The sequence below is a fragment of the Lacimicrobium sp. SS2-24 genome (assembly GCF_002201535.1).
In the GTDB taxonomy this organism is placed as follows: Bacteria; Pseudomonadota; Gammaproteobacteria; order Enterobacterales; family Alteromonadaceae; genus Lacimicrobium.
Map to the genome: position 1 here is coordinate 115,343 of NZ_NIWW01000001.1, position 56,903 is coordinate 172,245.

General features: G+C 49.7%; 63 protein-coding genes and 1 tRNA gene (2 of these 64 running past the window's edge). 47 read left to right on the forward strand and 17 right to left on the reverse strand.

Features of this window, described 5'->3' with window-relative positions:
- The 21 genes from CCY32_RS00420 to CCY32_RS00520 form a co-directional block, all read left to right on the forward strand.
- Positions 1–424: the 3' end of a beta-ketoacyl-ACP synthase III gene (locus tag CCY32_RS00420; RefSeq protein WP_088328391.1), read on the forward strand. The gene continues 536 nt to the left of window position 1, outside the view; the window shows 424 of its 960 coding nt (coding positions 537–960); its start codon lies off the left edge, out of view; it ends in the stop codon at positions 422–424.
- A 134-nt stretch (positions 425–558) separates the two neighbouring features.
- Entirely contained in the window at positions 559–1,494 is a 936-nt protein-coding gene (gene fabD, locus CCY32_RS00425; RefSeq protein WP_088328392.1) for an ACP S-malonyltransferase, read from the forward strand.
- Positions 1,495–2,232: a 3-oxoacyl-ACP reductase FabG gene (fabG, locus tag CCY32_RS00430; RefSeq protein WP_088328393.1), complete on the forward strand. Its 738-nt coding sequence runs from the start codon at positions 1,495–1,497 to the stop codon at positions 2,230–2,232.
- 148 nt (positions 2,233–2,380) lie between these two features.
- The gene (acpP, locus tag CCY32_RS00435; protein WP_062479413.1) at positions 2,381–2,620 is read left to right on the forward strand and encodes an acyl carrier protein; all 240 of its coding nucleotides are present in this window, start codon (positions 2,381–2,383) and stop codon (positions 2,618–2,620) included.
- Between the two features lie 210 nt (positions 2,621–2,830).
- Positions 2,831–4,069 carry a beta-ketoacyl-ACP synthase II gene (gene fabF, locus CCY32_RS00440; protein ID WP_088328394.1) on the forward strand — a complete coding sequence of 413 codons (1,239 nt, stop codon included), beginning with the start codon at positions 2,831–2,833 and terminating at the stop codon, positions 4,067–4,069.
- A gap of 122 nt (positions 4,070–4,191) precedes the next feature.
- A complete protein-coding gene (gene pabC / locus CCY32_RS00445; RefSeq protein ID WP_088328395.1) occupies positions 4,192–4,995 on the forward strand; it encodes an aminodeoxychorismate lyase in 804 nt (267 codons plus the stop codon).
- Positions 4,992–5,984, forward strand: a complete 993-nt coding sequence (mltG, locus tag CCY32_RS00450; RefSeq protein WP_088328396.1) for an endolytic transglycosylase MltG — start codon at positions 4,992–4,994, stop codon at positions 5,982–5,984. The genes pabC and mltG overlap by 4 nt, the downstream gene beginning before the upstream one ends.
- Before the next feature lie 269 nt (positions 5,985–6,253).
- Positions 6,254–6,871, forward strand: coding sequence for a dTMP kinase (gene tmk, locus CCY32_RS00455; protein WP_088329199.1), 618 nt, complete (start codon positions 6,254–6,256; stop codon positions 6,869–6,871).
- Entirely contained in the window at positions 6,868–7,752 is an 885-nt protein-coding gene (gene holB / locus CCY32_RS00460) for a DNA polymerase III subunit delta' (protein ID WP_088328397.1), read from the forward strand. Before tmk ends, holB begins: the two co-directional genes overlap by 4 nt.
- Positions 7,753–7,756: 4 nt before the next feature.
- Positions 7,757–8,527, forward strand: coding sequence for a TatD family hydrolase (locus CCY32_RS00465; protein ID WP_088328398.1), 771 nt, complete (start codon positions 7,757–7,759; stop codon positions 8,525–8,527).
- An 18-nt stretch (positions 8,528–8,545) separates the two neighbouring features.
- Positions 8,546–9,475, forward strand: a complete 930-nt coding sequence (locus CCY32_RS00470) for an arginine deiminase-related protein (RefSeq protein ID WP_088328399.1) — start codon at positions 8,546–8,548, stop codon at positions 9,473–9,475.
- Between the two features lie 157 nt (positions 9,476–9,632).
- A complete protein-coding gene (locus CCY32_RS00475) occupies positions 9,633–10,241 on the forward strand; it encodes a hypothetical protein (protein ID WP_088328400.1) in 609 nt (202 codons plus the stop codon).
- A gap of 147 nt (positions 10,242–10,388) precedes the next feature.
- Positions 10,389–10,811 (forward strand): hypothetical protein, encoded by a 423-nt coding sequence (locus CCY32_RS00480; RefSeq protein ID WP_088328401.1) that lies wholly within the window; start codon positions 10,389–10,391, stop codon positions 10,809–10,811.
- 349 nt (positions 10,812–11,160) lie between these two features.
- The gene (locus CCY32_RS00485) at positions 11,161–11,370 is read left to right on the forward strand and encodes a cold-shock protein (protein ID WP_088328402.1); all 210 of its coding nucleotides are present in this window, start codon (positions 11,161–11,163) and stop codon (positions 11,368–11,370) included.
- 344 nt (positions 11,371–11,714) lie between these two features.
- Complete coding sequence (locus CCY32_RS00490; protein ID WP_088328403.1) at positions 11,715–12,080, forward strand: hypothetical protein; 366 nt, start codon at positions 11,715–11,717, stop codon at positions 12,078–12,080.
- A gap of 185 nt (positions 12,081–12,265) precedes the next feature.
- Complete coding sequence (locus CCY32_RS00495; protein WP_088328404.1) at positions 12,266–12,859, forward strand: HD domain-containing protein; 594 nt, start codon at positions 12,266–12,268, stop codon at positions 12,857–12,859.
- A 54-nt stretch (positions 12,860–12,913) separates the two neighbouring features.
- Positions 12,914–13,123 carry a hypothetical protein gene (locus CCY32_RS00500; RefSeq protein ID WP_088328405.1) on the forward strand — a complete coding sequence of 70 codons (210 nt, stop codon included), beginning with the start codon at positions 12,914–12,916 and terminating at the stop codon, positions 13,121–13,123.
- 122 nt (positions 13,124–13,245) lie between these two features.
- The gene (locus CCY32_RS00505) at positions 13,246–14,604 is read left to right on the forward strand and encodes a serine hydrolase (RefSeq protein WP_246840484.1); all 1,359 of its coding nucleotides are present in this window, start codon (positions 13,246–13,248) and stop codon (positions 14,602–14,604) included.
- Positions 14,605–14,853: 249 nt separating this feature from the next.
- Positions 14,854–15,876, forward strand: coding sequence for a rhodanese-related sulfurtransferase (locus CCY32_RS00510; RefSeq protein WP_088328407.1), 1,023 nt, complete (start codon positions 14,854–14,856; stop codon positions 15,874–15,876).
- A 67-nt stretch (positions 15,877–15,943) separates the two neighbouring features.
- Positions 15,944–16,189, forward strand: coding sequence for an EF-hand domain-containing protein (locus CCY32_RS00515; RefSeq protein WP_088328408.1), 246 nt, complete (start codon positions 15,944–15,946; stop codon positions 16,187–16,189).
- Between the two features lie 303 nt (positions 16,190–16,492).
- Positions 16,493–16,957, forward strand: a complete 465-nt coding sequence (locus CCY32_RS00520) for a nuclear transport factor 2 family protein (RefSeq protein ID WP_141096151.1) — start codon at positions 16,493–16,495, stop codon at positions 16,955–16,957.
- Between the two features lie 41 nt (positions 16,958–16,998).
- Here CCY32_RS00520 and ald read toward each other — a convergent pair whose 3' ends face one another.
- Complete coding sequence (ald, locus tag CCY32_RS00525) at positions 16,999–18,129, reverse strand: alanine dehydrogenase (protein WP_088328410.1); 1,131 nt, start codon at positions 18,127–18,129, stop codon at positions 16,999–17,001.
- 127 nt (positions 18,130–18,256) lie between these two features.
- Here ald and lrp point away from each other — a divergent pair, with 127 nt between their 5' ends.
- The 7 genes from lrp (at position 18,257) to CCY32_RS17410 (ending at position 25,191) form a co-directional block, all read left to right on the forward strand.
- Complete coding sequence (gene lrp / locus CCY32_RS00530) at positions 18,257–18,742, forward strand: leucine-responsive transcriptional regulator Lrp (protein ID WP_088329200.1); 486 nt, start codon at positions 18,257–18,259, stop codon at positions 18,740–18,742.
- Between the two features lie 141 nt (positions 18,743–18,883).
- Positions 18,884–21,217, forward strand: a complete 2,334-nt coding sequence (locus tag CCY32_RS17485) for a DNA translocase FtsK (RefSeq protein ID WP_088329201.1) — start codon at positions 18,884–18,886, stop codon at positions 21,215–21,217.
- Positions 21,218–21,300: 83 nt separating this feature from the next.
- Positions 21,301–21,927, forward strand: coding sequence for an outer membrane lipoprotein chaperone LolA (gene lolA / locus CCY32_RS00540; RefSeq protein ID WP_088328411.1), 627 nt, complete (start codon positions 21,301–21,303; stop codon positions 21,925–21,927).
- A gap of 12 nt (positions 21,928–21,939) precedes the next feature.
- Entirely contained in the window at positions 21,940–23,259 is a 1,320-nt protein-coding gene (locus tag CCY32_RS00545) for a replication-associated recombination protein A (protein ID WP_088328412.1), read from the forward strand.
- Complete coding sequence (gene crcB, locus CCY32_RS00550) at positions 23,240–23,638, forward strand: fluoride efflux transporter CrcB (RefSeq protein ID WP_088328413.1); 399 nt, start codon at positions 23,240–23,242, stop codon at positions 23,636–23,638. Before CCY32_RS00545 ends, crcB begins: the two co-directional genes overlap by 20 nt.
- Before the next feature lie 9 nt (positions 23,639–23,647).
- Positions 23,648–24,937: a serine--tRNA ligase gene (serS, locus tag CCY32_RS00555; RefSeq protein WP_088328414.1), complete on the forward strand. Its 1,290-nt coding sequence runs from the start codon at positions 23,648–23,650 to the stop codon at positions 24,935–24,937.
- A 119-nt stretch (positions 24,938–25,056) separates the two neighbouring features.
- A complete protein-coding gene (locus CCY32_RS17410) occupies positions 25,057–25,191 on the forward strand; it encodes a hypothetical protein (protein WP_281492495.1) in 135 nt (44 codons plus the stop codon).
- Between the two features lie 39 nt (positions 25,192–25,230).
- Here CCY32_RS17410 and CCY32_RS00560 read toward each other — a convergent pair whose 3' ends face one another.
- The 5 genes from CCY32_RS00560 to CCY32_RS00580 are packed head-to-tail and all read right to left on the reverse strand — an operon-like array spanning position 25,231 to position 27,314.
- Positions 25,231–25,569: a TusE/DsrC/DsvC family sulfur relay protein gene (locus CCY32_RS00560; protein WP_168171391.1), complete on the reverse strand. Its 339-nt coding sequence runs from the start codon at positions 25,567–25,569 to the stop codon at positions 25,231–25,233.
- Positions 25,566–25,841, reverse strand: a complete 276-nt coding sequence (tusB, locus tag CCY32_RS00565) for a sulfurtransferase complex subunit TusB (protein ID WP_088328415.1) — start codon at positions 25,839–25,841, stop codon at positions 25,566–25,568. The genes CCY32_RS00560 and tusB overlap by 4 nt, the downstream gene beginning before the upstream one ends.
- Positions 25,841–26,203, reverse strand: coding sequence for a sulfurtransferase complex subunit TusC (gene tusC, locus CCY32_RS00570; RefSeq protein ID WP_088328416.1), 363 nt, complete (start codon positions 26,201–26,203; stop codon positions 25,841–25,843). Before tusC ends, tusB begins: the two co-directional genes overlap by 1 nt.
- Positions 26,203–26,589: a sulfurtransferase complex subunit TusD gene (tusD, locus tag CCY32_RS00575; protein ID WP_088329203.1), complete on the reverse strand. Its 387-nt coding sequence runs from the start codon at positions 26,587–26,589 to the stop codon at positions 26,203–26,205. The genes tusC and tusD overlap by 1 nt, the downstream gene beginning before the upstream one ends.
- A gap of 56 nt (positions 26,590–26,645) precedes the next feature.
- On the reverse strand, positions 26,646–27,314 hold the full coding sequence (locus CCY32_RS00580; RefSeq protein WP_088328417.1) for a Bax inhibitor-1/YccA family protein: 669 nt from the start codon (positions 27,312–27,314) through the stop codon (positions 26,646–26,648).
- Between the two features lie 226 nt (positions 27,315–27,540).
- On the opposite strand from CCY32_RS00580, the gene CCY32_RS00585 reads away from it, so the two are divergent.
- From CCY32_RS00585 to CCY32_RS00595, 3 genes are all read left to right on the forward strand, one after another.
- Positions 27,541–27,632, forward strand: a tRNA-Ser gene (locus CCY32_RS00585).
- A gap of 464 nt (positions 27,633–28,096) precedes the next feature.
- A complete protein-coding gene (locus CCY32_RS00590) occupies positions 28,097–28,537 on the forward strand; it encodes a DUF1772 domain-containing protein (protein WP_210401662.1) in 441 nt (146 codons plus the stop codon).
- Between the two features lie 34 nt (positions 28,538–28,571).
- Positions 28,572–29,468, forward strand: coding sequence for a prenyltransferase (locus CCY32_RS00595; RefSeq protein ID WP_088328418.1), 897 nt, complete (start codon positions 28,572–28,574; stop codon positions 29,466–29,468).
- Here the strand turns inward: CCY32_RS00595 and CCY32_RS00600 are convergent.
- The 5 genes from CCY32_RS00600 to CCY32_RS00620 form a co-directional block, all read right to left on the reverse strand.
- Complete coding sequence (locus tag CCY32_RS00600; protein ID WP_141096152.1) at positions 29,433–30,437, reverse strand: DUF3080 family protein; 1,005 nt, start codon at positions 30,435–30,437, stop codon at positions 29,433–29,435. The two genes, CCY32_RS00595 and CCY32_RS00600, sit on opposite strands and share 36 nt — an antisense overlap.
- A 6-nt stretch (positions 30,438–30,443) precedes the next feature.
- On the reverse strand, positions 30,444–30,644 hold the full coding sequence (locus CCY32_RS00605; protein WP_088328420.1) for a CPXCG motif-containing cysteine-rich protein: 201 nt from the start codon (positions 30,642–30,644) through the stop codon (positions 30,444–30,446).
- 45 nt (positions 30,645–30,689) lie between these two features.
- Complete coding sequence (locus tag CCY32_RS00610; protein WP_088329205.1) at positions 30,690–31,439, reverse strand: pteridine reductase; 750 nt, start codon at positions 31,437–31,439, stop codon at positions 30,690–30,692.
- A gap of 57 nt (positions 31,440–31,496) precedes the next feature.
- A complete protein-coding gene (locus tag CCY32_RS00615; RefSeq protein WP_088328421.1) occupies positions 31,497–32,354 on the reverse strand; it encodes a fructosamine kinase family protein in 858 nt (285 codons plus the stop codon).
- Positions 32,355–32,422: 68 nt separating this feature from the next.
- Positions 32,423–33,046: an START domain-containing protein gene (locus CCY32_RS00620; protein ID WP_088328422.1), complete on the reverse strand. Its 624-nt coding sequence runs from the start codon at positions 33,044–33,046 to the stop codon at positions 32,423–32,425.
- 146 nt (positions 33,047–33,192) lie between these two features.
- On the opposite strand from CCY32_RS00620, the gene thrS reads away from it, so the two are divergent.
- The 9 genes from thrS (at position 33,193) to phrB (ending at position 42,931) form a co-directional block, all read left to right on the forward strand.
- A complete protein-coding gene (gene thrS / locus CCY32_RS00625; protein ID WP_088328423.1) occupies positions 33,193–35,109 on the forward strand; it encodes a threonine--tRNA ligase in 1,917 nt (638 codons plus the stop codon).
- 19 nt (positions 35,110–35,128) lie between these two features.
- Complete coding sequence (infC, locus tag CCY32_RS00630) at positions 35,129–35,671, forward strand: translation initiation factor IF-3 (protein WP_088328424.1); 543 nt, start codon at positions 35,129–35,131, stop codon at positions 35,669–35,671.
- A gap of 85 nt (positions 35,672–35,756) precedes the next feature.
- Positions 35,757–35,954, forward strand: a complete 198-nt coding sequence (rpmI, locus tag CCY32_RS00635) for a 50S ribosomal protein L35 (RefSeq protein ID WP_082633207.1) — start codon at positions 35,757–35,759, stop codon at positions 35,952–35,954.
- A 20-nt stretch (positions 35,955–35,974) separates the two neighbouring features.
- On the forward strand, positions 35,975–36,331 hold the full coding sequence (gene rplT, locus CCY32_RS00640; RefSeq protein ID WP_088328425.1) for a 50S ribosomal protein L20: 357 nt from the start codon (positions 35,975–35,977) through the stop codon (positions 36,329–36,331).
- 292 nt (positions 36,332–36,623) lie between these two features.
- Positions 36,624–37,604, forward strand: coding sequence for a phenylalanine--tRNA ligase subunit alpha (gene pheS, locus CCY32_RS00645; RefSeq protein WP_088328426.1), 981 nt, complete (start codon positions 36,624–36,626; stop codon positions 37,602–37,604).
- 10 nt (positions 37,605–37,614) lie between these two features.
- The gene (pheT, locus tag CCY32_RS00650; protein WP_088328427.1) at positions 37,615–40,008 is read left to right on the forward strand and encodes a phenylalanine--tRNA ligase subunit beta; all 2,394 of its coding nucleotides are present in this window, start codon (positions 37,615–37,617) and stop codon (positions 40,006–40,008) included.
- A 3-nt stretch (positions 40,009–40,011) separates the two neighbouring features.
- Complete coding sequence (ihfA, locus tag CCY32_RS00655) at positions 40,012–40,308, forward strand: integration host factor subunit alpha (protein ID WP_088328428.1); 297 nt, start codon at positions 40,012–40,014, stop codon at positions 40,306–40,308.
- 255 nt (positions 40,309–40,563) lie between these two features.
- Positions 40,564–41,514, forward strand: coding sequence for a DUF523 and DUF1722 domain-containing protein (locus CCY32_RS00660; RefSeq protein ID WP_088328429.1), 951 nt, complete (start codon positions 40,564–40,566; stop codon positions 41,512–41,514).
- A 1-nt stretch (position 41,515) separates the two neighbouring features.
- Positions 41,516–42,931 carry a deoxyribodipyrimidine photo-lyase gene (gene phrB, locus CCY32_RS00665; protein WP_088328430.1) on the forward strand — a complete coding sequence of 472 codons (1,416 nt, stop codon included), beginning with the start codon at positions 41,516–41,518 and terminating at the stop codon, positions 42,929–42,931.
- Positions 42,932–43,029: 98 nt separating this feature from the next.
- Here the strand turns inward: phrB and CCY32_RS00670 are convergent, their stop codons facing one another.
- Complete coding sequence (locus CCY32_RS00670) at positions 43,030–43,410, reverse strand: hypothetical protein (protein ID WP_088328431.1); 381 nt, start codon at positions 43,408–43,410, stop codon at positions 43,030–43,032.
- A gap of 126 nt (positions 43,411–43,536) precedes the next feature.
- Between CCY32_RS00670 and CCY32_RS00675 the strand changes: the two genes are divergently transcribed.
- Positions 43,537–44,292, forward strand: coding sequence for a Nif3-like dinuclear metal center hexameric protein (locus CCY32_RS00675; RefSeq protein WP_088329206.1), 756 nt, complete (start codon positions 43,537–43,539; stop codon positions 44,290–44,292).
- Positions 44,293–44,336: 44 nt separating this feature from the next.
- On the forward strand, positions 44,337–45,101 hold the full coding sequence (locus CCY32_RS00680) for a methyltransferase domain-containing protein (RefSeq protein ID WP_088328432.1): 765 nt from the start codon (positions 44,337–44,339) through the stop codon (positions 45,099–45,101).
- On the opposite strand, the gene CCY32_RS00685 is transcribed toward CCY32_RS00680, so the two are convergent.
- Positions 45,085–46,071, reverse strand: coding sequence for a 2-hydroxyacid dehydrogenase (locus CCY32_RS00685; protein ID WP_088328433.1), 987 nt, complete (start codon positions 46,069–46,071; stop codon positions 45,085–45,087). The genes CCY32_RS00680 and CCY32_RS00685 overlap by 17 nt on opposite strands.
- A gap of 35 nt (positions 46,072–46,106) precedes the next feature.
- Positions 46,107–46,598, reverse strand: a complete 492-nt coding sequence (locus tag CCY32_RS00690) for a glutathione peroxidase (RefSeq protein WP_088328434.1) — start codon at positions 46,596–46,598, stop codon at positions 46,107–46,109.
- A gap of 64 nt (positions 46,599–46,662) precedes the next feature.
- Between CCY32_RS00690 and CCY32_RS00695 the strand changes: the two genes are divergently transcribed.
- Positions 46,663–47,538 (forward strand): NAD(P)-dependent oxidoreductase, encoded by an 876-nt coding sequence (locus CCY32_RS00695; protein ID WP_088328435.1) that lies wholly within the window; start codon positions 46,663–46,665, stop codon positions 47,536–47,538.
- 1 nt (position 47,539) lies between these two features.
- On the opposite strand, the gene CCY32_RS00700 is transcribed toward CCY32_RS00695, so the two are convergent.
- Positions 47,540–49,198 (reverse strand): FapA family protein, encoded by a 1,659-nt coding sequence (locus CCY32_RS00700; protein WP_088328436.1) that lies wholly within the window; start codon positions 49,196–49,198, stop codon positions 47,540–47,542.
- A 56-nt stretch (positions 49,199–49,254) separates the two neighbouring features.
- Positions 49,255–50,685: an exodeoxyribonuclease I gene (gene sbcB / locus CCY32_RS00705; protein WP_088328437.1), complete on the reverse strand. Its 1,431-nt coding sequence runs from the start codon at positions 50,683–50,685 to the stop codon at positions 49,255–49,257.
- Between the two features lie 104 nt (positions 50,686–50,789).
- On the opposite strand from sbcB, the gene CCY32_RS00710 reads away from it, so the two are divergent.
- The 4 genes from CCY32_RS00710 (at position 50,790) to CCY32_RS00725 (ending at position 56,821) form a co-directional block, all read left to right on the forward strand.
- The gene (locus tag CCY32_RS00710) at positions 50,790–51,815 is read left to right on the forward strand and encodes an isoaspartyl peptidase/L-asparaginase (RefSeq protein WP_088328438.1); all 1,026 of its coding nucleotides are present in this window, start codon (positions 50,790–50,792) and stop codon (positions 51,813–51,815) included.
- A gap of 260 nt (positions 51,816–52,075) precedes the next feature.
- Entirely contained in the window at positions 52,076–52,495 is a 420-nt protein-coding gene (locus CCY32_RS00715; protein ID WP_088328439.1) for a CBS domain-containing protein, read from the forward strand.
- A gap of 83 nt (positions 52,496–52,578) precedes the next feature.
- Positions 52,579–56,418: an ATP-dependent RNA helicase HrpA gene (gene hrpA / locus CCY32_RS00720; protein ID WP_281492496.1), complete on the forward strand. Its 3,840-nt coding sequence runs from the start codon at positions 52,579–52,581 to the stop codon at positions 56,416–56,418.
- A 103-nt stretch (positions 56,419–56,521) separates the two neighbouring features.
- Positions 56,522–56,821 (forward strand): PilZ domain-containing protein, encoded by a 300-nt coding sequence (locus CCY32_RS00725; protein WP_088328441.1) that lies wholly within the window; start codon positions 56,522–56,524, stop codon positions 56,819–56,821.
- A 31-nt stretch (positions 56,822–56,852) separates the two neighbouring features.
- On the opposite strand, the gene CCY32_RS00730 is transcribed toward CCY32_RS00725, so the two are convergent.
- On the reverse strand, positions 56,853–56,903 hold the 3' portion of the coding sequence (locus CCY32_RS00730) for a class I SAM-dependent methyltransferase (protein WP_088329207.1). The gene runs 1,137 nt beyond the window's last position; the window shows 51 of its 1,188 coding nt (coding positions 1,138–1,188); its start codon lies off the right edge, out of view; its stop codon occupies positions 56,853–56,855.

Here is a 56,903-nt window from a genome sequence, read left to right on the forward strand (position 1 = left end):
TCATGCCGCAGGCTCCTACAATGATCTGCTCTATGTCGGTAATCCTGAACGTGGCAATGAGCAATCTGTGCATGACAACTGGGGTGTCATGAAAGGCAATGAAGTGTTTAAAGTGGCTGTGACTAAACTGAGCGAAGTGGTTGAACAGACACTCCAGGCCAACAACATGCAAAAATCCGATCTGGATTGGCTGGTACCCCATCAGGCTAATTTCCGCATCATAAAGGCCACGGCGAAAAAACTGGAAATGCCGATGGAGCGTGTCGTCATGACACTGCAGGATTATGGCAACACGTCTGCCGCAACCGTACCCACCGCGCTGGATACCGCCATTCGTGACGGCCGCATTCAGCGTGGTCATAATTTGCTGCTGGAAGCCTTTGGCGGCGGTTTTGCCTGGGCTTCGGCATTAGTGCGTTATTAAAAATAATTCTCCACAGAGATAAACAACAAGTATTCAGTTTTCAGCTATCAGTGAAGAGCGGTTCAAGCAGCACGATCGTTTCCTGACAACTAATAACTTTTATTTCTGTGGCAATAAAAATCAGGAGAGAAGTTATGTCAAAAACCGCATTTATTTTTCCGGGGCAGGGCTCTCAGACACTGGGAATGCTGGCGGAACTTGCCGCTGCATTTCCTCAGGTGGAAGAAACCTTCAAAGAGGCCAGTGACGTACTAGGCTATGATCTGTGGCATTTAACACAGCAAGGGCCGGAAGCGGATTTAAATCAGACCCAACGCACGCAGCCAGCGTTGTTGGCGGCCAGCGTCGCCATCTGGCGAGTGCTGCAAGCTCAGGGCGCGGTGAAACCAGATGTACTCGCCGGTCATAGTCTGGGTGAGTATTCGGCACTGGTGTGTGCAGGCGTGCTGGATTTTAGCGATGCTATCAGACTGACAGCCCAGCGCGGTGAATTTATGCAGCAGGCGGTGCCTGAAGGTGTTGGCGCCATGGCCGCGATTATTGGTCTGGATGATGATGCAGTAGAACGGGCCTGTGCCGAAGCTGCCGGTGATGAGGTGGTCTCTGCTGTGAACTACAACAGCCCGGGCCAGGTTGTCATTGCCGGTCATAAAGATGCAGTCGAGCGCGCCATGCAGGCCTGTAAAGAGGCTGGTGCCAAACGGGCGTTGCCTTTACCGGTCAGCGTACCATCGCACTGCGCACTGATGAAACCCGCTGCAGATAGGCTTGCTACAGAATTGGAGTCACTCAATTTTAATGCGCCTGTCATACCTGTTATCAATAATGTGGATGTCATAGCGCAACAGGAATCAAAACAGATAAAAGAGGCCTTGGTGCGTCAGCTTTTCAGCCCGGTACGCTGGACTGAAAGTGTAGAAAAGATGGCCGCTGACGGTGTCACTCAGCTTTATGAAATAGGCCCGGGTAAAGTTCTGACCGGACTGGCGAAACGGATCGATAAGAGCCTGAGTTGTGATGCAATCAATACCCCACAAGGGATTCAGGCACTAACAGAAAAAGGTGAATAAATGTCTGATTTAAATGGTAAAGTTGCTCTGGTTACCGGTGCCAGTCGTGGCATTGGGAAAGCCATTGCCGAAGTACTGGCTGGGCAGGGGGCTACGGTTATCGGTACCGCCACATCAGAATCTGGTGCAGCCAGAATATCTGAGTATCTTGGCGAGTCCGGCAAGGGCCTGGCGCTGAATGTCACGGAACCTGAGCAAATTGAGGCCGTGTTGGCGCAGATTAAATCACAGTTCGGTGACCCGGACATTCTGATTAATAATGCCGGTATTACCCGCGACAACCTGCTTATGCGCATGAAGGATGATGAGTGGCAGAGCATTATGGACACCAATCTGACATCCATTTTCCGCATGTCCAAAGCGGTACTGCGTGGCATGATGAAAAAACGTCAGGGTAGAATTGTTAATATTGGCTCTGTAGTGGGTACCTCAGGTAACCCCGGTCAGGCCAACTATGCTGCCGCTAAAGCTGGTGTGATTGGTTTTTCCAAGTCACTGGCTCGTGAAGTGGCCTCACGTGGCGTGACGGTCAATACGGTAGCGCCGGGTTTTATCGACACCGATATGACCCAGTCGCTCACCGATGAGCAAAAAGAAGCGATTTTCAAGGATATTCCGGCCAATCGCCTGGGTGATCCAAAAGAAATTGCCGCCACGGTCGCCTTTTTGGTGTCCGATGGCGCCGCCTATATCACGGGTGAGACCATTCATGTGAATGGTGGTATGTTGATGGCCTGATAAAGGCCTGTTAATGAATATTTTTTGTGCTAGATTGTGGTTTGACCAGAAAAAAACTTTACGCTGTAGCTTGCAAGGCCTTAACTTGCAAAATACACTACTGCCAAATTTATACATCTAGCGTCACTTTTAAGGGAAAACTAGAATTATGAGTAACATCGAAGAACGCGTAATCAAAATTATCGTTGAGCAACTTGGCGTTAAAGAAGAAGAAGTCAAGTCTGAAGCCTCCTTCGTCGACGATCTGGGCGCTGATTCACTGGATACAGTAGAGTTGGTAATGGCGCTGGAAGAAGAGTTTGATACTGAGATTCCGGATGAAGAAGCCGAGAAAATCACCACTGTTCAGTCAGCCATTGACTACATCAACGCTCACAAAGACGCGTAAGAATAAGAAAGAAACGGCTCACTCTGAGCCGTTTTTCCTTCCCACCACCACGCACAGCACAATGAACCATTCAGGGCGCCCCCGGCCTACCACGGCTGCACATTCTGGGCGACAAACCTCAGATGAATACCATGTTGGCTTTCGCTTAGCGTTATTGAATGTTTTAGTGTCTGGTGTGTCTGGTAATAACCTTTCCTCTCGGAGGCCATCGTGTCCAAACGTCGTGTTGTTGTAACAGGTCTTGGCATGCTTTCACCTTTAGGGTTGGATGTCAGCACTACCTGGAATGCTCTGCTTGCCGGTAAAAGTGGTATTGGCAATCTTGAAACCTTCGATGTCAGTCAGTTTTCTACCCGTTTTGCCGGTGTAGTCAAAGGCTTTGATGTAGAGCAGTATATGTCAAAGAAAGAGAGTAAAAAGATGGATCTTTTTATTCAGTATGGCATCGCTGCTGGCATGCAAGCGCTTAAAGATTCCGGACTGCAGGTGCAGGAAGCGAATGCAGAACGGATTGGCGTTGCCATCGGTTCAGGTATTGGCGGACTGGGACTGATTGAAGAGAACCATTCAAAATTACTGGCTTCAGGGCCACGTAAAATTTCGCCATTTTTTGTTCCTTCCACCATCACTAATATGATTTCCGGCTTTTTGTCGATTATGGAAGGACTCAAAGGTCCCAATCTGAATATTGTGACTGCCTGTACTACGGGTGTACATAATATTGGAGTGGCAGCCAGAACCATTGCCTACGGTGATGCCGATGCCATGCTGGCCGGCGGTGCTGAAGCGGCCATCACGCCGCTGGGATTAGGCGGATTTGCTGCCGCCAGGGCTTTGTCGTCTCGAAACGATGATCCGCAGGCCGCCAGTCGCCCATGGGACAGAGACAGAGATGGCTTTGTTATGGGCGATGGTGCAGGTGTCGTGATGCTTGAGGAATACGAACAGGCTAAGGCTCGTGGTGCCAAAATTTATGCGGAGCTGGTCGGTTTTGGCATGAGCGGAGACGCTCACCATATGACGTCGCCACCGGAAGATGGTGACGGTGCAGCGCGCTCTATGGACAATGCTCTTAAAGATGCGCAGGTGAACGCCGAGCAGGTGGGTTATATCAATGCCCATGGCACCTCGACTCCCGCCGGAGATGTAGCAGAAGCAAAAGCGGTAAAACGTGTTTTTGCCAATGCCGCAGACAGGGTGCTGGTGAGCTCAACCAAGTCCATGACCGGTCATTTACTTGGGGCGGCAGGTGCAGTGGAAGCGATCTTTACCGCACTGGCTCTGGTTGATCAGAAAGTACCCCCGACCATTAATCTGGATAATCCCGATGAGGGCTGCGATCTGGATTTTGTCCCGCACACGGCAAGGGATGTAAACATGGAGTATGCGCTGTGTAATTCCTTTGGTTTTGGCGGGACCAACGGCTCCTTGCTGTTTAAAAAAATCTGAACCTGATACACATTAGGCACTGATCACGTACTTAAAAGCCTGTAGAGTAATAACTCTGACAGGCTTTTTTATGAGCATGAGAAACTGCTGTTCACACAGTCAGGGGACGGATATCGCAGCGTATGACAAAGGTTTTAGTAAACGGACAGTGCCAGGACCATCTTCCTGTTGCGGATAGGGCGGTACAGTATGGTGATGGTGTGTTCACCACGATTAAAGTGGAAAACGGTAAGCCACAACTTGCTGCGCGGCACTACACACGCTTAAAGCACGGGCTGTTACAGCTGAATATTTCGTATCCTGACTTCGCTGCACTGGAGACGGAAGTGGACAGTTTAGCTGACGACATCGGCCAGGGTGTGCTTAAGGTGCTGATCAGCCGGGGCCAGGGCGGCAGAGGCTATCAGGCACCCTCATCCCCCAAGCCGCTGCGCATACTAAGCGTTCATGACATCCCTGAGCACTATGCACAATGGCAGGATGCAGGGATACGTCTGGGGCTGAGTCAGCACACATTGGCTTGCCAGCCACAACTGGCGGGCATTAAGCACCTCAATCGCCTTGAGCAGGTTCTGGTTAAGCAGGAAACAACAGAGCCTGAGGTCGATGATGTGCTGGTCTGTGATACGCAAGGCATGATGGTGGAATGTTCCGCCTCAAACCTGTTCTGGCAAAGTAACGGGATATGGTACACCCCTGATCTGAGTGAAGCCGGTGTTGATGGTGTTATGCGCCAGCATCTGTTAGCGCGCTTTCGCGACAAGGGAATTATGGTTAATCAGGTAGCCGCGCCACCTTGCGTGTTGAAGTGTGCACAGGCTGTATTTATCTGCAATAGCCTGATGGGGATGGTGCCTGTCACTCGCTTTCAAAGTACAGCGTACGATATTAAGAAAGTGAAGCAATTGAGTAGGGAAATGCTGTGAAAATTCTTAAAGGGTTGCTAATTTTACTGATCTTGTTTTCGTTAGCGGTAGGGCTGACGTATCGCTATGTGATGCAACAGGTGAGTCAGCCGTTAACTCTTGAGCAGCCTTTAGAATATACCCTTGAGCGGGGACAACATGTGCGTCACCTGCTCCACGATTTACGCGAGCAGGAGATGATCCCCAGTCGATTTGCGGCGCGCGTACTGTTAAAGCTAAAACCGGAACTGGCGAGGGTAAAAGCCGGTACCTATGACATCACACCCGGTATGAGTCTGCTTGAACTGCTCAATAAACTGGTAGCCGGAGAAGAAAAACTCTATACTATTCAGTTGGTTGAAGGGTTCCGCTGGCAAGACTGGTTGGCACAGATGCAGCAACATCCCAAGCTCGATGCATCAAAGCTGAATGAGGGGTTTATTGCAGAGCTGGAGCCAAAAGGCGGCTCTCTTGAGGGCTGGCTGATGCCTGACACCTATCACTTTGCCCGGGGAACCGACGCCAGAACCATCGTCAGGCAGGCCTATCAGCGGATGCAGACGTTTTTGCAGCAAGCCTGGCTGGAGGGGCACCCGGACCTGCCTTATGCCAATGCCTATGAGGCGCTGATCATGGCGTCCATTATCGAAAAAGAGACAGGACTGGCCGAAGAGCGTCCGCGCATTGCGGCGGTGTTTGTAAACCGTCTGCGTCGCAATATGCGGCTTCAGACTGACCCTACGGTCATCTATGGTATGGGTGATGACTTTGATGGCAATATCCGGCGCAAAGACTTACGCGAACCGACAGATTACAATACCTATGTGATTAAGGGCCTGCCGCCCACACCCATTGCTATGCCCAGTGCCGATGCGGTAAGGGCAGCGGTAAACCCGATTGACAGCGATGAGCTGTATTTTGTTTCCCGCAACGATGGTAGCCACGTTTTTTCCACTAACCTTGCCGATCACAACAAGGCAGTGAGAGAATATCAGCTTAATCAAAAGTAACGGCTGACATAAGTTGCCAGTTATCAGTGCCTTTTCCGATGACTTAAAGCTGATAGCTGAAAACTTTTACAGTGCCTCTGCGGTAAATTGAGTGACATAAAAGGTCTCTGGATGACCGATAACTACCTCGGGCATGACGAACAGTGTTGAAGTTGAGTATTCGTGTTGTTGGTAAACAATAAAGTATTACACAGCAGAGAAAGAGGATTGATAAGCTATGTGCCCTAAATCCCTCGGTGTTCTCTGTGCTTCTGTGGTGAATGAAGAATATGCCCGGTAAATTTATTGTCATTGAAGGTCTCGAAGGGGCCGGTAAGAGCTCGGCGGTGGCGCTGGTGAGAGACTGCATCGAGGGCGCGGGCCATGAGCTGGTGTGTACCCGGGAACCCGGCGGCACGCCAATGGCTGAGGCCATACGTGAATGCGTTAAACACCCCTGGCAGGAGCAGGTAACCACCGAGGCCGAATTATTACTGATGTATGCAGCCCGTGTGCAATTACTGGAGAATGTCATTCGCCCGGCCTTGGCAAAAGGGCAGTGGGTACTGGGCGATCGTCACGATTTATCCTCTCGTGCCTATCAGGGTGGAGGGCGACAGGTTGATGACAGTTTGATGGAGAGTCTGCGTCAGATCAGCTTAAAAGGCTTTACCCCGGATCTGACCTTGTATCTGGATGTCGACCCACAAATAGGCCTGGAAAGGGCCCGCGGGCGAGGTGAACTGGACAGAATCGAACAATCCGGTTTGGCGTTTTTCCAGCGCACGCGGGACAAATACCTGCAACTGGCAGCCGAAGATGATCGTATCAGGGTGATTGACGCCATGCAGTCTTTAGAGCTGGTACACAAACAGATCCGCGCTACCGTAGATGGTTTTTTACAATGATATATCCGTGGTTTGAAAATGTTTTCACGCAGCTGACAGCGCGTAGCCAGAAGCGTCAGCTTCACCATGGTTTATTATTACTTGGCCCGCAGGGACTGGGGAAAGGGGATTTCGCGCAAGAGCTTGGCGGATACCTGTTATGTCGACAGCCGCAGACTAACCGCTGTGGTACTTGTCAGTCATGTCAGTTGTTTGCGGCGAACTCTCATCCTGACTTTTATCAAATCCAGAGCGACAAGCAAATCGGTGTAGACGATATCCGTCAGGCAGGCACTAAGCTCAGCGGTATGGCGCAACTTTCCGGCGCTAAGGTGCAGATCATTCACCAGGCGCATACCATGACAGAATCTGCATCCAATGCCTTATTGAAAACCCTTGAGGAGCCGGGGCAAGAGACGTATATATTGCTCACCAGCCATAAGCCTGAGCGCCTGTTAGCAACCATTCTTAGCCGCTGCGAGAAAATCCGCTTGCCCAGACCCGATATCGAACAAACCCGAACCTGGTTACAGGCGCAGCAATTACAGGCAGAGCCAGAATTGCTGGATATGTATGGTGAGTCGCCCTTACAGTTAAAAATCCTGTTAGAGGATACCGACACTCTGCACTATGGTGAGTTTAAAAAGCAGCTTGATGATCTGGAAGCGGGTAAAACCAGCGCATTGGATCTGGCGACGGCCTGGCAGGAACAGGCAGAGAGAATGCTCAGCTGGTTGCAGTTTGACCTTCTGCAGCGGTTAAAACAACAGCCTCGCAGTGATACAATCCTGCACCTTTGCAGTCAGTGTAGCGATGCGAAATCCCAGGTCAGTCATCCTGGCTTAAACAAAATGCTGTTGCTCAACAGCGTACTGCAATGCTTAACTCCATTGAGGAACTGAAGTTGTGTATGTAGATTCTCATTGTCATCTTGATCGTCTTGGTCAATCACCAGAACAATTAGCTCAGACTCTGGATAAAGCCCGAGCAGCCGGAGTCGAACATTTTCTTTGTGTGAGCGTGTCAGTAAAAGACTATGACAGTATGCATGCGGCTGTTAATGACTTTAACGATGTGTCGGTATCATGCGGGGTTCACCCACTGCATCAGGAAGACGCCTGCAGTTACGATGAGCTGCTGGAAAAGGCCCAACGCCCCGAGGTGGTGGCAATTGGTGAAACCGGGCTGGACTATTACTACAGTGCCGATACCCGTGAGGTACAAAAGCAGTCCTTTATCGATCATATCAAGGTGGCAAATGAACTTAACAAGCCACTGATTATTCATACCCGCGATGCCCGCGAAGACACCATCGCCTTGCTTAAAGAGCACAAGGCAGCACACACCAAAGGCGTATTGCACTGCTTTACAGAAAGCCTGGAAATGGCAGAGCAGGCCATGGCAATGGATTTTTCTATCTCCATTTCCGGCATTGTCACCTTTAAGGCCGCTGAAGAGCTTAAACAGGTGGTTAAAGCCCTGCCGCTCGATCGTTTACTGATTGAAACCGACTCGCCCTGGCTGGCACCGGTGCCGCACAGGGGAAAGAAAAATCAGCCCGCTTACGTGACTGATGTGGCGCAATACATTGCCGATCTCAAAGAAATGCCGGTAGCTGAACTGGCCCGTATCACCACGGATAATTTCTACTCGTTATTTGACCGTATTCCCCGATAATCCGTTTCAGGACCTTTAATGCAACAAACAACCTCTGTGTTGGTGATGGTGCCCCCTGTGGACTTCGCCTTTAACACACAAACCGGTGCCGATAATGGTTTTCAGCACCAGCTAAGCCTGAGTCACCAGCAGGTTCAGCAACAGGCCATGGCTGAATTTGAGCAAATGGTCAGTACCCTCAATGACGCGGGGCTTGAGATTCTGGTATTTCACCAGCCTCAGAATCCCCATAAGCCCATGCCCGATGCCGTGTTTCCCAACAACTGGTTCACTACCCGCGACGATGGCACCTTAAGCCTGTATCCCATGGCCACACAAAACCGCCAGTGGGAAGTGCAGGGGCAGGCACTCAGTCAGTTTTTACAACTAAAAGGGTATACCACCCGGGCGATTGAGGACATTCGCACTCAGGCACAAGAGGGCGAGTATCTCGAGGGCACCGGGGTGATGGTGTTTGATCATCCACGAAAACGCATTTACGCGGCCCGCTCAAAACGCTGCCATGGCCGTTTACTGGCACACTATGCCAAAACCTATGACTATCAGTTGTATGACTTTGATACTCAGCTCAGCTCAGGGGAGCCGGTGTATCATACCAATGTCATGATGTCGGTGGGTGAGGGCGTTGCCGTGATCTGCGATGAGGTGATCCCCACACAACAGCGCGGTGCCATCGTGGCGGCGCTGAAACAGCACCATGATGTGGTGCACCTGAGTGAAGCCCAGCTAAGCCAGTTCTGCGGTAATATTCTGCAGGTGAGAAACCGCGACGGCGAGTCTCTGATGCTGATGTCGCAATCGGCCTATGATGGTTTTACCGACGCACAAAAGGCAATCCTGAGCCAACACAGCAAACTGCTCCCCTGTGCCGTACCTACCATTGAACAGATAGGTGGCGGCAGCGTGCGCTGTATGCTGGCTGAGGTTTTTCTTCCCTACAACACTTAACTCTGTTCATACAATGCTGCATGCCAGATCAACTTCAGTGTAACTGACCTGTAGCCCTGAACACTCTATACTCTGCTCAGTGTGTATGTGCACAGGGCCGGGTATCTGTCAGTATTATCTGGCGCCGGCACCGGGGGCGGCCATAGGAATATGTCTCATGAGTAAAAAAACGCTGCTGATGCTCCTTATGGTATCCCTTTGCCTATGGGCAATGCTGGCCGCCGCGCCGTATTACCTTGCCTGGCGTGCACTGAGTACACCTTTATATGTGATTGATTCAGACCAGCATCCGTCTGACACCATGAAAATAGAAGGGATCAGGCGTAGCCTGAGCATTGATTCACGGGATGCCTTATTTCACCAGGTCAAACAGAGTGAAATCGAGATCCTTACCCAAATACCTACTCTGATCATGCAGTTGAAAGCCATGCTTGAGCAGGGAGAACTGCGCCCGGTTTTTTTCAGAACTGATGGCGCAAGGGTAAATGCAAATAAACTGCTCAGACTGGCAATCGAAGAGACGTTTAGCCAGGAGCAACGTCTTCATGCCTTTAACATGGTGGTGATCATTTTAGATTATTCGGCGCTACCTACAGATGTCGACGAACAAAGGTATTTAGAGAAGTTTGCACATAATTTAGTGTACATTAAGTATAATTTTGCGGGTGTGGCCCTGTTTGCGGAGCAGGTTGAGAACAGGCCTTTAGATGATCTCAGGGAGATGATTGAAAGCATATTGTTAACGGAACGTGCTTTTTATTACTGAATCACAGTGCTCGTATGCGATTGAATAACGCACCTCTATCCCATTGTCTGTCTTTGCTAAGATGAATGAGCTTTTTGCCATCATGTGCAATAACAGTACGCTTGATTCTTCCCATTGTGCATTGTTATATAACTATCAGGACACAATATGCTGCAACTCACCACGAAAGACTGGATTAGTCTCGCAACGCACCTCAAAAAGTGGATTACAAACTTGCGACGAGCCAGAGCGCAGCGCAAAACACAGTCAAAACAAGCGCTGCGCAATGTGATTAAGGCCACGCGAGAAACCACACTCTACCTTCGTTCAGTCAGAGAGGGAGGGCAAACCTCTTTTGAACGTGAGAGCGAGCTGGCCATTCTTTGGACTGAACTGTCCTTCGAGCTTGAAGATTTAAATCTCATTGCATTAGCCGATAAATGTCGCATTAAAGGCCGATATTGGGCGGATCCTGAGCAATCAGGTGACGAGCTGCAGGATAAAGCCAATATCAGGCTGGATGATGCCGAGAAACAGGCCGTCGCCATATTAAGAGAAATACGCGATGACAGAGGGATAGCTAAGCGGTAGGTGACAAACGGGTACTGTTGACCTTTTTGCATGCACACCCATTATTTGCCATTGCGCCGGCAGGCTATGAGAGCCGCAGCGGCACGAGCTTAAGAGATGATGGACGAGGTTTATTATACAAGCTGATAAAAGCCCACTGACCTCGACTTTTGAAAATAAAAAAGTAATTGCTGTACACTAACGGATATTGTGTGTATTGTACTCGCAGCTAGAAAGAAGTCTTATATTTATATCCTACATTTCGTTGTCTTATTCGTAATACTCGTCCTGCAGTTTTAAATTCCAGTCTCTATTTTTAAGCTATTTATGCCTTTTAAGGCCGTTATTTTATAAATCTCAGGATACTATTATGTCTAATGCAACAACTGGAACCGTAAAGTGGTTCAACGAAGATAAAGGTTTTGGTTTCATCGAACAGCAGGGCGGTCCAGATGTGTTTGCACATTTCCGTTCAATTGTTGGTGACGGTTTCAAAACCCTTAAAGAAGGCCAACAAGTGCAGTTCACTATTGGTCAGGGCCAAAAAGGTCCACAAGCTGAAAATATTCAGGCTATCTAATTACCTTGCCGGGCATGCCCGGTAAGTGTTAATAAGATACAAAAAAGGCAGCCATCACGGCTGCTTTTTTTATGTCTGTACTCAGGCGACCCTACTCTTTTTTCTCAGCTAGTGGATTATTCCGCGTTTTATTAACTTGTATACTCTGGTTCTATGTATTTTTACTTTTAATGCGTCCTTAATATGCAGTGCTTATTTAACCTGTTATTTATGCTATAAAAACATTAACCCGTTGTTTTAAATTTTTCTGCCCAGTCATGACATTTTTAAATACCCTATGTCAATGCTATTGATGATTCCGCTCACCAGGCCTCGTGTCGCGTCTTTTACTGACGGTGAAGGTGATGCTGAGTAATCTTAAACAGTTTTCCGTCCGCTTCTATTGGTTACGGTCCGTGACATTGGTTGTGGGAAGCCTCAGTAGTGCGTTGTTCCTGTACGGCCTTTTTTGCTCTGCCTGTTTGCTTGGTGCAGATCAGCTTCTTATTCCTGCCGGAGTGGCAGCGTTGTGGGCAGGGGTAGGGTATTGGTTTGTTACCGCCTTTGCCAATGTGCCAGATAAGCCTGATAAACAAATGGGCTTTTTCAAAAAAGTATCAATACGCTTTCAGCGAGGGATCTACCTGCTTTTTGCCATATTAGGGTGTTTTCTTTCACTGGCCGTTGTCTTTTTCACGCTGCGAGGCCTTCGCATTTGGATCGCTGGGTAAGCCATCGACAGATAGCTGTACCAAGCGACTCCCAGGGAGGCGCCTTTTTTGTTCATCGTTTTACTTTTTCTTACGGTTAATTACCGAAAAACACATGCTCTGACTTGTCGATAGGACAGGGCCTGCTAGCATGTACTCCCCGAAAAGCGGGGCCAAAATAAAATATAGGATGACCAGGATCAGTCATGCAGACATTACAACAACAAATTGATTTTATACTGGAACTGGACCGATTAAAGGGTGTCTGTCGTCAGGCACTGATTAAATCAGATGAAAATCGCCAGGAGAACAGCGCCGAACATAGCTGGCATGTGGCAATGACAGCGCATGTACTGCATCGTTATGCTGAGGAGCCTGTTGACGTCTCACGTGTGGTCATGATGCTGTTGATCCATGATGTGGTAGAAATTGATGCAGGTGATACGTTTGCCTTTGCCGCCACGCACGAATTAGACGCTCAGCAAGGCATAGAAATTGAGGCGGCGAAACGTATTTTCGGGTTATTACCTGAGTCACAATCCCGCGAGCTGGAAGCCTTGTGGCATGAATTTGAGCATGCTGAAACAGCCGATGCACGATTTGCCAAAGCCATAGATCGTGTGCTGCCATTGCTTCAGAATATGCAAAATGAAGGGGGAAGTTGGGCCAGACACAGTGTCAGCAAGTCTCAGGTGGTGGTGCGTAATCAGTACCTTGAGGGATTAGCTCCCACACTTTGGGCTTATGTCTTGGAACAACTGGACATTGCCGTTGAAAATAAGTGGTTAAAGCCTGATTAACGCTTGCCGTTGGCTTTGATGTATTTTTGTTACAGCACAGGTAGATGAAAATTTATGAACCCACAGACTCATTCTTCGCAGCTTCCGACGGCACTGAGAATCATTCTTGGACTGGCCAGCATTCCTTCGCTTATCCTCGGCTATATGTTACTGAACACGGCAGTAGAGCAGGGATTTTCAGGGATTGGCGCCATGGAAGTGGTGTACGCCGCTGGAGGATTGATTGCCGCCATCCTCGCTATTACCGGTAAACGTCCTTTTTAACGTGCAGCATTCCAAACGTTGATTTATCCTGTGAACCTGTTTATAGAATAGCCAGTATAGTGTTATAGGTTCAGCGCAGACAGTCTCTGAAAAGGGATGTTGGGGAATGTAGGATGAAAAGAATGAAAAGGAAAAATAGAACACTACTCTCTGTTTTTTACCTGTTACCAGCGGTTCTGAGTGCGTCGTTTGCGGTGGCATTCGAGTCACCCAGACAGGTCGCATTCGCTGACGCTGAAGTATCAGATCCTGTTCGTCTTGGTTGGATGCAAGGTTCACCGCCCCCCAAAGACAAGTTAATTACACACCCTCAGTCTGATTATTTCAGTTTCCCAAAATTGCGTTGGACCGTCTGCCATATTCGCCAATTATTGCCGACCGAACAGGTCAGTCGAGGATTGGGCGCACCTGTCCCTTTGATTTATGAGCCAGATGATTCGATTGATCAACTGACGTTTACGCCAACAGGGCAGGATAAACCCATAAGCTGGAAAACATCGCTGGCCCTGAATTATACCGACGGCTTGCTGGTGCTGCACAGAAACAAGATCATTTACGAATACTATTCCGGATGCCTGGATGAACTGGGGCAGCATGCCGCCATGTCGATGACCAAATCGTTGACGGGATTGTTGGCGGAAATACTGATTGCACAAGGGCAATTAGATGAGCAGCAACCTGTAAAAGAGCTGATACCGGAACTTGCTGAGAGCGCCTTTGGTATTGCCACAATCAGACAGGTCATGGATATGACAACGTCGATACAATACAGCGAAGATTACTCTGATCCCAATGCAGATATCTGGCAATACTCCATGGCTGCAAACCCCCTCCCTAAACCTGAAAGTTACACAGGGCCGGAGGGTTATTTGGAATATCTGCAGGGTGTCAAAAAACAAGGCGAGCATGGACAGGTCTTCGCATACAAAACAGTAAACAGTGATGCACTGGGCTGGATACTATCGCGTGCCACAGGCAAGAACGTGACAGAGCTTCTGTCTGAAAAGATCTGGCGGCATATGGGAGCGGAACAGGATGCATACATGACCATTGATAGCAAAGGCACGCCCTTCGCTGGAGGCGGTCTGAGCGCGGGCTTGCGGGATCTGGGGCGAATTGGCCTGTTGATGCTCAATCATGGCAGAATTAACGGACAGCAACTGTTCCCTTCATCGGTGGTAAAACACATTCAGCAAGGGGGCGATAAAACCGCGTTTGCCCATGCAGGATACACGTCGATGCCAGGTGGCAGCTATCGCAGTATGTGGTGGCTGTTCCATAACGAAAACGGTGCCTACGCGGCTCGTGGCGTGCACGGTCAGACCATTTATATCGATCCCGTCGCTGAGATGGTTATCGTCCGTCTTGCCTCCTTTCCTATTGCAAAAAATGCGTATATTGATCCTACCTCACTGCCTGCCTATGAGGCGGTTGCGGATTATCTGATTGAAAAAGCGAAGCGTGCCGACTATCACCAATAGTCCGCTTGTTAACAGCAGGGGCGGGACAGATTACTGCGGCCATACAAGCGTCGCCTGAAGGGGTATCCAGACGAGCGCTAAAAAAGAGAAGACGACATGCTGCGTGCCTGACCAAAATATCTGCGTATGCTGGTTCGAAAAAGACTGTATTTTCGTGTAGAATGCGCGCCGGTTTGGCGGCCTGTGTGATCAGGTTGTCTGTTGTCTCAAGCTCTGGTTTTACGTTCCAGACCGCTTAAGGAAAAAAATATGTGTCACGTTATTGTTTGCGCGCTGTATAAGTTCGCTACTCTGGATGATTATGAATCGATTCGCCAACCCCTCTATCAGTTAATGGAAGAACAGGGCATCAAAGGTACCCTGTTACTGGCCCATGAAGGTATAAACGGCACTGTTTCCGGTAGCCGTGAAGCCATTGACACACTGCTTGCCTGGTTAAATCAGGATCCTCGTCTGAATCCCATCAGTTATAAAGAATCTGTCGATGCTGAACAACCGTTTCACCGTACTAAGGTTAAGCTCAAAAAAGAGATCGTCACCATGGGCGTTGAAGGTATCGATCCACGCCAGACGGTGGGCACCTATGTTAAGCCCGATGCGTGGAACGATTTGATCAGCGATCCCGATGTATTGTTAATTGATACCCGCAATGACTACGAGATTGAAATTGGCACCTTTAAGAATGCGGTGAACCCCAAAACAGACTCTTTTCGCGAATTTCCGGACTATGTCAAAGACAACCTGGATAGCAGTAAGCACAAGAAAGTCGCCATGTTCTGCACCGGGGGAATACGCTGTGAGAAGTCTACAGCCTATCTTAAAGAACAAGGTTTTGAAGAGGTGTATCACCTTGATGGCGGTATCCTGAAATACCTGGAAGACGTGCCCAAAGACCAGAGCCTGTGGGAAGGGGACTGTTTTGTATTTGATAACCGGGTGGCGGTGAACCATGATCTGGAACGCAGCGGCTATGATCAATGCTATGCCTGTCGTTTACCTATCACCGATGAAGACAAGCAAAGCGAACAATATGAACGCGGTGTCAGTTGTCCGCGTTGCTACGGTACCCACAGCGATGAACAGATCGCACGTTTTCGTGAGCGTGAAAAGCAGGTCAATCTGGCCCGTCAGCGCAATGAGGAACACGTGGGCTCCGAAGCCCGCGAAGCAATGGAAAAACGTCGTCGCCAGAAAGCCGAAGAAAAACGGGCCAGGGCCCTGGCCGCAAAAGCTGCGCAGGCCAAACAGACAAAAAAGCAGCAGTCAGTCTGAATAGTCTTGTTGTGGCCAGTGCAATTCCAGTAGACTGATTGCATTATGAGGTTCCGTGGAGAATAGCATGTCAGATAAGGCATTGACGCAAGAACAGGTGGCAGAAGTACGCAAGGAGTTTGATTTTTTCGACAACGATCATAACGGTATGATTGATTTGGGGGAATTTATCGAACTGCTGACGGTGTTATCGCCGAAAACCAAGGTGAACGCGGTACAGGAAGCCTTTGAAATGATTGATGAAAACGCTGATGGCCATATCGATTTCAACGAGTTCCTGAACTGGTGGCAGCAAGGCTGGTGGGAATACTAAGGTTGTCATATTTTTTCAGCCAACAACTCCTTTAAAAGAAGAAAAGCGCCTACTCTGTAGGCGCTTTTTTGTTGCATCCCGATTAACACTGACCACAAATATTCTGCCTTCTCTTTATTTGAAACACCCAGTTTCATATAGAGCAGCGCGCTACAGCAAAAAACGGGATAGGTTTATACCCGATCCGTGTCTTTTAATTTGTTATAAATCTTCTAGCCAGCCCCTCTTTTAGCAGCTAATAGTCTAATGAGGCGCAGGGCGCAGACTATAGTTCATGCTCCACTCAACCTGTTTAAGAAAAAAATGAAAAAGATTTCCTATCTGGCTGCTGCTTTATGCTGCTTGTCTACAGCAGTGCTGGCAGATACCGCCGCAGAAGTGCAAATGACCATCGAGAAAAATAACGCTTACACCAAAGCAAATATGCAGTCTCCCGCTGACCCCACCTCAGCGAAGGGCTCCATGGAGTTCTGGTCGAGTGGTGGATTAATGCAATCCGTTCCCGCGTCATCCTCGGTACAGAAGTTCGAACGCTTTGGGCTCACCCCAAAACATATCCATGTGATCACACTGGAGGAGGGGAAGTCGGCCGTGGCGATGTACTATTCAGAAGGCGCGTACCAGCCGCAGGGCATGGCGCTGACATCAAACTATCTGACCCGTGTCACCGAGGTCTATGTTAAAGAAAACGGTAAATGGAAAGTGCGCGCCGCTCACTTTTCACCGGTTTCGGGTGGTGAAGGTACCAAGCAAACCAGCCTGGATTAAAACAAAAAAAGCGCCCTCGGGCGCTTTTTTTACAGGCTAATTCAGCCATTTAATGCGGTGCGGGGGTCTTCGTATGTCAGCCCCAGTTTTTCACCTAAGGCATCGACAACCGCCTTGTAGGTCACTTTCCCTTCGTGCACATTCAGACCATTGAGTAAGTGCTGGTCTTCCAGCATCGCTCTTTTTGGCCCTTTGTTAGCCAAAGCCAGGCCAAAGGGCAGCGTCGCATTGTTAAGCGCCATGGTAGAGGTGCGGGCAACGCCACCTGGCATGTTGGCAACACAATAATGCACGACACCGTCCACTACATAAACGGGATCCTGATGGGTCGTGGCTTTAGAGGTCTCAAAGCAGCCGCCCTGATCAATGGCAACATCCACCACCACTGAACCTTCTTTCATATTGCGGATATGTTCCCGTGTCAGCAACTTAGGTGCTGCGGCGCCGGGGATAAGAACGGCACCTACTACCAGATCAGCATGGGAAGAATAATGTTCGATGGCATCCACTGTGGAGAATACGGTTTTCACCTGGCCGTTAAAGATATCATCCAGTTCACGCAGACGAGGCAGTGAGCGATCTAAAATGGTGACATCCGCACCCAGACCCAGCGCCATTTTAGCCGCGTTGGTACCGACCACACCGCCACCAATCACCAGCACTTTTCCGGGAGCAACGCCAGGTACGCCACCGAGCAGCGTACCGCTTCCGCCATGGGCTTTTTCCAGATAATGGGCGCCAGCCTGGACCGACATACGACCAGCCACTTCACTCATTGGTGCCAGCAAGGGCAGGGCATTGCGGTTATCGGTAACTGTTTCATAGGCAATACATGTCGCGCCAGACGCAACCAATAACTCTGTTTGAGTCGGGTCTGGTGCCAGATGCAAGAAGGTGTACAGTGTTTGACCTTTTCTGAGCATCTTACATTCGTGGGGTTGTGGCTCCTTCACTTTGACGATCATGTCGGCTTTGGCGAAGATCTCTTCCGGTGTTTCAAGAATGCTCGCGCCGGCGGCAATGTATTGCTCATCGAAAAAGCCAATGGCGGCGCCACCATTTTTTTCCACGATCACCTCGTGACCATGACTGACAAATTCTTTAACGGCAGCCGGGGTCAGGCCAATGCGATATTCATGATTTTTTATTTCTTTGGGTACACCGATCAACATGCTCTGTTTCACCTTAGTTAAGATTTTGTAAGGGCGAAGTATAAGGCAAGTTTTTCAGAGGGTTGTACTGAATATCAGTCTCAAACAGGATATAATGCTGATATTAGCTATTAAAGCAGATAATAATATGCTGGTAAAAACGCCTAAACACCTCGATCGAATTGACCGGAATATCCTTGTGGAGTTGCAGAAGGACGGTCGTATATCCAATGTTGAATTATCCCGCAGGGTAGGGCTTAGCCCAACCCCATGCCTTGAGCGTGTGAGGCGTCTGGAGCAACAGGGATATATTCTGGGCTACTATGCCAGACTGGATCCGACCAAGCTTGGGGCTGCCATGTTGGTGTTTGTAGAAATCACTTTAACCAAAACCTCGGTCGATATCTTTGAAGAATTTTCTGCTGCGGTAAAAAAACACGAAGATATTCAGGAGTGCCATCTGGTTTCCGGTGATTTCGATTTTTTATTGAAGGCCCGCGTGGCGGATATGTCCAGTTACCGAAAATTGTTGGGCGATACCCTTTTGCGCTTGCCGGGGGTGAGTGAATCCAGAACCTATGTGGTAATGGAAGAAGCTAAACATACCAGTACCATTAAAATCAGCCTGAAGTAGAAGGGGTACGTGCGCCATGCCTGTATGGAAAAATGCTGACAAAAGCCCGCTTAACAGGCAATGGAGACTAGGATTTTTACCCCATGACTGGTATCTTCTACTGCTGATTGCAGTTCAATAATAATGATTACTATAACCTCTATGGCGCGACTCTCCGGTATCCAAAGGATTATGGAAGTGGGCATGATTATCAGCAGTGTGTTTGCACTGTTTTTACTTCTCGCCCTGGCCTCATTTGACCCCGCTGATCCCAGTTGGAGTCAGGCTGGCTTCCGTGAACAAGTACAAAATGCAGCTGGCCCGGTGGGTGCCTGGTTTGCCGATATTCTGCTCAATAGCTTCGGTTACATTGCTTACCTGTTTCCATTTGGAGCGGCCTTGCTGGGCTGGTTCCTGTTTCAACAGACGAAACAACTGGCTGAAATTGATTATCTGACCATAGGCTTGCGGCTGATTGGCATTATATTGCTGTTGGTCGGGGCCACAGGGCTGGCCAGCCTTAACTTTGACGACCTGCATGTGTTTTCAGCCGGCGGCTTTGTGGGTGATGTGATTAGCGCCCGTCTGCTGCCTTACTTTAATCTGGCCGGAACCATTTTGCTGTTGCTGTGTTTCTTTTGTACCGGTTTCACATTGATGACCGGTATCTCCTGGCTGGGTATCATTGATGCTATGGGGGCTACCACCATTACGGGTGTTAATGGGCTTATGCGCTTACCAAACAAGGTTCAGGCAGCCCGGTTACCCGCGTTACCCCGTTTCAATCTCAACCCACTCAAACGTCAATATGAGGATGTAGGTGAGAGAACCGACAAACCGGAGCCATCGGCGACATTTTCCAGTAAACGGGAGCCGGTTATTGAACCGGTGTTTAGCGAACCTTCAGAGCCATCGGAACCGGTCTTTTCAGAACCCTCTCAGCCTGTGAAGCCGAAAAAAGCGGCAAAACCGGTAACAGAACCGGTGGTGCCAGGCAGTAATGATGTCGTGGGCCATATGCCTACAGTGGACTTGCTCGACCGCCCCGATAAAGTGAAGAACCCGATAACGCCAGAGGAACTGGAATCGGTGTCCCGTTTGGTGGAAGAAAAGCTTGCAGATTTCAGCATTGAGGCCAAAGTGGTCGGTGTGTATCCGGGACCGGTTATTACCCGTTTTGAGCTGGATCTGGCCCCGGGTGTCAAGGTCAGTAAAATATCCGGTCTGTCCAAAGATTTAGCCAGAGCCTTGTCAGCCATCTCTGTGCGCGTGGTCGAAGTCATTCCTGGAAAATCGGTGATTGGCCTGGAGTTGCCGAATAAAAACCGCGAAATGGTTCGATTATCAGAAGTCATAGAATGTGATGCGTTCCAAAAATCGGGGTCAAATCTGACCATGGTACTGGGCAAAGATATCTCCGGTAAGCCGGTGGTGGTGGATCTGGCGCGAATGCCCCATTTGTTGGTTGCCGGTACAACGGGTTCGGGTAAGTCCGTGGGCGTGAATGTCATGATTCTGAGCTTGCTGTACAAGTCCACACCCGAAGATGTGCGCTTGATCATGATCGACCCGAAAATGCTCGAGCTTTCCGTTTATGAGGGTATTCCGCATCTGTTGGCTGAAGTGGTCACGGATATGAAAGAAGCGGCGAACGCCCTGCGCTGGTGTGTCGGAGAGATGGAGCGTCGCTATCGTCTGATGTCTGCGCTGGGGGTCAGAAACCTAAAAGGCTACAACGCCAAAGTCAGTGATGCCATTGAGCGCGGCGAGCCCATCAAAGACCCATTGTGGAAACCGGAGCAGAGCATGGAGCCTGAAGCACCGGATCTGGAAAAGCTGCCCAGTATCGTTGTGGTGGTGGATGAATTTGCCGACATGATGATGATCGTGGGTAAAAAGGTGGAAGAGCTGATTGCCCGGATTGCACAAAAGGCGCGGGCGGCCGGAATACATCTGATCCTGGCCACACAGCGTCCGTCTGTAGATGTGATAACGGGTCTCATTAAAGCCAATATTCCGACCCGGATTGCCTTTCAGGTGTCATCCAAAATAGATTCACGCACCATCCTCGATCAACAGGGCGCTGAAGCGTTGCTCGGTGCAGGAGACATGTTGTATTTACCACCGGGAAGCGGCGTACCAACACGGGTCCACGGCGCCTTTGTGGATGATCATGAAGTGCATGCGGTGGTGGCTGACTGGCAGAAACGCGGCAAACCCGATTATATCGATGAAATTCTCTCCGGAGAGGGCAGTGCCGAGGTCATGTTACCCGGTGAACAGGCAGAAAGTGATGACGAGTCGGATCCGCTATATGACGAGGCTGTGGCGTTTGTGACGCAGAATCGCAGGGCTTCCGTCTCCAGCGTACAGCGCCAATTTCGTATTGGTTACAACCGTGCCGCCAGAATCGTTGAACAGATGGAGCATTCCGGTGTGGTCAGCGCTCAGGGACACAACGGGAATCGTGAGGTGCTGGCGCCGCCGCCACCCTGATCCGACGCCATTCAGCTTAGACTCAGCTTTATCCCCGACAATAGATGTTTTCAGACTTGCAAACCGATAACAGGTATAAATAAATGATAAAACGCCTTTTGTGTGTCTTTACGTTGTTGGTCTCTCCGTTAATGGTGGCGGCAGAGACCGACGATGCCGCGTCAGCTTTAAAACAGCGGCTGGGACAGCTACATAGTTTTGAAGCGAAATTTAAACAACAGGTGACTGACTTACAGGGTGAGGTGCTGCAAGTAGCAGATGGCATGTTGCAGCTTAGCCAGCCGAATAATATGGTCTGGAAATTACTGCCGCCTGATGAAACCAAGCTGATTGCCGACGGTGAGACGGTGTGGCATATCGATCCCTTCGTGGAGCAGGTAGTGGCCTTTGATCAGGACCAGGCCATCGAGAATAATCCACTTATTCTGTTGGCACAGCCTGACAGCGATCACTGGCAGTCTTTTGTCATCACTCAGCCTCAACCCCAGCAGTTTGTGATTACGAGTCTTTCTGAGGACAGCCAGATTGCTTCGTTAACGCTTAAGTTTGAACAGCAGCAATTGGTTGAGCTGGTGATGGTCGATCGTCAGCAACAGCGTACCCTGATGACGTTCAGTGAGATTCGCCAGAATAGCGATCTGGACCCCGCTTTGTTTCGTTTTAGCTTACCACCAGGCTATGATCTGGATGACCAGCGAAGCCCAGACTAGGATGCTGTCGTTATGACCCAGTCTTTCGATTTTCAGCAGACACCGCCATTTGTGCCGTTGGCGGCACGTATGCGTCCGCAAACTATTGAAGAGTATATGGGTCAGCAACATATATTGGCCGCGGGTAAGCCGTTGCGCGTTGCCCTTGAACAGGGCAAAGCCCACTCTATGATTTTATGGGGGCCGCCTGGCACCGGAAAAACCACGTTGGCTGAGCTGATAGCCCATTATGTGGATGCCCACGTGGAGCGAATATCCGCCGTTACCTCTGGCATCAAGGATATTCGCCTGGCCATTGAGAATGCTCGCCACCAGGCCGCATCGTTGGGCAAAAAAACACTGCTGTTTGTGGATGAAGTTCATCGTTTTAATAAAAGTCAGCAGGATGCTTTTTTACCTCATATTGAAGATGGGACGGTGATTTTTATCGGTGCCACCACAGAGAACCCTTCTTTTGAGCTTAATGGCGCACTGTTATCCAGAGCCAGGGTCTATGTACTCAAACCCCTGAGTGAGGCAGATCTGCAGGCCATGCTGCGCCGGGCGTTGCAGCATGATGGTTTGCGTCATGTGCACATACGCGAAGAAGCCGGCACATTGTTATGTGAGCTCTCCTGTGGCGATGGGCGCAGGCTGCTGAATTATCTTGAGCTGGCTGCAGACTTTGCCACGGAAGGCGAGATTACCGCCGAGGCCGTTAAAGAGGCTGTGGGCGGTAAAGTAATGAAGTTTGATAAAGGCGGCGATCAGTTCTATGACATGCTCTCTGCGCTGCATAAATCCGTCAGAGGTTCGAGTCCTGACGGAGCCCTTTACTGGTACGCAAGAATGCTGGAAAGCGGTTGTGATCCGCTGGTGATCGCCCGACGCTTGCTGGCCATTGCTTCAGAAGACATTGGTAATGCTGATCCCAGGGCGCTGCAGATTTGTTTAAATGGTTGGGATATTTATCACCGGGTCGGCCCGGCGGAAGGCGAGCGGGCTATTGCTCAGGCATTACTGTATTGCGCCAGCGCGGCCAAGAGTAATGCCGTGTATCAGGCCTTTAATCAGGCGCGCAAGGACGCCAGAACGTTACCGGATTATGAGGTGCCCCTTCATTTACGCAATGCGCCGACACAATTGTCCAAAGCACAGGGGTTTGGTGAGGGGTATCGTTATGCCCATGATGAGCCGGGGGCTTATGCTGCGGGCGAGACCTATCTGCCAGAGGCGTTAAAGGACAGGCGCTATTACCAGCCTAATGATCGAGGCCTGGAAAAACAAATACGCGCGAAACTGGAACACCTGCAACAACAGGATCAACAAAGCCATGTTCAACGCTACAAATAGCCTGACTCTTTACATGGTCATTGGCCTTGGTGGGGCAATGGGTGCCTGTCTGCGCTATTTTATCTCTCAATTGGCGTTGCAATGGTTTGGCAAAGGATTCCCCTTTGGTACACTAGCGGTCAATATTCTGGGTTCCTGCCTTCTGGGCATCGTATATGGCCTGATTGAAAGTGAATATGTCGGGGCCCACCCCTGGCGTACATTCTTAAGTATCGGTTTTATTGGTGCCCTGACGACGTTTTCCACTTTTTCGCTGGACACTTTGTTGCTGTTGCAACAGGGCAGTTGGTTAAAGGCGGGAACCAATATCCTGTTGAACCTGCTGTGTTGCCTGATGGCAGCATGGTTAGGGATTAAATTGATTATGATGAAAGGTTAATCAAAGAGCATGTTAGATCCTAAATATTTGCGTAGCGATATCGAACAGACCCGTGCACAACTTCAAAGCCGGGGTTTTGAGCTGGATACGGAGCAGTTTCAGCAACTGGAGGAGAGACGCAAAGCCTTGCAGGTGCGCACCCAGGATCTGCAGAACGAGCGCAATGTACGCTCGAAAAATATCGGTAAAGCCAAAGCCGCTGGGGAAGATATTGCGCCTTTGCTGGCAGAAGTGGGTAAACTGGGCGACGAGCTGGATGCGGCAAAGCAGGAGCTGAATGCTTTGCTGGAGCAGATCAATCAATTATCTCTGACATTGCCCAACTTACCCCATGACTCTGTGCCTGTGGGTAAGGACGAATCTGAAAATGTTGAAGTAGAGCGTTGGGGTAAACCCCGTCAGTTCGAATTTGAGGTGAAGGATCATGTGGATCTCGCCGCCAATTTGGATAAAGGATTAGACTTTGAAACGGCGGTTAAACTCAGTGGCAGCCGTTTTGTGGTGATGCGTGGCAAAATTGCTCGTCTGCACCGTGCCCTGACGCAGTTTATGCTCGATTTGCACACCAATGAACATGAGTATCAGGAAGTCTACGTGCCTTACCTGGTCAATGCCGAAAGCCTCACTGGTACGGGACAGTTGCCGAAATTCGGTGAAGATTTGTTTCATACCGGACCGGCAACAGAAGAGGGGCAGGGCTTATCTTTGATTCCTACTGCAGAGGTGCCACTGACCAATATAGGCCGGGATGAAATCTTCCCTGCCGATGCGTTACCGGTCAGACTCACTGCCCATACACCCTGTTTTCGTAGTGAGGCTGGTTCATACGGTCGCGATACCCGTGGCCTGATTCGTCAGCATCAGTTCGATAAAGTGGAACTGGTGCAACTCGTGCACCCACAGAAGTCATTCGAGGCGTTAGAAGAGCTGACTGAACACGCGGAAAAGGTTCTCAGGTTGCTGGGACTGCCTTATCGTAAAATGTTGCTGTGTACCGGAGACATGGGCTTCGGCGCGTGCAAAACATACGACCTTGAGGTATGGCTGCCAGCACAAGACTGCTATCGCGAAATTTCTTCCTGTTCAAATATGCTGGATTTCCAGGCCAGACGCATGCAGGCGCGTTTCCGTAACCCGGAAACCAATAAACCAGAATTGCTGCACACGCTGAATGGTTCGGGTCTGGCTGTGGGCCGCACGTTGGTAGCGATATTAGAGAATTATCAGCAGGCTGATGGCAGCATTGAAATCCCTGATGTACTGCGTTCTTACATGGGTGGCCTGGAAAGAATCCTCTGAGGTGACCCATTCAAGGCGCCAGCACTCCCTGTAACGCTGGCGCAATGATCTCTCGTATGGTTTCTATACTTTGCTTAATTGTGCTTTAATAACAACAGGTAAGCAAAAGACTGATGCCAATGAAAGTTACATCCGACGTCCGCTTGTTTATGAAGCTGTTGTACTACACCACCATGATCATCACATTGGGTTTGGTGTTGTACCTTTTCTGGTTAGCGTTTTTGGCGGTCTACAACGGTATTATGTCCATGTAGTCACCCAAGGTGAAGCGTCTGCCGATTAATAAAATCGGTTCAGAGACACTTGGCTGGTTTGGGCAGGCCCGCGAGTTTTGTGGCTTGCTTGGCAGGTCCATCCGGAAACAGGCGGTGCAGATAGCGACTATTCCCTTTCTCCGGACCAAATTTCGCTGCCATGGCCTTTACCAGAGCGCGAATGGCCGGACTGGTATTGAACTCAAGATAAAAGTTTCTGACAAAATACACCACTTCCCAGTGCGCTTCTGTCATCGATATCCCTTCACGTTCGGCAAGTAAGCGGGCCAGGTCGTCATTCCAGTCCTGATGATGTTTCAGATAACCCGCCTTATCCAGTTCAATGAGGCGGCCCTGATACTCCAATGTTTGCTTCATTTCCAGGTCACCGTTTTCGTATATTTCAGGGTCAGCTCAACAAAACCCGTATAATCAATCCATGTTATTCCATGGACCGGTTCGTCCAAACCGCGGGCAAGGCTGTCAGGTTTAAGTGCATAGATACGATTCGATGCCATGGATAGTACCTCAGTGTTGCCGGCATAGACCCCATCTTCAATCAGTAACAGCGCATCCCCCTCATTGATGGCACTGAGGCAATCCTTATAGGCTGTTGAGCCAGGGCGCTGAGTCAATATGTGCAACAGCATCAGAAGGTCACCACATGATCGCATTGTGCCAGCATGGCCAGCCACTCTGTGCGAGGCTGTATGTTTACGTCAATACACAGGCTGGTCGAACTGATCCCCCGACATGCCAGACTATCGGCACAGACGACCGGCTCAGAGACATCGTAAAACTCCAGTGCTGCAAAGGTTTTACTGTAGTTTTTGCGTCCGATTTTCTCCGGTTTCTGGTTACTGAGTAACTGGTAGACCCCGTCATCAATAAAAAACAGCGTAACCTGCTGACCAAAGGTGCCAGCAACAAGGGCCAGGTCAAGGGCTTCTTGCCCGTGTCCACTTCCATGGGGTGGCTGGCGGTTAAGGATAGCGAGTGAAGGTAAAGTCATCAGAATTGAACCACTCTGTCTGCCTGCGCCATCAGTTCAACGAGCTGACCCAGTCCACTGGCCTGAAAGGGTTCCGTCAGATTGCTGTTACTCATATCCTGGTCACGGGCATCGCTTTCGCTGATAACCCCGCGGCGGGCGGCAGCGGTGACGCAAACATGCATCGGTACCGCTTTTTCAGCCAGTTCTTGCCATGCGTTGTAGTAATGACACTCATCTTCAGGCGGGCATTGCAATACATTCGCATTGAGCACGCCCCCCTGATAAAAAAACACGCCACACAGTTGATGACCAGCATCCAATATCGCACGGGCAAACTGCAATGCCGTGTTGCTGCCTTGCTGATCAAAAGGGGAGGAGGTAACCAGTAGGGTAAATTTTGCCATGGTATGAAACATAAACGCCCCGCAGTGCGGGGCGCTTACCAGCTAATGGATTTCGCTTAGTCGTCGCCACCGAATGCACCCAGAAGATGCAGAATGGCAGTAAACAAGTTGTAGATGCTCAGATACAGACTTACCGTAGCGCGAATGTAATTGGTTTCGCCACCGTTGATGATACGGCTGGTATCAAACAGGATAAAACCCGACATGATCAGCACGATGCCTGCACTGATTGCCAGACTCATGGCCGGAATCTGCAGGAAGATATTAGCAATCGCTGCGACGATGGCCACGATCAGACCAATCATCAAAAAGCCGCCTAAAAACGAGAAGTCCTTTTTAGTCGTCAGCGCATAAGCAGACAGACCAAAGAACACCAGCGCTGTGGCACCAAATGCCTGAGCAATAAGCTGAGGGCCGCCAGCAAATCCGGCGTAATAATTCAGCGTGTAGCCCAGCGAGCCACCTAACAACCCGGTAAAGGCAAACACCCAGAAGATACCTGATGCACTGTCGGCTTTCTTATGCACGACAAACAGTAAAACAAAGGCACCTATGCTCATGGCGATAGAAGCCAGTGGAGAAATACCAATTGCCATGCTGGCAACAGCACACACGGCACTGAATGCCAACGTCATCGCTAATAAGCTGTAGGTATTACGTAACACCTTATTGGTCTGCAGCGCAGACACCTGCGATGAAGTGCTATGTAAGGTTCTTTGTTCCATTTTTTACTCCGAGTTTAACAGGCTAAAAACATTCAACCGTATTCTAAGACGTAGTTGTATGGCCTTTGGTTCCTTTTTTCAAGCAATTCCGTATCTGGCCAGTCATTACATCTACAGATTGCTGAATACTACAGCAATCTGCTTAAAGATACGTCAGTTGAACAGGAATAGTTTAATTATGACTTTACAATAATGCGAAAGCTCATTAGGATACGCCCCACTTAACGGAGAGTTGGCAGAGCTCGGTTGAATGCACCTGACTTGAAATCAGGCGAAGGGTCAAACCTTCCGGGGGTTCGAATCCCTCACTCTCCGCCATATTAAACGAAAAAAGCCCCTGCGCAGTCCGCAGGGGCTTTTTTCGTTTAGGGCGGCCGAGTTGAGGACTTGGTTCGAACCCCTCGGTTCGACCAGTTTGCCGGGAGCAAACTGGGACAGCCGAAGGCTGGTCGCGAAGCGACGAAATACAAGGACGTATTTCGCAATCCCTCACGTTGTTTCAGGCAATTGAATTGTCTCCAAGGCACTGTTTCTGCACTGTCCCGACAATCCTATCCCCGTATTTAGACTTTACTATTATGCTTGTGAGCCTGCCCATCTGGGCTGGTGAAGGGGGGTAAGATCACCTCGGTGTTTGTCTTTAAAAAACGTCACCATCGAAAAAGTAAATGAGAAAAGCCCACCTATTCGATCGTGTCAGTCGTGGTCTGCTTTGTTAACGAGGGAGAGAGCCGGTAAGCTTTTGGATTCATTTATGTGTTGATGGATAAAAGGAGTTATCTGTGCTTGCTACTTTTGAATTTATTGCCACCTTCTGTGCGTTGATTTTTACCGGCGCGGCCATTTATATCAACCTGGTGGAACATCCTGCTCGTCTCGGATTATCCGACAGCCTTGCAGTGTCAACCTGGCGGCCAAGCTACTATCGTGCCACCCGAATGCAAGCTCCCCTGGCGCTGATAAGCGGGGCGGCCGGCATTGCGCTGTGGTGGATAGACAGCAGTTTAATCTGGCTTTTGGCTGCGGTATTGATATTACTGGTTGTTCCCTATACGTTCGCTATTATTATGCCGGTCAATGATGCATTGCAGCGTAGTGATGCCGAAACGGACGCGGCAGTTTTGCGCCAACTGCTGATTCGCTGGGGCAGATTGCACAGCGTTCGTAGCGCCCTGGCCTTGTTATCCTCTGCGCTCATGCTTTGGCAATTAGTCATGCCATAGGCCTGGCACCCATTTATTCTGGAGCAGCAAACTGATGATTGGGGCTGTAGTTCGAAGCATGCGTCCGCCCTTTTTACTCTTAAGTCTGATGATGGTCTTTCTTGCCGTGGCACTGGTTTATTACCAGCAAGGGACTGTGGACCCGGCCAGGGCGGCACTGATCATGCTTATTGCTTTGAGTGGTCATATTTCAGTGAACTGCCTGAACGAATACCAGGATTTTCGCTCTGGCCTGGATCTCATGACGCATAAGACACCTTTTAGTGGTGGCAGTGGGGCCTTGCCCTCAAACCCGCAGGCGGCCCCAGTTGTATTGATGGTGGCCATTATCAGCCTGATAAGCTGCTTTGTCTCAGGCCTGATACTGATTGACGGAATGGGCTGGAAACCTTATGTGCTCGGTATATTAGGTATCCTTCTGGTTCTCACTTACACGCGGTGGTTGAATCGAATGCCGTTGCTTTGCCTGATAGCCCCAGGCACGGGGTTTGCTCTGGTGATGTTACTTGGCGCCGTTATTGTGCTCAGTGACACTGTTACCAGTGTGGCGATGATGAGCGCCTTACTCCCGTTTTGTCTGGTGAACAATCTACTGTTAGTGAACCAGTATCCGGATATCGCTGCCGATACCGAGGTAGGCAGGCGCACGTTGCCGGGCTATTACGGCGTTGAAGTGGCAAGGCGGGTTTATGCCATGCTTGCGCTGCTCAGTGCGTTGAGCGTGACTGTGGTGTTGATAATGATTGAATCACATCCTGTGGGCTGGTTGATTGTCTTGCCACTGGCTCTGAGTGTGTGGATTTATCAGCGGCTTACATCGGGGCAATATCAAACAGCGGATTTTCGTCTTACCATGGCACTCAATGTGTTGCTGACCCTGCTGATGCCTTTGCTATTAAGTCTGTGTCTGATTGGCGCCCGCTGGGGCTAAATTGCATTGTTCTAAAAGCCGCTGCCAGAACTGAATATGCTGAGACAGCGCTTGACGGTACTGTTGGAACTCTGCTTCTCGTTCCGTTAACCACGCACTCATCGGTGGATGAGCACTGAGCAGGGATTGCCACAGGGGCATCAATTGATAGTAGATGTCATTGGTGCGACCAGCCAGGGGTTGAATCTGGTCAATAAAAAACAACCCGAACACGTTTCGCAAGTACTCAACCTGTTTTGATGGTTTGCCCCCGGAACATTTAAGTGATTGCTGCTCAAGCCAGTGGGTGAGGGGAGGCAGATGGTATAGCAACAGCCGCTGTGTTCTGAACACCCTGGCCATCAGTCGGGTCTGTTTTAGCTGTTGCAAATGAGATTCTAATTGGGTGTTGCGCAGTCGCTCAGGTGAGGCGGGGTGAATGCTTAACAGGTATTGCAGTGACTGACGGGTTTCGCTCAGGTGATCGGTGGTTGTATCGCCGATATACCCCAGGTTGCGACTCAGTGACTGTTGGATTTCATCACTTTGTAATAGTTGTTGCCAGTGCTGTTCCAGCGCACTTTGCTTATGTTGTAACCAATTGTCTAACTGAATTTGCAAAGACAGCGTGTCGGTCGTCTTGCGGCATTCCTGCAATGCTTGCAGCAAATCAAGTTCGTACAGATATCGTTGAGAGGCTGCCTGGATTTTTCCCAGGGAGGTATTGCGCTCGGCTACCAGTGTATAAATCCGGCAATCCCGCATTTGGTAAAAGTCCCGGATACTGATATCCAGCCCGGGATGAGAAAGCGATAATTTATCCAGTCCAGGCAACGGCGGAGCCATCTCATATTGCGGTCCTGGCACATCCAGCACATTTGCTAATCGTTGCCGGTACTGGTCGCTGATGTCCTCAATATTCTGCTCAAACGCACAGCCACACAACATGCATACCGTCAGCAGTAGTGGCCATTTCAGTGGTAAGGTCACTGCCGGTTAGTAATACTGTTCGTCGTCGGCATTGATACGGTAACTGAGTTTACTGTGCTCTTCATCCACATGCAGGGTAATGCGTATAGGGTGACAGCAATTCGTGCAGTCTTCGTAGTAGTCCTGATCCCCCTGACTGTAATCAAGAAGAAGGTGCATACTATGCCCGCAATGGGGGCAGTCTACATGAACGTTTTTTGCTTTCATGTTGTACTCCTTTGTTTTCATCTGTTGCACTGTGTGCTTTTTAGCTTAAAAGGGGCCGCTGCCAGACAGGCTACTGCCTCCGTCCACTTTGAGCACCTGCCCGGTCACATAGGGGGCAGTGAGCAAAAAAGCAGCGGCCTTAGCGATGTCAGCCGCTTCTCCAAGACGCTGTAACGGCACCTTGTTTAACAGTGCCTGCTTTTGTTGCTCACTGACCTCTTTGTCAGGCCACATAATAGCGCCAGGTGCAATGGCATTGACCCTGATATCCGGTGCCAGTTCCAGTGCCAGTGACTCGGTCATACTCACCAGAGCCGCTTTTGCCATGCAATACACCGTGTGTTTTGACAAAGGTCGTAGTGCGTGAATATCTACCATATTAATGATAGTGCCCTGACGGGATTTCAGTTCACCTTTGAGTGTCTGAGACAAAAAAAGTGGCGCCATGGCATTGCTGCCCATCAGATTACTCCAGTCAGCGAGGGTGATTTCTCCCATCGGTGTGGGATAAAAACTGGAGGCATTGTGGATCACACCATCAAGCCTGCCAAAAGCGGTCAGGGCCGCATGGGCAATTCGTTCAATTTGTTCATGTTCACAAAGGTCACCCTGCACCAGCGATACAGAGCCTTTACGCTGGTCATTTAGTGCATTCATCAGCGTCGTCGCTTCATCAATGGAATGATGGCAATGCAGCACAATCTGATAGCCTAACTGATGCAGGTGGCAGGCGGTGGCTGCTCCCAGGCGTCTGGCACTGCCGCTGATAAATACGACTTTGTCTGATGTTTGCATAAGATTTGATGTCAGTTTAATCATCCGAAAACGCACACAGTATGCAAACGAATGGGGTTAGTCCATGTTATTCAACTGACTCTGAGCGCTATGAACGTATTGCCCCTGAAACAGAAGGGCGTGATTAAGGTTGTGGTAAAGCTGATAGACAGGCTTGCGATATTGGTAGTGGTCACTGAGTGGCCATATCTCTTCATAGCCGCGGTAAAACGCTTCAGGGAATCGACCGAAAAACTCTGTCATGGCAATGTCAGTTTCCCGATCACCATAGTAAAAGGCCGGATCATAAAGAACCGGTTTGTCTTTCCAGAAGCCTGTGTTGCCCTGCCACAGATCGCCATGCAGCGGCGAGGCGGGTGGAGTGTGGCCTGCAAGAAGGCGTTTAACCTGCTCTACCACCTTTTCGACATTGCACTGAATGATGGACTTCTCTGAGAGGAGTTGCAGCATGTAGCCGATGCGTTGCTCAGCAAAGAACTGACACCATTTTTTCTGCCAGCCATTTGGCTGAGGCGTTGCGCCGATATAGTTATCTTCCTGCCAGCCGTACATTTGCTGCTGGTCACTCTGATGCAAGCGGGCCAGTTGCTGACCAAACCGGTACCAGTGTTGTTCACTGCCATCTTGCATATGCAGATATTCAAGCACCAAAAACCCGGCCTGAGAGGTTTTGCCCACGACAATTACTTTGGGCACTTTAAACAGGTCACTCTGGCTCAGTTTTTCGAGTGCCTGCGCTTCAGTTTCAAGTCGCGACAACTCGGCCACTTCGGTGACTTTAACAAAGAAGCGTCGCTGGCCATCACTGATACGAAAGGCCCGGGTGTAGAACTGTTCGTGGAGCTGGCGAATATCATCACAGATAAAATCCTGCTCCAGCTGGTCACTAATCTGTTCGCTGATGAAGTGCCACATAAGAGACAAGGCTCAGGTGAATCGTTTTGTTAGTATGGAACAGATGTGCAGGCCGTGATGAAAATTTTTTAATTCTTTTTCGGTTGATATCTCCCCAGTATCTCCGCAAGTTGCGAGAAGCTTTTATAAGTTCCTGATACTAATAAAGAACGTGCCAACCAGTCTGGTATGTTTCCTCCAGCATGACCACTGCCCTGGTAGCAGATCTGGGTATAGCGTTTAGTGGTACGCAAGCGCCATATGCCTCGAATTTGTTGCATACGAACGTGATCAGCAGACGCTAGAATTCGCGTGCTGGCATCAGTGATATCGATTCTGAGTTCGCCCTGCGCGACATTCTCATGTATGCGAGACAGGGTAACCATATCTCTGTCCCGAAACGGCCAGGGCGAGTCGAATACAGTATGTACCAGATCTGTCTGCGGGTCCGGCTGATCTATCAGCGTGATCTGACTGGCGTTGTGTATCCACTGTGGCCCTTTTTCGGTGTTTCTCAGTAACGTCAGAAAATCCACGGGACTAGCCTGTACCCGAACCGTGGCCATGATTTCATAATAGTCTGCCTTCTGGCGTCCATACACACTGACCTGTTGTGAGGATTTTTCTAACGCCCAGTCTGTTTCTTCATCCATACAGGAGGCCCGTGCAAATAATGCACAAAACAATAACAGCAGGAACAGTGGAAATTGCATCTGGGGCCCGAAATGGATATAGTTGCCGTCGTCTGATGGTAGCAGACAAACTCAATATAAAATGAATTTTGTAGTAACACCCGCCAGGGTGTTTTTTATTTGAACAAGTGGCGCTTGGTTTGTGTCACCACTGTTAAGGATGTTACATGCCCCTGATTACACTTCCCGATGGCAGTCAACGCCAGTTTGAGCACGCCGTTTCCGTTTTAGATGTGGCAAATGATATTGGCCCTGGTCTGGCTAAAGCCACCATCGCAGGTAAAGTTGATGGTGAGCTGGTTGATGCGTGTGATCTGATTCAAGATGACGCACGCCTGCAGATTATTACCGCAAAAGATGAGGAAGGCCTGGAGATAATCCGCCATTCCTGCGCACATTTGTTGGGTCATGCCATCAAACAGCTCTGGCCTGATACACAAATGGCTATCGGCCCGGTCATCGATAATGGTTTTTACTATGACGTGGACCTTGAGCACCCTCTGAGTCAGGAAGATCTGGATAAGCTTGAAAAACGCATGTTGGAACTGGCCAAGACTCAGTATCCGGTCATCAAAGAAGTGGTCAGCTGGCAGCAGGCTCGCGACACTTTTGAAGCTCGCGGCGAACCCTACAAGATTCAGATTCTTGATGAAAACATCAGCCAGGACGATCGTCCCGGCTTGTACCATCATGAAGAATACATCGATATGTGCCGGGGGCCTCACGTCCCGGGTATGAAGTTTTGTCAGCATTTTAAACTGATGAAAGTGGCCGGCGCTTATTGGCGCGGTGACAGCAACAATAAGATGTTGCAGCGTATCTATGGAACTGCCTGGGCAGATAAGAAACAGCTCAAGGCCTACCTGCAAAGGCTGGAAGAAGCCGAAAAACGTGACCATCGAAAGATCGGCAAAGCGCTGGATCTGTTTCACTGGCAGGAAGAGGCGCCGGGCATGGTGTTCTGGCATAACGATGGCTGGACAATCTATACCGAGCTTGAAAAATATGTGCGTCAGAAGCTACGTGAATACGACTATGATGAAGTGAAAGGTCCGTTAATGATGGACCGCTCTTTATGGGAAAAGTCCGGTCATTGGGATAAATACGCAGAGAACATGTTTACCACGGAGTCGGAAAAACGTGAGTATGCGATAAAGCCAATGAACTGTCCCGGACATGTACAGATCTTCAATCAGGGTCTTAAATCCTACCGTGATCTGCCATTGCGGATGGCTGAATTCGGATGCTGTCATCGCAATGAACCCAGTGGCGCTCTGCATGGACTGATGCGGGTACGGGGATTTACGCAGGATGATGCGCATATTTTTTGTACTGAAGAGCAGATCCTCGCCGAAGTTGGCGGGTGTATCGATATGGTGTACGAAACGTACAAGACCTTTGGTTTTGACAAGATTGCCGTGAAACTTTCAACCCGCCCGGAAAAGCGGGTTGGCAGTGATGAAATTTGGGACAAATCTGAAAAAGCACTGGCAGAGGCGCTGCAGGCAAAGAATATTGAATTCCAGTATCTGCCAGGTGAAGGGGCGTTCTACGGCCCGAAAATTGAGTTTACTTTGCATGATTGTCTGGATAGAGCCTGGCAATGTGGCACTATTCAGCTCGACTTCTCCATGCCAGGGCGTCTCGGCAGTACTTATGTAGCCGAAGACGGAGATCGAAAAGTGCCGGTGATGATTCACCGCGCTATTCTTGGCTCACTGGAACGCTTTATTGGTATTCTCACAGAAGAATACTCAGGACTGTTTCCGCTTTGGTTGGCACCAATGCAGGCAGTGGTGCTGAATATTACCGATAATCAGGCTGAATATTCACGTAATGTGGTGAAAAAGTTACAACAATCGGGACTTAGAGCAAAGTCTGACTTGAGAAATGAGAAGATAGGCTTTAAAATCCGCGAGCACACCTTACGGCGTGTTCCGTATATGTTGGTTGTCGGTGACAAAGAAATGGAAGCCGGCGAGGTAGCAGTGAGAACTCGCAAGGGTGAGGACCTGGGTAAAATGGGCGTTGATGACTTTATTAAGCTTGCAACGCAACAGGTCGATAGCAAACTAATTGATTAATTTCGTGGAGGAATAGCACATTAAAGGCGCTAACAATCGGGGTCAAGATTCGGCAAAAGCCCGCATTAACGAAGAAATAAAACTACAAGAAGTTCGTTTGATCGGTATGGATGGTGATCAGTTAGGGATAGTTTCTCTGACTGAAGCATTGGAAAAAGCAGCTGAAGTAGAGCTGGACTTGGTTGAGATTAGCCCCAATGCGGAGCCGCCAGTCTGTAAGATCATGGACTACGGTAAATTCCTTTTCGAAAAAAGTAAGGCTCAGAAAGAGCAAAAGAAAAAGACAAAGCAAATTCAGGTCAAGGAGGTGAAATTCCGCCCTGGCACTGATGAAGGCGATTACCAGGTCAAACTGCGCAACCTGCGTCGCTTTCTCGAAGGGGGTGATAAAACCAAAGTCACGATTCGCTTCCGCGGTCGTGAAATGGCACACCAGGAGATTGGCATTGATCTTCTCAATCGGATTAAAACCGATTTGGAAGAACTGGCCACCTGCGAGTCTTTCCCCAGAAGGGTGGAAGGCAGACAGATGATCATGGTGCTGGCCCCCATTAAGAAGTAGTAAAGGTCTGCAAGTATTTTAGTGGCTGCGCACTGAAATCACCTTGCTACTGGTTATTTAACATTAACAATGCGGAGTTTTAGCAATGTCTAAAATGAAGAGTAATAGCGGTGCCGCGAAGCGATTCAAAAAATCAGCTTCTGGTCGCTTTAAAACAAAACAGTCTCACTTGCGTCACATTCTGACCAAGAAGAGTTCTAAGCGTAAACGCCACTTGCGTGGCAAGAAATTGGCCCATGATTCGGATACTGCGTTAATCCAACGCATGTTGCCGTACGCTTAAGACCAAAGGAGACTTAAAACATGGCAAGAGTAAAACGTGGTGTAATTGCACGTGCCCGTCATAAAAAGGTACTGAAGCAAGCCAAAGGTTATTACGGAGCCCGTTCACGGGTGTATCGCGTTGCTGTACAGGCGGTTACCAAGGCCGGCCAGTACGCCTATCGTGACCGTCGTCAGAAAAAACGTCAATTCCGTCAATTGTGGATTGCACGTATTAATGCGGCGTCCCGTCAAAATGGTCTGTCATACAGCCGTTTCATTAACGGTCTGAAAAAGGCGTCTGTCGAGATTGATCGTAAGATCCTGGCTGACATCGCCGTACATGACAAAGCAGCTTTCAGCGCACTGGTAGACACTGCCAAAGGCGCATTAGCTTAATAAAAAACCATTAAGCTTAAGTTCTTTCTTGGGAAACGGGGAGCCGGATGCTCCCCGTTTTCTTTTCCGGCAGGCGAAATCTCTCAACCCACGGCACCATTGTGCTAATAGTCCCGCTATCCCTGTGACCGGCATACTTTGTTACGACGCTGGGCACCGGTGCTCAAAAAAGCACAAATAGGGTGCGAAAGAGTGGTGATAAGCTGGTGAAAAACCGGCGTTTTCGTGTAGAATCCCTGTTTTATTTTTTCCTCGTGATCCCCTCACGATTGGTTATTTTTTCGGAGTAGACATGGATCTTGATGCGATCAGCAAAGAGGCCGAAGCGCAGGTCAGTGACGCCACTGATCTTAACGCCCTGGACAAAGTCAGAGTTGAGTATCTCGGTAAGAAAGGTCGTTTGACTGAATTGCTTAAAGGCCTGGGAAAGCTCTCGGCTGAAGAGCGTCCTGCCGCAGGCGAGCGAATTAACAAAGCAAAACAGCATATCCAGGGGCTGATTCATCAGCGCGGTGAAACATTGCGACGCCAGGAGCTGGATGCACGTCTGGCCGAAGAGAAAATTGATGTCACCCTGCCAGGTCGTAATAAGCAACCCGGGGGCCTTCATCCGGTGAGCCGCACCATAGCCCGCATTGAGTCGTTTTTCTCGGAGCTGGGTTTTGCGGTCAAGTCAGGGCCAGAGATTGAGGATGGTTTCCATAACTTTGATGCTCTGAATATTCCGGCCAATCACCCGGCCCGCGCCGACCATGATACTTTCTACTTTAATCCGGATCTGATGCTGCGTACGCAGACATCCGGTGTACAAATTCGCACCATGGAAACGGAAAAACCCCCATTGCGGATTATTTCTCCCGGTCGTGTTTATCGAAATGACTACGACCAGACCCACACGCCGATGTTTCATCAGGTCGAAGGGTTGATGGTGGATAAAAATGTCAGTTTTGCTGAGCTCAAAGGCATTTTGCATGATTTTCTTAACCATTTTTTCGAGCAGGAAATGCAGGTTCGCTTCCGCCCATCCTATTTCCCCTTTACGGAGCCCTCGGCCGAAGTGGACGTGATGGGACAAAATGGCAAGTGGTTAGAGGTTTTGGGTTGTGGAATGGTGCACCCCAATGTGCTCAAAGCCGTCAATATCGATCCGCAAGAATATACGGGCTTTGCCTTCGGCATGGGAGTAGAGCGCCTGACCATGCTGCGTTATCAGGTCAACGACCTACGGGCCTTCTTCGAAAATGACCTGCGCTTCTTGAAACAGTTTAATTAGGATTCGGTACATGAAATTCAGTGAAAAGTGGTTAAGAACCTGGGTTAACCCACAAATATCCAGTGACGAACTGGCTGAGCAATTGTCCATGGCCGGTCTTGAAGTTGATGGTGTGGAGCCAGTCGCTGCATCATTCAGTGGCGTTGTCGTCGGTGAAGTGGTGGACTGTGGTCCCCACCCGGATGCGGATAAGTTACAGGTCACCAAAGTCAATGTAGGGCAGGACGCGCTGTTGGATATTGTTTGTGGTGCACCAAATTGTCGCCAGGGACTCAAGGTTGCGGTGGCTATCGTAGGCGCCGTTCTGCCTGGTGATTTTAAGATTAAGAAGGCCAAGCTTCGCGGACAGCCTTCACACGGTATGCTGTGTTCCTGGTCAGAACTGGGTTTGAGTGATGATCACGATGGCATTCTGGAGTTACCGGCTGATACGCCGATCGGTAAAGATTTTCGTGACTTGCTTGAACTCGACGATCTGAGCATTGAAGTCGATCTGACACCGAACCGGGCAGATTGCCTGGGTATTAAAGGCATCGCCAGAGAAGTCGGCGTTTTGACCCAGACGGACGTGCAGGAGGCCTTGATTGAGCCGGTAGCTGCGGTCAGTAGTACCAAGCGCGATATTCATCTTTCTTCGCCGGCTGAGTGTCCGAGATATCTAGGTCGGGTGATTGAAAACATTAATATGGATGCGGTAACGCCTTTATGGATGAAGGAGCGCCTGCGCCGAAGCGGAGTTCGTAGTATCGATCCTGTGGTGGACGTCACCAACTACGTGTTACTCGAGTTGGGTCACCCTATGCATGCTTTTGACAATGATGTGCTCGAAGGGGCCATTGTTGTGCGTCAGGCGACACCAAAAGAGAAGCTGGTGCTACTCGATGGTGAAGAAGTGGAGTTGAGCGAAGACACGCTGCTTATCGCGGATGAGAAAAAACCTTTGGCCATGGCCGGAGTCTTTGGTGGTAAAGCATCGGGTGTGACGGCAAACACCGCTAATATCTTTTTAGAAAGTGCCTTTTTCGCACCGCAACTGATGATGGGAAAGGCTCGCCAATATGGTTTGCACACCGATGCCTCGCATCGCTATGAACGCGGCGTGGATCCACAACTGCAGCGTGACGCCATGGAAAGAGCGACCGCATTGTTATTGGAAATTGTGGGGGGAACCCCAGGTCCTGTCGTGGAAGCGAAGAGCGATGCGCACTTGCCAGAGTCCAGCGCGGTCAGTTTGCGCCGTGAGCGACTGGATCGCGTCATCGGAATTCATATCGACACCGACAGAGTGACAGACATTCTCACTCGTCTGGGCTTTGATGTGGAGTATGATCAACAACAGCAGCAATGGGCCGTGAGTGTGCCTTCCTATCGCTTTGATATCAGCATTGAGGAAGACCTCATTGAAGAAGTGGCACGGGTATTTGGCTATCACAATGTTCCTGAGGTGGCCCCGATGGCCAGTCTCAGAATGCACGGGCAGCCAGAACAGCAAACGCCGTTGATGTTACTCAAACAGCGCCTAATTAGCTGTGGCTTCCAGGAAGCCATCACCTATTCCTTCGTTGATCCGAAAGTGCAGCAGAGTCTGTTTCCTGATCTTACACCGCTGGCATTGCCACATCCTATTTCTGTAGAGATGTCATCTATGCGTGTGAGCTTATGGCCAGGACTGCTCCAGGCTGTGTCATACAACCAGAAGCGTCAGCAGTCTGCGCTGTCCTTTTTTGAGACGGGGCTGCGCTTTGCTCCGGATGCCGGTGAAACCGCCGGTGTCCGTCAGGAGCCGGTTATCGCCGGCGTCATGGCGGGCTTGCGGCAGGCTGAACATTGGGATCTACAGACCACCGCGGTGGATTTCTTTGATCTCAAAGGGATAGTGGAAGCATTGTTGGCGACCAGCTCTGCGCAACAAGATTTCAGTTTCAAGGCCCTTCAGCACAGCGCATTGCATCCGGGGCAGGCGGCTGCAATTTACCGTGGTGATCGTCAAATCGGCCTGATGGGAGCATTACACCCGCAGTTCGAAAAAACACTGAAGCTCAATGGTCGTGCCTTTGTCTTTGAAATTGAATTGCAGGCTTTGTGTCAGCGTCACCTTCCTCAGGCACAGGAAATTTCCCGCTTCCCTGCCAACAGGCGGGATATTGCCATTGTGGTCGATGAACAGCATGCATTGGCGGATATCCTTCAGTGCATAGAAAAATTTGGCGGAAATCAATTAGTTGGCCTAAACTTGTTTGACATCTATAAGGGAAAAGGTATTGCCGAAGGGCATCATAGTCTGGCAATATCTATGACATTACAGGATCCGGCCAGAACTCTCGAAGAACATGAGATTCAGGCTGTCGTTGAACGGGTTCTGACAGCATTGTCGGAAAATTTCGGGGCATCTCTGAGGGATTAATTTATGGCGCTTACCAAAGCCGATATGGCTGAGCATTTGTTTGAAAAGCTGGGCATCAATAAACGGGATGCAAAGGAGCTGGTAGAAGCCTTTTTTGAAGAGGTCAGAGAAGCACTGGAGTCCGGAGAGCAGGTTAAACTCTCCGGTTTTGGTAATTTTGACCTACGTGAAAAGAATGAGCGTCCAGGCAGAAATCCTAAAACCGGCGAAGATATTCCGATAAAGGCACGCCGGGTGGTGACATTTCGTCCCGGCCAAAAACTCAAAAGCCGGGTTGAGAGCAGTAAGCCTCTGAATTGACCGTCGAAATGTGGCGCTAATCAATAATAAGAAAACGCACCGTTAAAGGTGCGTTTTTTTATTTCTCATTTGCTCTTCAGTTTCGCCCGTCTTTCGGGTTATTTGAAGCTGCTATGACGTCTTGTCCCGATCAGTTTCTATAAGGAGCTGGAAAGGTTGATCTGATCCCCTCAACTGGCGTATACCAGTATCAGACTATTCATTGCTACCCGGCATCAGGCCGAAGCGCAAATCAATCAACAGACTTATACAACAATGACTGAAACTGAAAGTAAACCTCTGGTGGGCATCAGCAGCTGTGTGCTGGGAGAAAAAGTGCGCTATGACGGCGGTCACAAGCGCTCCGCGTTTGTGACCGATACCCTGGCGGGTTTTGTTCGCTTTGTCCCTAATTGCCCGGAGATGGGGATTGGCATGCCGGTTCCCCGGCCTACCATCCATATCCGTGAAATCGCTCAGCAACCACGACTAACCAATAGTCGGGATGCCAGTGTTGATCATACGGATGACATGAAAGCGTTTTTGACTGCAAAACTCAGCCAGTTGCAACAACTGGATGGGTACGTGTTAGCGGCCAAGTCGCCCAGTTGCGGAATGGAGCGAATCAAGGTGTACACCGAGCAAGGTGAATTGTTGCACCGAAACGGGCAGGGGATCTTTGTACAGCTTCTGAAAGAGCATTTTCCCGATTTACCCATGGAGGAAGATGGTCGCCTTAATGATCAAGGACTGAGAGAGAGTTTCATCACCCGTATATACGTTTATCATGATTTTCGTCATAACGTGAAAAATGAACTCAGTGCCAGCGCTCTGGTGGATTTTCACAGCCGACATAAGATGCTCATCATGGCGTACAGTCCACATGCATATCAGACCTTAGGCAGGCTGGTTGCGAATGTGAAGGGGCAGGAAGAGAGTACCGCCAGCCAATATCTGACGCTGATGATGAAGGCATTGAGTAAACCTACGAATCGGCGCAAGCACACCAATGTACTGATGCACCTGCAGGGGTACTTTAAGAAGCAACTGGATAAAGCCGATAAGCATGAACTGAGCGAGCAAATTGATAAGTATCGGCTCGGTTATACTCCCCTTATGGCACCGGTTACGCTGTTGCGTCATCATTTAAAAAATCATCCCAATGCCTATCTGTCCAGGCAGAGTTATTTGCAGCCTTATCCCGAAGCCCTGGGGCTCAGAGGCTAGTATGTCAGCACTGGTTTGGTTAAGAAGTGATTTACGCACACTCTGGCATGCACCACTAAGCTATGCATCACATCATCATGACAACGTCACCGCGCTGTTTTTTATTACCCCTGAGCAGTGGCAGCACTATGGCCTTGCGGGCATTAAGCTGGATCTGATGATGCGGCGGTTACTGTCCTTACGTGCTGAGTTAGCAGAAAGGGGCATAGTGCTGAATATCCTCAGTGTGCCGGGCTATGCCGAGATCGCGAAAACGCTGCTCTGTGTGTGTGAGTCGAATCAGATCAGTCATGTTTACTTTAACGCTGAATATGAGCTGGATGAACGCAACAGAGACAAAGCGGTGAAACATCTGTTGCAGCAGCACGAAATCCGGTGCGGCGTATTTCATGATACCTGTGCAGTTCGCCCCGACAGCATACTGAATCAAAGCGATGAGCCGTACAAAGTATTTACGCCTTATTTCAAGGTGTGGGTAAAGCAACTGCGTCAGACAATGACGCCCATCGAACCAGTGGAAAAAGTAAAAAGCAGCCAGAGTTTTGAGCACAATCTGGACGAAGGTAGCCCACAGTTGAGCGCTTATCTGACCGCTGCCTCTGAAGACTGGCCTGTTTGTCAGGAGTCGGTAGTACAGCGCATGTCCGATTATCTGAACGAAGATGTGACTGATTATGACCGCGTTCGGGATATTCCTAGCCTGCCTGGCACCAGTAAACTCTCGGCGTATTTCTCTATCGGTAGCCTGAGCCCATTACAGGCAGTAAATGCTATGGTAAATCGCCTTGGTGACACAGTGTTTGAAGAAGGGGGCGCACATACCTGGTTAAAGGAACTGGCATGGCGAGATTTTTACCGGTATGTCACGTATCACTTTCCGCATGTTTGCCGCCATCATTGCTTTTCACGTAAATATGACGCTTTTGCCTGGCGTAATGATAAAGCCCTGTTTAAGGCCTGGTGTGAGGGAAAAACGGGTTATCCCATTGTTGATGCGGCTATGCGCTGTCTTAATCAAACAGGTTGGATGCATAACAGACTGAGGATGGTGGTTGCCAGTTTTCTCACCAAGCACCTGCGACTCCCATGGCGCTGGGGTGAAGACTATTTTATGAGTAAGCTCATCGACGGTGACTTTGCATCCAACAATGGGGGTTGGCAGTGGAGCGCATCAGTTGGAACCGACGCAGCGCCGTATTTTCGTATCTTTAACCCTGCCAGTCAGGGAAAACGCTATGACGAAGAAGGGGAATTTTTATTGAAGTGGGTTCCCGAACTCTCTGACGTACCGAAGAAATATTTACATGAACCGCAGAAATGGTCTCAGTTTCATGATATCGATTATCCGTCTCCGGTGGTTGAGCATAAACAGGCTGTCAGCGATACCAAGAGCCAGTTTTCGGCGTTTCTCAAGTAAACTGAATGCCAGCGAATACTCTTTATAGCTCCGGAAAAGGTGCTTGTTTAAGCATAAAAAACAGCGGCCTCAGGCCGCTTTTTTTTGTCATTTCTACCTTATCGGGGCAGGCGACACTCATGATCTTTACTCGCCAGTTGATCAGCCCACATGGCCTTAACGGAAAAGTCAGATTTTTTCGCTTTTTTAGCCGCTTTGGCTTTAGCCGGGGCCTTTTTGGTAGCGGGCTTGGCGCTGTCAGAAGCGGCTTTTTTAGCTGGGGCCTTTTCTGTTTTTTCAGCCTTTTTAGCCGGCGCTTTTTCACCGCCGCCTTGGGCTAATTCGTCAGCCAGCTCTTCGAGCTGTGCAAGGCGCATATTCTTACCACCGTCGACACTGTACCAGCCACCTTTGGCTTCGAGCTTTGGTGCTTTACCGTTCGCTGCTTTGTAAGCCGCGGTGAATTTCTCGATTACTTGTTCTTTATCCAGTTTACTCATAATTAGGATCTCTTAATACTTTAACCAGTACCTTTATTTTGAGTGATTAAAAAAGCAGAATGGGCTTTTATACCTTGTTTGCTTTTTAATGTCTAATTTTCACTCATAACAGGCGATTTTAACGTGATATTGCGAGAAAAACTGACTCAATACCTCAATCAACTTCTTTGTCCTGAGAACATTCAGGACTATTGTCCCAATGGGTTACAGGTTGAGGGTAAAGCTGAGATACGCAGAGTGGTGACCGGAGTAACCGCCAGTCAGGCGCTCATTGACCGTGCCGTTGCCCTTCAGGCCGATGCCGTTTTTGTTCATCATGGTTACTTCTGGAAAGGCGAGGACCCCTGCGTCAAGGGAATGAAAAGACGCCGTCTTGCTACACTGCTGGCCCATGATATTAATCTCTATGCTTACCACCTGCCGTTGGACATCCATCCGGCACTGGGCAATAACGCTCAGTTGGCAAGACTGTTGGATATTCAGGTCAGTGGTGGTCTTGAGGCCTCTAATCCTCACTCGGTGGCCATGCGCGGACGCTTTGAAAGGCCTTTGACAGTGTCAGAGCTTGGGGAGCGTATTCACACCAGGCTGCAACGTCAGCCTCTGATTGAGGCCCCCGCTCATCAGCCACTTCAGACGGTCGCCTGGTGCACCGGTGGTGGTCAGGGATTCATTGAACAGGCAGCAGAGCAGGGCATTGATGCGTTCATCACCGGCGAAGTGTCGGAACAAACTATTCATACGGCAAGAGAAATGGGTATTGCTTTTTTTGCTGCAGGACACCACGCCACCGAGCGTTATGGTGCAAAGGCACTCGGTGAGCACCTGGCAGGACAACTACCGATTGAGGTGGAGTTCATTGATATTGATAATCCGGCCTGATCCTGTCACTACGAGCTGGCGTTGTGCATGCCAAAGGAAAACGAATGAGTAAACAGTGGCAACAGGATCAGAGCTTTGATCGTATCGCCAAAAAGTTCGAAAAGAACATTTATGGCACCACCAAAGGACGCCTTCGCCATGAGTTGTTGCTGCATTATTTGCAGCAGCATCTTCCTGCGGGGCCACTGGACTGCCTCGATGCCGGCGGCGGCACGGGTGTTATGGCAAAAGCCCTTGCCGAGATGGGGCATAAGGTGCTGGTGAATGATATTTCTGCCGATGCACTGGATCTTGCCCGGGCAAAGTTTGAAGGAGAGATTCAGGTAAATTTTCACTGTGGCCCCCTGCAAAGTCTGGATTCGCATAACCAGTTTGACCTGATTACCTGCCATGCCGTTCTGGAGTGGCTCAGTGATCCTTATGAGGCTCTCAATGCTCTGTTTGACCGGCTCAAACCCGGTGGTTATCTGTCTCTTAGCTTTTTTAATCTTGATGCCCATCGGTTCAGTAACTTGCTGTACGGTAACTTTGATTATGTCGATAAGGAGTTTGTGGTTAGCAACAGGGTAAGATTGAATCCCAATAAGGCGCTGGCCCCTGCGGAGGTAATTGACTTTTTAAAGGCTGAGGATTTTGCTATCCGGCATCAGGCGGGTATACGCTGCTTTCACGACTATATGCGTGACAAATCTATGCAAAACAGCCATTACGAGCAGATTAAGGCAAAAGAAATTCAATTTGGTACGACCCACCCTTACTTGTGGTTGGGTCGCTATTTTCATCTGCTGGCGGTCAAACCAGAAAGCTGACCTCGTCACGTTGGCCCTTTTCCGCCAGTTTCAGGTTGTTCATGGTGATATTGGCTATCTGAGTCAGAGCTTCCTCAGTGAAGAACCCCTGATGCCCTGTGATAAACACATTGGGAAAGGTGAGCAGGCGCAAAAATACATCGTCCTGAATAATTTCTGTAGAGAGATCTTCAAAGAACAGATCTCCTTCCATTTCATACACGTCCAGTCCAAGATAACCGATTTTTTCGGTTTTCAGCCCGCGGATCACCGCATGGGTATCAATCAATCCGCCCCGTGAGGTGTTGATCAGCATTACGCCTTCTTTCATCTGCCGGATTCGGCTGTCATCGATCAGGTGGTGGGTTTGCGGCGTCAAAGGACAATGCAGTGATAGGATATCGGCTTGTGCAAATAAGGTGTCAAGAGAGACATACTGGCCCCCAGCTTCAGTAACCTGCGGAGATTCAACCGGATCGTGACAGATAACCTGACAGCCAAATCCACGCAGGATCTTTAATGTGGCCAGGCCAATGCGTCCGGTACCGATCAACCCGACGGTTTTACCATGCAGATTAAAGCCGGCTAACCCCTCGATGGAGAAATTGGCTTCTCTGATTCTGTTGTAGGCTTTATGTAATTTACGGTTGAGGGTCAGAATCAGTGCCAGAGTATGCTCGGCTACTGCCTCGGGCGAATATGCCGGTACCCGTGATACGCTTATACCGGCTTGTTTGGCTGCCTCCAGATCAACATTGTTGAAGCCTGCGCAGCGAAGTGCAACATGCTTTACTCCGTGGACTTTGAGCTGTTCGATAACCTCAGCCGTCAGCTGATCGTTAACGAACACACAAATGGCATCAAAGCCAGCTACAAGCGGCAGGGTTTGCTGATTAAGACGGGCCTCAATAAACTGCAAATCAAAACCTGGGTTGGCTTTTAACAGCGAGTCACGGTCATATTGTTTGGCACTGAACACAGCAATTTTCATCGTTAACCTTTTCCTTGTTTGATCACAGTGTTTTGTTACGCTTTTTGCAGTAAGGACTCGATATCTTTACGCATGTCCTCAGGCTTCGTCGTGGAGGAATAGCGTTTGATCACCTCGCCTTGCTGATTAACTAGAAACTTGGTGAAATTCCATTTTATGCTCTTGCTGCCCAATACGCCCCGGGCACGGTCTTTAAGAAACTGATACAAGGGGGCGGCATCGTCGCCGTTCACATCGACCTTCTTAAACAATGGAAAGGTAGTACGGTAGGTTAAGTTACAGAACTCCTGTATCTCTTCTGCACTGCCTGGCTCCTGATTACCAAATTGATTACAGGGAAATGCGAGGATCTCCAGTCCCTTGTCGTGGAAGGCTTTATAGAGCTCCTCCAGCCCCTCGTATTGCGGTGTAAACCCGCACTTGCTGGCTGTATTGACGATAAGCAGTACCTTACCCTTATAGTCATTCAGGGATTGGACTTTGCCATCAATTTTTTCTACTTCGAAGTCGTAAAGGCTTTCTGTCATAATTGCTCCGGAATCGTTAACCACACTCAGTGTGCAGAGCATAGCATTTAAAAAGGATTAGCCCATGGTGAAAAAAGTAGCATTTATCGGTTTAGGCGTGATGGGGTATCCCATGGCGGGGCATTTGCAGCGGTCAGGCTATCATGTTTGTGTTTATAACCGCACTGCTGAAAAAGCGGATAATTGGGTGGCTGAATATGGTGGCAGTAAAGCCGATACGCCCAAGCAGGCTGCCACTGAGGCGGAACTGGTTTTTGTCTGCGTGGGCAATGATGACGATTTGCGTTCGGTTGTTTTGGGGGAGCAGGGCGCACTGGCCGGGATGCAAGGTGGTAGTGTATTAATCGATCATACGACGGCCTCGGCAAAGGTCGCCAAAGCGTTATATCAACAGGCCAGTGAGCGCCAGGTGGGATTTCTTGATGCACCGGTCTCAGGGGGGCAGGCCGGTGCTGAGAACGGCCAGCTTACCATTATGACCGGTGGTGACAGTCAGGTGTTTGAGCGGGCAGAGCCGGTCATGCAGGCTTACGCCCGTTGTTGCAAATTGCTGGGGCCTGCGGGTACCGGACAAATGGCGAAAATGATGAATCAGATCTGTATTGCCGGTGTAGTACAGGGTCTGGCCGAGGCGCTAAATTTTGGTCAGCAGGCGGGTCTGGATTGTGAAGCGGTCATTGATGTGATCAGTCAAGGCGCGGCGCAATCCTGGCAGATGCAAAATCGCTATCAGACCATGCTAAATGATCAATATGACTTTGGATTTGCGGTGGACTGGATGCGTAAGGATCTTGATATCGCCTTACAACAGGCCCGTGAGCTGGGCGTGACCTTGCCGCTGACGGCGTTGGTGGACCAGTTCTATGCCGATGTGCAAAACCTTGGCGGGGGCCGCTGGGACACATCCAGTTTATTGGCAAGGCTCAACAACAAGCGATAAGCTATTCGGGTTTAAAATGCCACTGGTGTTCAAAGTAGTAAACCTGACCGTTGGCATATTCGCGGTCTGCTTTCCAGGTGCGGTTATTAAGCTTTAACACCACACCTGGGTGAATTTTCTTGCTTGCACGCAAACGAGTGATCAGCAGATAGTCGTCCTTGGCTTTACGCAACGCTTCGGTTTTTTGGGTGACCCAGTCAAGGAGCTTTTCTTCACCTTTGTAGAGGCTCATGATGCGATTAACTTTCTCGGAAAGCTCTTTGGGCAGACGCTTTTTCTTAATGGTGTCGACTTTTCCCTTGTGACGGTAATAATTGTTTTGCAGTTGCTTGAGTAACTCTTCAAATTCGTCTTTTCTTTCGATCAGGTAGTTATAACCATCACTGTAGTCAATAAACAGGTTTGAGCCTGACACGGCGCCAATTACACCGGCTTTCACCTCATCCTGACACTGGATCTCACAACCAAAAAGATTGCCGTTAGGGTTATCCATCGGACCCACAATAACACCACCACCACAGACAATGCGGCTATGAGCTAATTGTTTACCCACTGTCACATTACCACTGCAACTGATATCCAAACCTTGCCCATGTTGTACATGCACACTGCCTCTTGCCGTCAGTTTGGTATTGTATTCCGTCTCATCAGTGTCGCTCTGTTTACCCATGGCGCCCTGGGTGATAATGATATCTCCGCCAGCCTGAATATGGGCCGATTCAACGAAGCCGTTTATGGTGACGTCACCGGTGGCAATGATCACCATTTTTTCGGTGACATCGCCATTGACGATCACGGCGCCTTCGTAATTAATGTTGCCGGTACCGACATTGACACCCTTGGTGATGTAGGTTTCATCCACCCACATGTCGCCGTTCTGAAACTTCGGCATCCCGGAGATTTCAGCCAGTAACAGGTTTTCATCATCAGGACTGACGACTATGCCACTACCGGCCTTTATTGGCAGCCATTCGCCGGCCACCGGGGTGAGGGTTTCTCCGCGAACCGTAAAGCCGTTTCGTCCTTCACTGGGAGGCAGTCTTTGCAGCACGGGGGTCTGTGCCTTGACACAGATTATGTCACCTAAATCCCGCATATCGACACGACTTTTGCTCACTTCCTGCGGCTGCAGAATACGCTCAAGGGCATTGGGTACCAAAGGAGATAAACGAGACGGACGACCGTTGCGGGCTGGCAACCCTCTGGCAATCACTTCCCGAATGACGGTACCCGGCGGTTCCTCGTTATTGGCTCGGTCAACAATGCGCTGTATATGGTTTTTTCCAAGCCCCTTGCGGATGCCCGCTTTACGGGCCATTTTAACCAGCTGGCTGGAGGTGGGATTTTTACCGCCTTGCGCCGTGGTCATGACGATCTCTGCCGCCATGTCAGAATCCTGCATGGAAAACTGGACTTCGGCGTCACGCTTTTCGGCGATACGCTCGTCGATAATCTTGTGACTGTTGTTTTCCTTGGCATTGTGAACTTCCTGTTCAATCTTGACCAGAGAGCCATCGAACACCAAAAAATTCTTTTGCTCGCTCTCTTGCAGCAACTGCATCATGTCGCTGGTTTTAAGCTTGCCTTTAATTTCACTGGTGTCGATTCTGATCCTCAGAAACAGACCACTGTCTTCAAGTGTGAGGGTAACGCCTTCCATACTCCAGCCTGAATTTACCTAGTGCTATCTACTTATCGGACAGCAACAGCCTAACGTTAAATATTCTGTGCATATTGATACAGTGCACGCAAAATTGCCAATTTGTTTGCATCCTGGCGGTGTAACTCGGCCAATCGTTCTATTTCCTGCAAGTATTCTGGCATTTTTATACTGCCGGGGGAATCAGGATCTAACAACCTAAACTGACGGTGACGTTGCCATTGCTCCAGCTCGCTGGCATTCAGGGTAGCCGGATAGTTTCGCGCCCGATAACGAAATAGCAGGGTATTGAGACGCTTATCATCAAAGGTCCAGTCTAGCGAGGCTAATTGTTCCGGATCACAGTGATGAAGTTGCTCTGCTTTGCTCTTGTCAGCGTCACTGAGAAAGCCGCCACTGTACAAGGCATGGTCAGCATCACGGGCTGTTTCATTATGGGGCGTATCAAAGATATCCTGAAGTTTTTGTTCCAGACCATGATGTTGACGAATTGCCTCCAGATGCTTCAGGCATTGCTGTCGATCAATGCCGAGTCGCTGCGCATTTTCTTCGGTGAGTGTTTTTGCCGGTGCCAGCACTGGACACTTATTGATATGAACCAGCTTGATGGGAAGGCGCTGTTCGTTTTCCTCCAGCAAAGCCTGCGGTGTATAGAGCTTCTCTCTCAGGGCATCTGCGGATAAATCAAACAGCGGCTGTGGATCCAGTGCCAGGTTCAGGACGATAACAGCATTTTTGTTGCTTGGATGGGGGCAAATGGGTACCACCCAGGTACAACAACCATTCGCCGCTGCAAGCTTGGATGAGATATGCACCAGTGGCACTTTGTTTTGCCAGTCGATGAGTTTGCTCACTTCTTTTTTCAGGCGAAGTCCGAATAAGTAGTCATACAGCTTGGGCTGTTTTTCCTTCACCAGCTTAGCGAGATTGAGCGTGGCATAGACATCTGACATGGCATCATGGGCGTCCTGATGGGCGATACCATTGGCGGCGCTGAGCCGTTCCAGACGGAAGCTCGGAATGCCGTTATCATCCAGCGGCCAACTGATACCCTCGGGTCTCAATGCATAGCAGGCCCGAACCATATCGATAATATCCCAGCGACTGTTGTTTTGTTGCCATTCTCTGGCATAGGGATCGTAAAAATTACGGTAAAAAAGGTTACGCGTAACCTCGTCATCAAACCTCAGACTGTTGTAACCCGCCCCGCAAGTAAAGGGCTGTGAGAAGATTTGATGGATTTTGGCCGCAAAGTCCGCTTCAATCATGCCATCACGTAAGGATTGCTGCGGTGTGATACCGGTGATCAGGCTTGCCTGTGGATGAGGTAAATAGTCGCTGGGGATCTGGCAATAAAAATTCACCGGCTTGCCGATGATATTTAAATCCAGGTCGGTGCGTATACCGGCAAACTGTGCCGCAGGATCTTTGCTTGGGTTGGCACCCCAGGTTTCATAGTCATGCCAGAAAATGGAAGGTTCAGACACACTTGGGTTCCTTGCTCATAAATCAGTGCTGAGCATCAGAGCAAATCAAGGCCTTAAACTCAAGTGTTATGATAATCTGCATTAAAAACCACAGGAGAATTTCAATGAAAAAGCTTTTATTACGCACGCTAATGGCCTGCTCGGTGCTTGGCATATCCCCGGTTAGTGCGCAAGCACCGGCAGGGCATCCGGTAGCCATCGCCATTCATGGTGGTGCCGGTACCATCAATAAAGATAATATGAGTGCAGAGAAAGAGCGCGAATACCGTTCCAAGCTGGAACAAGCGGTCAAAGCGGGGCATGCTGTCTTAGCCGCCGGAGGCAGCAGCCTGGATGCGGTGGTTGAGGCGGTTCAGGTGATGGAGCAATCTGAGTTGTTTAACGCTGGTAAAGGGGCTGTCTACACCTTTGACGGTGAGCATGAACTGGATGCGTCTATCATGTGGGGAAAAAATCGACAGGCTGGTGCCGTGGCCGGTGTTAAAACCATCAAAAGCCCGATAGCTCTGGCAAGAGCGGTCATGGTTCACTCCGATCACGTCATGCTCAGTGGTCGTGGTGCAGAAGCTTATGCTGCTACGCTGGAGCTGGACACTGTGAGCAATGATTACTTTGATTCCAAGGCGCGCCTGGAACAATTACACAAAGCCAAAGCTACCATGAAACTGGATAAAACCGCCCAACTGGACCCTTTAGCACTGGATTATAAGTTCGGTACTGTGGGTGCTGTAGCTCTGGATAAAGAGGGTAATCTGGCCGCCGCCACCTCTACCGGAGGCATGACGGCCAAGCGCTGGGGGCGAATTGGGGATTCGCCGGTTATCGGTGCAGGCACCTTTGCTGATAACCAAAGCTGTGCTGTTTCTGCCACAGGCCATGGTGAATATTTTATCCGTTTTAACGTTGCGGCAGACATCTGTGCACGTGTTGCGTATCAGAATGTCAGTGCACAGCAGGCAGCCGATGAAGTGATTCATAATGTGCTCAAGCCTGCCGGTGGTACTGGCGGTGTCATCGTGATGGATGCACAGGGCAACATCAGCCAGCCTTTTAATACGCAGGGTATGTACCGTGCCAGTATTGACACCTCAGGTGAACTCAAGGTGGGTATATACGGGCATAGCCAGTGAACCGTTATTAGCCATCTTTAAAAGGTCCGTTCTTCTGAAGGTGAACAACAGCCTTTTTCATTTTGGTGGGGCCATGCTTGTGCCAGCCCATCACGGTCAGGGGCTGGCATGGCACATTACCGCGCCCAGTCAGTCAGACTTTTTTTGTTCAATGGGTTTTATTGTTTGTTTTCGCTCAAAAAATTCAGCAAAAGGCGGGAATTAATTGGTCCTGCCGTCTATCTTTAAGATGAGCACCTTACAACAACAGAGGAAGCATTATGGAATCCTTGAAAGTCAGTGACTATATGAATCCACGGCCCGTTACCTTTAAGCTTGATATGACCGTTGCAGAGGCGGTGGAGCGATTACTTCAGGGCCATCAGACTGGCGGACCGGTCATAAATGAACAGCGCAAACTGGTCGGTTTTTTGTCTGAGCAGGATTGTCTGACGAAAATGCTGGAGTCCAGCTACTACCGTGAACAGGTGGCACGGGTAGCGGAGATCATGCAAAGCGAGGTGCTGTCGATTAAGCCCTACATGTCCATCATTGAACTGGGACAGCAAATGCTCCACGAGAAACCCAAAGTGTATCCTGTTGTTGATGATGACGGCTATTTACTGGGCAGTATTACCCGTTCTCAGGTGCTGCATGCCATGGATATTCAATTGCATGATGGCTATAAACGCGCGGGCTAAACAGGTTATTTAACCATTCACAGTAGAAATTCACTGCGCCTTCTTCTAGGATCGTCGCCTTTATAACGACACAGCGATTTCTATTGTCTATTGCATCCCTAAAGCAGCGTATTGAACAGTGCATGACCCAGGATCGTCATGCATTGCGCATGGCGCTGAGAAAAACGCCTGATGCTCAGGCTCTGGAAAAACTTGAAAAGCGCATCAGTGCATCGATGATGCGCCGTGAAGCCCGTGACCAGAACAGGCCCAAGATTGACTACCCCGATCTGCCCGTAACCGATTCCCGGGAAGAGATTGCCGACGCCATAGCCAATCATCAAGTGGTGATCATTGCGGGTGAAACCGGGTCAGGTAAAACGACCCAGATTCCAAAAATCTGTCTGCAGCTGGGCCGCGGTGTTGCCGGCTTAATTGGACACACGCAGCCACGGCGACTGGCGGCCCGGTCGGTTGCCAATCGTATTGCTGAAGAACTGCATAGTCCGATGGGGCAGGCTGTGGGCTATAAAGTCCGTTTCACCGACCAGGTCAGTGACAGCACCTACATTAAGTTGATGACAGATGGCATTTTACTGGCCGAGATTCAAAAAGATCGTTTTCTCAATCAGTACGACACGATCATTATTGATGAAGCCCATGAGCGTAGCCTGAATATCGACTTTATTCTCGGCTATCTCAAGCAGCTGTTACCCAAACGCCCCGACCTTAAGTTGATCATTACCAGTGCCACCATTGATCCCCAGCGCTTCGCCGCCCATTTTAATGATGCCCCGGTGCTGACGGTCAGTGGCCGCACCTATCCGGTGGAGATTCGGTACCGTCCGACAGACGAGGCAGAGGACAAAGATCGCGATCAGCTGGATGCCATTGTCGATGCGATCAACGAGCTGGCGCGGGAAAAAACTCATGGCGATATACTGATTTTTCTCTCCGGTGAGCGAGATATTCGTGACACGGCGGAGGGCCTCAAGCGCCAGCAATGGCGCAATACCGAAATTCTGCCTTTGTATTCGCGGCTTTCTAATGCGGAACAAAACCGTATTTTTGCTCCGCACAGTGGCAGGCGTATCGTGTTGGCGACCAATGTGGCCGAAACGTCACTGACCGTGCCGGGCATTAAATATGTGATTGATCCTGGTTTTGCACGATTGTCCCGTTACAGCTTCAGGAGCAAGGTACAGCGGCTCCCTATTGAGGCCATTTCACAGGCCTCTGCCAATCAGCGTGCCGGTCGTTGCGGCAGGGTGTCAGAGGGTATTTGCATCCGCTTGTACTCGGAACAGGATTTCCTGGGCCGCCATGAGTTTACCGATCCGGAAATTCTCAGAACCAATCTCGCCTCGGTTATTCTGCAAATGCTGTCGCTGGGGCTGGGTAACATTGAGGCCTTTCCTTTTCTTCAGGCACCGGACAGTCGCCACATCAAAGATGGCTTCAGGTTGTTACATGAGTTGGGGGCTGTCACTTCCGCCAAAGGCGCCCCTAAGCTAACCCCGCTGGGACGCCAGATAGCACGACTGCCGATCGATCCGCGCTACGCCAGAATGTTGGTGGAAGGTGCTTCATTAAATTGCCTGCAAGAGGTGATTATTATCGCCGCAGGGTTATCGATCCAGGATCCCCGCGAACGGCCCCATGACAAACGTCAGGCCGCAGACGAGGCCCATAGTGAGTTTGCCAGCAAAGAGTCTGACTTTTTGGCCTACCTGCAGTTGTGGCGCCACTTTCGTTCGCAGCAACAACAGCTTACCAACAGCCAGTTTCGTAAGTGGTGCAAGGGACATTTTGTTAACTACCTGCGCCTGCGGGAATGGCAGGATATTGTCAGCCAGCTCAAGCAGGGGATCGTTGAACTGGGCTTCAGGCTCAATAGCGAAGAGGCACAATACGATGCCATTCATCAGGCCATCGCCAGCGGATTATTGTCTCATATCGGTTTTAAAGATAAGGAACGTGAGTACCTCGGGGCCCGTAATAGTCGCTTTATGATTTTTCCTGGCTCGGGAGTGGCCAAAGCTGCGCCTAAGTGGGTAATGGCGGCCGAACTGGTGGAAACCACAAAACTGTTCGCCCGCGATGTGGCAAAAATAGAACCCGCCTGGTTGGAAAAGCTTGCGACACACCTGACAAAGTCCCATTTCTCGGAACCATTTTGGTCGAAAAAGCAGGGGGCGGTCATGGCGCTGGAGCGGGTGACGTTGTTCGGTCTGGATATCGTCAGAGGTCGCCAGGTTAACTACAGCCGCCATGATCCACAGGTATGCCGGGAGATTTTTATTCGGGAAGCCCTGGTAAACCTGGATACCAAACTCAAGGAAGCCTTTTTACAACACAATCAGGATCTGGTGGAGCAGGTGGAAGAGCTCGAAGCCAAATCCAGACGGCGGGACATTCTGGTTGATGAGGAACATCTGGTAGCGTTTTATCAGCAACGACTGCCAGAGGACATCTGCACGGAAGCGGCTTTTCGTAAATGGTGGTCAAAACAAGCCGATAAGGACTGCCTGAAGTTCAATCTTGACGAGTTGATGCGTCAGGATGCCGATCATATCAGTGCACTGGATTACCCAGATCAGTGGTCACAGGGGAATCTCAGTCTGCCGCTGGAATACCACTTTGATCCTAAAGATCCCGACGATGGTGTCAGTATGCTTATTCCCTTGCCACTTTTGAACCAGGTCAGTAATAAGGGCTTCGACTGGCACGTTCCGGGCTTGAGGGAAGAGCTGATCACCGCGTTAATCCGGGCACTGCCGAAACGTCTGCGTCGCAACTTTGTGCCGGCACCGGACTACGCCAGAGCCTGTATGCAAAGAATGTCGCCGTCGGAGCAATCCTTTACCCAGGCACTTTGTGATGCCCTTAAAAAGATGACTGGGGTAGAGGTGACGGAACAGGACTGGCAATGGGACAGCTTGCCAGCCCATTTGCAAATGCACTTTAAAGTGGTGGACGACAAAGATAAGGTGCTGGCCGAAGACAAAGATCTCAACCGCCTGCAACAGACCTTGCAGGGAAAAGTCAAACAAACCCTCAAGGAAGTAGCGACCCCGAAACTGGAGAAAGCCGGTCTGAGCAACTGGTCTGTGGGCGAATTGCCAAAAGAATTTGTTAAGGGCCAGGGTAACTATCAGGTTAAGGCCTATGTAGCGCTCAATGACGATAAAGACAGTGTGTCGGTGAAACTGTTTGACCAACCCTGGGCCGCCGAAAAAGCCCATAAAGAAGGCCTGAAACGGCTGCTGCTATTAAACCTTCCATCGCCGGTCAAATACCTGCAGCAGAAGTTACCCAATAAGGCGAAACTGGGGCTATATTTTAATCCTTTCGGTCAGGTTCAGGCCTTGATCATGGATTGTATCTCTGCGGCCATGGATGTGTTGATTGGCTCGCAAGCTTCAGAGATCCGTACCGCCGAGCAATTTGAACAGCTGCAACAGTTCACGGCCAGTGAACTTAATCCGTTGGTGCTCGATATTGCAGTCAAAGTAGAGAAAGGACTGACCACGGCGCATCAGGTACATAAAAAGCTCAAAGGTAATATTCCGCTGAATATGATCAGTGCCACAGGTGATATTAAAGCCAATCTGGATGAATTGGTGTACGCCGGTTTTGTCAGTGATGTTGGGGTAGCGCGTCTCGATGACTGGAACCGCTATTTACAGGCGATAGCCAAGCGACTGGACAAACTCAGCATCGATGCTGCTAAAGACAGGCAGCATCAGTTGGTGATTGAAAAGGTCGAAGATGCGTGGAAAGGATGTTTAAAAAAAATTCCACAGGGGCAGCCCGTACCCACTGAATTGGCTGAGGTGAAATGGATGCTGCAGGAGCTCAGGGTGTCGTTTTTTGCGCAGCAGTTAGGCACCGCCTATCCCATTTCCCAAAAACGCATTATGAATCATTTACAGCAGTTCTGAATGACCATTGTGAGATTGACAACAACTGGTGCGCGCAATATAAAGGTGGTGTAAAAGGCAAAAGGGGGAAGATCCCTTTTCTATTTATTATGAGGGACAGGTTATGCTTGGCTATGATGATAAGCGCGATTTTTTTCGGATGATGGTAAACAGTAGCTGTGAACTGATCATCACCGATGATGAATCGAGCAGAAGTGTCTCGGCGATATGTAAAGATCTCAGTGCCACCGGCATGTCATTTGAAGTCGATGAGTCGATCGAGTTGGGGACAGTGGTTCAGGCCTTGCTAGAGTCCACCAACTCTCAGATCCCGTCGTTGAATGCCAAAGCCAAAGTGGTGCGCTGCGAGCCTGCCAATGACTCCAGTTATGTAGTGGGTGTGGAAATCCTGGAAATGCGCTGAGCCAATATGCGGGCAGTCAGCGCCTATCGCCTCAGAGCACCCGGCACACCAAACCTTTGAGATAATAGCCTTCCGGGTAGGA

Coding starts and splice junctions, on each gene's coding strand:
- CCY32_RS00490 (WP_088328403.1), top strand. CDS start 11,715: ATGCTGAGTAATCTTAAACAGTTTTCCGTCCGCTTCTATTGGTTACGG.
- CCY32_RS00715 (WP_088328439.1), top strand. CDS start 52,076: ATGGAATCCTTGAAAGTCAGTGACTATATGAATCCACGGCCCGTTACC.
- CCY32_RS17410 (WP_281492495.1), top strand. CDS start 25,057: ATGAAAGTTACATCCGACGTCCGCTTGTTTATGAAGCTGTTGTACTAC.
- fabG (WP_088328393.1), top strand. CDS start 1,495: ATGTCTGATTTAAATGGTAAAGTTGCTCTGGTTACCGGTGCCAGTCGT.
- tmk (WP_088329199.1), top strand. CDS start 6,254: ATGCCCGGTAAATTTATTGTCATTGAAGGTCTCGAAGGGGCCGGTAAG.
- CCY32_RS00605 (WP_088328420.1), bottom strand. CDS start 30,644: ATGAAAGCAAAAAACGTTCATGTAGACTGCCCCCATTGCGGGCATAGT.
- CCY32_RS00515 (WP_088328408.1), top strand. CDS start 15,944: ATGTCAGATAAGGCATTGACGCAAGAACAGGTGGCAGAAGTACGCAAG.
- CCY32_RS00620 (WP_088328422.1), bottom strand. CDS start 33,046: ATGCAATTTCCACTGTTCCTGCTGTTATTGTTTTGTGCATTATTTGCA.
- CCY32_RS17485 (WP_088329201.1), top strand. CDS start 18,884: ATGGCGCGACTCTCCGGTATCCAAAGGATTATGGAAGTGGGCATGATT.
- CCY32_RS00500 (WP_088328405.1), top strand. CDS start 12,914: ATGAACCCACAGACTCATTCTTCGCAGCTTCCGACGGCACTGAGAATC.
- rplT (WP_088328425.1), top strand. CDS start 35,975: ATGGCAAGAGTAAAACGTGGTGTAATTGCACGTGCCCGTCATAAAAAG.
- tusB (WP_088328415.1), bottom strand. CDS start 25,841: ATGCTGTTGCACATATTGACTCAGCGCCCTGGCTCAACAGCCTATAAG.
- CCY32_RS00660 (WP_088328429.1), top strand. CDS start 40,564: ATGACTGAAACTGAAAGTAAACCTCTGGTGGGCATCAGCAGCTGTGTG.
- CCY32_RS00480 (WP_088328401.1), top strand. CDS start 10,389: ATGCTGCAACTCACCACGAAAGACTGGATTAGTCTCGCAACGCACCTC.
- CCY32_RS00495 (WP_088328404.1), top strand. CDS start 12,266: ATGCAGACATTACAACAACAAATTGATTTTATACTGGAACTGGACCGA.
- CCY32_RS00615 (WP_088328421.1), bottom strand. CDS start 32,354: ATGTGGCACTTCATCAGCGAACAGATTAGTGACCAGCTGGAGCAGGAT.
- tusD (WP_088329203.1), bottom strand. CDS start 26,589: ATGGCAAAATTTACCCTACTGGTTACCTCCTCCCCTTTTGATCAGCAA.
- fabD (WP_088328392.1), top strand. CDS start 559: ATGTCAAAAACCGCATTTATTTTTCCGGGGCAGGGCTCTCAGACACTG.
- serS (WP_088328414.1), top strand. CDS start 23,648: ATGTTAGATCCTAAATATTTGCGTAGCGATATCGAACAGACCCGTGCA.
- crcB (WP_088328413.1), top strand. CDS start 23,240: ATGTTCAACGCTACAAATAGCCTGACTCTTTACATGGTCATTGGCCTT.
- acpP (WP_062479413.1), top strand. CDS start 2,381: ATGAGTAACATCGAAGAACGCGTAATCAAAATTATCGTTGAGCAACTT.
- CCY32_RS00510 (WP_088328407.1), top strand. CDS start 14,854: ATGTGTCACGTTATTGTTTGCGCGCTGTATAAGTTCGCTACTCTGGAT.
- pheS (WP_088328426.1), top strand. CDS start 36,624: ATGGATCTTGATGCGATCAGCAAAGAGGCCGAAGCGCAGGTCAGTGAC.
- holB (WP_088328397.1), top strand. CDS start 6,868: ATGATATATCCGTGGTTTGAAAATGTTTTCACGCAGCTGACAGCGCGT.
- CCY32_RS00670 (WP_088328431.1), bottom strand. CDS start 43,410: ATGAGTAAACTGGATAAAGAACAAGTAATCGAGAAATTCACCGCGGCT.
- CCY32_RS00680 (WP_088328432.1), top strand. CDS start 44,337: ATGAGTAAACAGTGGCAACAGGATCAGAGCTTTGATCGTATCGCCAAA.
- CCY32_RS00545 (WP_088328412.1), top strand. CDS start 21,940: ATGACCCAGTCTTTCGATTTTCAGCAGACACCGCCATTTGTGCCGTTG.
- rpmI (WP_082633207.1), top strand. CDS start 35,757: ATGTCTAAAATGAAGAGTAATAGCGGTGCCGCGAAGCGATTCAAAAAA.
- CCY32_RS00695 (WP_088328435.1), top strand. CDS start 46,663: ATGGTGAAAAAAGTAGCATTTATCGGTTTAGGCGTGATGGGGTATCCC.
- CCY32_RS00700 (WP_088328436.1), bottom strand. CDS start 49,198: ATGGAAGGCGTTACCCTCACACTTGAAGACAGTGGTCTGTTTCTGAGG.
- CCY32_RS00610 (WP_088329205.1), bottom strand. CDS start 31,439: ATGCAAACATCAGACAAAGTCGTATTTATCAGCGGCAGTGCCAGACGC.
- tusC (WP_088328416.1), bottom strand. CDS start 26,203: ATGACTTTACCTTCACTCGCTATCCTTAACCGCCAGCCACCCCATGGA.
- CCY32_RS00505 (WP_246840484.1), top strand. CDS start 13,246: ATGAAAAGGAAAAATAGAACACTACTCTCTGTTTTTTACCTGTTACCA.
- CCY32_RS00725 (WP_088328441.1), top strand. CDS start 56,522: ATGCTTGGCTATGATGATAAGCGCGATTTTTTTCGGATGATGGTAAAC.
- phrB (WP_088328430.1), top strand. CDS start 41,516: ATGTCAGCACTGGTTTGGTTAAGAAGTGATTTACGCACACTCTGGCAT.
- thrS (WP_088328423.1), top strand. CDS start 33,193: ATGCCCCTGATTACACTTCCCGATGGCAGTCAACGCCAGTTTGAGCAC.
- pabC (WP_088328395.1), top strand. CDS start 4,192: ATGACAAAGGTTTTAGTAAACGGACAGTGCCAGGACCATCTTCCTGTT.
- CCY32_RS00685 (WP_088328433.1), bottom strand. CDS start 46,071: ATGAAAATTGCTGTGTTCAGTGCCAAACAATATGACCGTGACTCGCTG.
- CCY32_RS00580 (WP_088328417.1), bottom strand. CDS start 27,314: ATGGAACAAAGAACCTTACATAGCACTTCATCGCAGGTGTCTGCGCTG.
- CCY32_RS00470 (WP_088328399.1), top strand. CDS start 8,546: ATGCAACAAACAACCTCTGTGTTGGTGATGGTGCCCCCTGTGGACTTC.
- CCY32_RS00595 (WP_088328418.1), top strand. CDS start 28,572: ATGATTGGGGCTGTAGTTCGAAGCATGCGTCCGCCCTTTTTACTCTTA.
- CCY32_RS00560 (WP_168171391.1), bottom strand. CDS start 25,569: ATGAAGCAAACATTGGAGTATCAGGGCCGCCTCATTGAACTGGATAAG.
- CCY32_RS00690 (WP_088328434.1), bottom strand. CDS start 46,598: ATGACAGAAAGCCTTTACGACTTCGAAGTAGAAAAAATTGATGGCAAA.
- pheT (WP_088328427.1), top strand. CDS start 37,615: ATGAAATTCAGTGAAAAGTGGTTAAGAACCTGGGTTAACCCACAAATA.
- ihfA (WP_088328428.1), top strand. CDS start 40,012: ATGGCGCTTACCAAAGCCGATATGGCTGAGCATTTGTTTGAAAAGCTG.
- lrp (WP_088329200.1), top strand. CDS start 18,257: ATGCTGGTAAAAACGCCTAAACACCTCGATCGAATTGACCGGAATATC.
- CCY32_RS00475 (WP_088328400.1), top strand. CDS start 9,633: ATGAGTAAAAAAACGCTGCTGATGCTCCTTATGGTATCCCTTTGCCTA.
- lolA (WP_088328411.1), top strand. CDS start 21,301: ATGATAAAACGCCTTTTGTGTGTCTTTACGTTGTTGGTCTCTCCGTTA.
- CCY32_RS00710 (WP_088328438.1), top strand. CDS start 50,790: ATGAAAAAGCTTTTATTACGCACGCTAATGGCCTGCTCGGTGCTTGGC.
- ald (WP_088328410.1), bottom strand. CDS start 18,129: ATGTTGATCGGTGTACCCAAAGAAATAAAAAATCATGAATATCGCATT.
- CCY32_RS00485 (WP_088328402.1), top strand. CDS start 11,161: ATGTCTAATGCAACAACTGGAACCGTAAAGTGGTTCAACGAAGATAAA.
- CCY32_RS00520 (WP_141096151.1), top strand. CDS start 16,493: ATGAAAAAGATTTCCTATCTGGCTGCTGCTTTATGCTGCTTGTCTACA.